The 56,504-nt window shown below is 62.8% G+C and carries 51 protein-coding genes and 1 pseudogene (1 of these 52 running past the window's edge); 37 read left to right on the plus strand and 15 right to left on the minus strand.

Features of this window, described 5'->3' with window-relative positions:
- Positions 1–490 precede the first annotated feature (490 nt).
- The gene (locus tag B9Z49_RS17905; protein ID WP_108354806.1) at positions 491–1,660 is read left to right on the plus strand and encodes a benzoate/H(+) symporter BenE family transporter; all 1,170 of its coding nucleotides are present in this window, start codon (positions 491–493) and stop codon (positions 1,658–1,660) included.
- Between the two features lie 32 nt (positions 1,661–1,692).
- Here the strand turns inward: B9Z49_RS17905 and B9Z49_RS17910 are convergent, their stop codons facing one another.
- Positions 1,693–3,120, minus strand: a complete 1,428-nt coding sequence (locus B9Z49_RS17910; RefSeq protein WP_108354807.1) for an FAD-binding oxidoreductase — start codon at positions 3,118–3,120, stop codon at positions 1,693–1,695.
- Between the two features lie 199 nt (positions 3,121–3,319).
- Here B9Z49_RS17910 and B9Z49_RS17915 point away from each other — a divergent pair, with 199 nt between their 5' ends.
- The 4 genes from B9Z49_RS17915 to B9Z49_RS17930 all read left to right on the plus strand — a co-directional run bounded on the left by B9Z49_RS17915 (position 3,320) and on the right by B9Z49_RS17930 (position 6,908).
- Positions 3,320–3,886, plus strand: coding sequence for a cob(I)yrinic acid a,c-diamide adenosyltransferase (locus B9Z49_RS17915; protein WP_108354808.1), 567 nt, complete (start codon positions 3,320–3,322; stop codon positions 3,884–3,886).
- Positions 3,887–3,969: 83 nt separating this feature from the next.
- The gene (locus B9Z49_RS17920) at positions 3,970–6,066 is read left to right on the plus strand and encodes an acetoacetate--CoA ligase (protein ID WP_108354867.1); all 2,097 of its coding nucleotides are present in this window, start codon (positions 3,970–3,972) and stop codon (positions 6,064–6,066) included.
- A 219-nt stretch (positions 6,067–6,285) separates the two neighbouring features.
- On the plus strand, positions 6,286–6,513 hold the full coding sequence (locus tag B9Z49_RS22070; protein WP_199225102.1) for a hypothetical protein: 228 nt from the start codon (positions 6,286–6,288) through the stop codon (positions 6,511–6,513).
- The gene (locus tag B9Z49_RS17930; protein ID WP_108354809.1) at positions 6,510–6,908 is read left to right on the plus strand and encodes a putative toxin-antitoxin system toxin component, PIN family; all 399 of its coding nucleotides are present in this window, start codon (positions 6,510–6,512) and stop codon (positions 6,906–6,908) included. Before B9Z49_RS22070 ends, B9Z49_RS17930 begins: the two co-directional genes overlap by 4 nt.
- 77 nt (positions 6,909–6,985) lie before the next feature.
- Here B9Z49_RS17930 and dapD read toward each other — a convergent pair whose 3' ends face one another.
- Positions 6,986–7,963, minus strand: a complete 978-nt coding sequence (dapD, locus tag B9Z49_RS17935) for a 2,3,4,5-tetrahydropyridine-2,6-dicarboxylate N-succinyltransferase (protein ID WP_108354810.1) — start codon at positions 7,961–7,963, stop codon at positions 6,986–6,988.
- Between the two features lie 192 nt (positions 7,964–8,155).
- On the opposite strand from dapD, the gene B9Z49_RS17940 reads away from it, so the two are divergent.
- Genes B9Z49_RS17940 through B9Z49_RS17950 form a run of 3 tightly spaced genes read left to right on the plus strand, consistent with a single transcriptional unit; the run spans position 8,156 to position 12,066 of the window.
- Positions 8,156–9,109 carry a TRAP transporter TatT component family protein gene (locus B9Z49_RS17940; protein ID WP_233254699.1) on the plus strand — a complete coding sequence of 318 codons (954 nt, stop codon included), beginning with the start codon at positions 8,156–8,158 and terminating at the stop codon, positions 9,107–9,109.
- Between the two features lie 12 nt (positions 9,110–9,121).
- Positions 9,122–10,156 carry a TRAP transporter substrate-binding protein DctP gene (gene dctP / locus B9Z49_RS17945; RefSeq protein WP_108354811.1) on the plus strand — a complete coding sequence of 345 codons (1,035 nt, stop codon included), beginning with the start codon at positions 9,122–9,124 and terminating at the stop codon, positions 10,154–10,156.
- Positions 10,153–12,066, plus strand: coding sequence for a TRAP transporter large permease subunit (locus B9Z49_RS17950; protein WP_233254700.1), 1,914 nt, complete (start codon positions 10,153–10,155; stop codon positions 12,064–12,066). Before dctP ends, B9Z49_RS17950 begins: the two co-directional genes overlap by 4 nt.
- 8 nt (positions 12,067–12,074) lie before the next feature.
- On the opposite strand, the gene B9Z49_RS17955 is transcribed toward B9Z49_RS17950, so the two are convergent.
- Together B9Z49_RS17955 and B9Z49_RS17960 are read right to left on the minus strand one after the other, a co-directional pair.
- Positions 12,075–12,308: a hypothetical protein gene (locus tag B9Z49_RS17955; protein WP_108354812.1), complete on the minus strand. Its 234-nt coding sequence runs from the start codon at positions 12,306–12,308 to the stop codon at positions 12,075–12,077.
- A 44-nt stretch (positions 12,309–12,352) separates the two neighbouring features.
- A complete protein-coding gene (locus B9Z49_RS17960) occupies positions 12,353–13,108 on the minus strand; it encodes a hypothetical protein (RefSeq protein WP_108354813.1) in 756 nt (251 codons plus the stop codon).
- Positions 13,109–13,345: 237 nt separating this feature from the next.
- On the opposite strand from B9Z49_RS17960, the gene B9Z49_RS17965 reads away from it, so the two are divergent.
- The 27 genes and pseudogenes from B9Z49_RS17965 (at position 13,346) to B9Z49_RS18090 (ending at position 42,705) form a co-directional block, all read left to right on the plus strand.
- Complete coding sequence (locus B9Z49_RS17965; protein ID WP_108354870.1) at positions 13,346–14,881, plus strand: class I adenylate-forming enzyme family protein; 1,536 nt, start codon at positions 13,346–13,348, stop codon at positions 14,879–14,881.
- The gene (locus B9Z49_RS17970; RefSeq protein WP_108354814.1) at positions 14,878–16,062 is read left to right on the plus strand and encodes a CaiB/BaiF CoA-transferase family protein; all 1,185 of its coding nucleotides are present in this window, start codon (positions 14,878–14,880) and stop codon (positions 16,060–16,062) included. Before B9Z49_RS17965 ends, B9Z49_RS17970 begins: the two co-directional genes overlap by 4 nt.
- A 25-nt stretch (positions 16,063–16,087) precedes the next feature.
- Positions 16,088–17,155, plus strand: coding sequence for an AraC family transcriptional regulator (locus B9Z49_RS17975; protein ID WP_108354815.1), 1,068 nt, complete (start codon positions 16,088–16,090; stop codon positions 17,153–17,155).
- 109 nt (positions 17,156–17,264) lie between these two features.
- Positions 17,265–18,458, plus strand: a complete 1,194-nt coding sequence (locus tag B9Z49_RS17980) for a lipid-transfer protein (RefSeq protein ID WP_108354816.1) — start codon at positions 17,265–17,267, stop codon at positions 18,456–18,458.
- A 13-nt stretch (positions 18,459–18,471) separates the two neighbouring features.
- A complete protein-coding gene (locus B9Z49_RS17985) occupies positions 18,472–18,915 on the plus strand; it encodes a MaoC family dehydratase N-terminal domain-containing protein (RefSeq protein ID WP_108354817.1) in 444 nt (147 codons plus the stop codon).
- Positions 18,916–18,924: 9 nt separating this feature from the next.
- The gene (locus B9Z49_RS17990) at positions 18,925–19,344 is read left to right on the plus strand and encodes a MaoC family dehydratase (RefSeq protein ID WP_108354818.1); all 420 of its coding nucleotides are present in this window, start codon (positions 18,925–18,927) and stop codon (positions 19,342–19,344) included.
- A gap of 36 nt (positions 19,345–19,380) precedes the next feature.
- A complete protein-coding gene (locus B9Z49_RS17995; protein ID WP_108354819.1) occupies positions 19,381–20,208 on the plus strand; it encodes an SDR family NAD(P)-dependent oxidoreductase in 828 nt (275 codons plus the stop codon).
- 7 nt (positions 20,209–20,215) lie between these two features.
- Positions 20,216–21,367, plus strand: a complete 1,152-nt coding sequence (locus B9Z49_RS18000) for an acyl-CoA dehydrogenase family protein (protein WP_108354820.1) — start codon at positions 20,216–20,218, stop codon at positions 21,365–21,367.
- 46 nt (positions 21,368–21,413) lie between these two features.
- Positions 21,414–23,111: a long-chain-fatty-acid--CoA ligase gene (locus B9Z49_RS18005; RefSeq protein WP_108354821.1), complete on the plus strand. Its 1,698-nt coding sequence runs from the start codon at positions 21,414–21,416 to the stop codon at positions 23,109–23,111.
- Positions 23,108–23,899, plus strand: coding sequence for an SDR family oxidoreductase (locus tag B9Z49_RS18010; RefSeq protein WP_108354822.1), 792 nt, complete (start codon positions 23,108–23,110; stop codon positions 23,897–23,899). Before B9Z49_RS18005 ends, B9Z49_RS18010 begins: the two co-directional genes overlap by 4 nt.
- Positions 23,896–24,714, plus strand: coding sequence for an enoyl-CoA hydratase/isomerase family protein (locus tag B9Z49_RS18015; protein WP_108354823.1), 819 nt, complete (start codon positions 23,896–23,898; stop codon positions 24,712–24,714). Before B9Z49_RS18010 ends, B9Z49_RS18015 begins: the two co-directional genes overlap by 4 nt.
- 276 nt (positions 24,715–24,990) lie before the next feature.
- Positions 24,991–25,911: an SDR family NAD(P)-dependent oxidoreductase gene (locus B9Z49_RS18020; protein ID WP_108354824.1), complete on the plus strand. Its 921-nt coding sequence runs from the start codon at positions 24,991–24,993 to the stop codon at positions 25,909–25,911.
- Between the two features lie 10 nt (positions 25,912–25,921).
- Positions 25,922–26,236: pseudogene (locus B9Z49_RS22415) on the plus strand (Zn-ribbon domain-containing OB-fold protein); the annotation flags it as partial.
- Positions 26,237–26,272: 36 nt separating this feature from the next.
- The gene (locus B9Z49_RS18025; RefSeq protein ID WP_233254704.1) at positions 26,273–27,535 is read left to right on the plus strand and encodes a thiolase; all 1,263 of its coding nucleotides are present in this window, start codon (positions 26,273–26,275) and stop codon (positions 27,533–27,535) included.
- Positions 27,536–27,555: 20 nt separating this feature from the next.
- Positions 27,556–28,722: an acyl-CoA dehydrogenase family protein gene (locus tag B9Z49_RS18030; RefSeq protein ID WP_108354826.1), complete on the plus strand. Its 1,167-nt coding sequence runs from the start codon at positions 27,556–27,558 to the stop codon at positions 28,720–28,722.
- Positions 28,723–28,767: 45 nt separating this feature from the next.
- On the plus strand, positions 28,768–29,742 hold the full coding sequence (locus tag B9Z49_RS18035) for a tripartite tricarboxylate transporter substrate binding protein (protein WP_108354827.1): 975 nt from the start codon (positions 28,768–28,770) through the stop codon (positions 29,740–29,742).
- A gap of 132 nt (positions 29,743–29,874) precedes the next feature.
- Positions 29,875–30,855, plus strand: a complete 981-nt coding sequence (locus B9Z49_RS18040; protein WP_108354828.1) for a tripartite tricarboxylate transporter substrate binding protein — start codon at positions 29,875–29,877, stop codon at positions 30,853–30,855.
- A 7-nt stretch (positions 30,856–30,862) separates the two neighbouring features.
- Positions 30,863–31,840 carry a nitronate monooxygenase family protein gene (locus B9Z49_RS18045; RefSeq protein ID WP_108354829.1) on the plus strand — a complete coding sequence of 326 codons (978 nt, stop codon included), beginning with the start codon at positions 30,863–30,865 and terminating at the stop codon, positions 31,838–31,840.
- Between the two features lie 60 nt (positions 31,841–31,900).
- Positions 31,901–32,884: a tripartite tricarboxylate transporter substrate binding protein gene (locus tag B9Z49_RS18050; RefSeq protein ID WP_108354830.1), complete on the plus strand. Its 984-nt coding sequence runs from the start codon at positions 31,901–31,903 to the stop codon at positions 32,882–32,884.
- Positions 32,885–32,887: 3 nt separating this feature from the next.
- Positions 32,888–34,435, plus strand: coding sequence for a class I adenylate-forming enzyme family protein (locus B9Z49_RS18055; protein WP_108354831.1), 1,548 nt, complete (start codon positions 32,888–32,890; stop codon positions 34,433–34,435).
- Positions 34,436–34,514: 79 nt separating this feature from the next.
- Positions 34,515–35,393, plus strand: a complete 879-nt coding sequence (locus B9Z49_RS18060) for a MaoC family dehydratase N-terminal domain-containing protein (protein WP_108354832.1) — start codon at positions 34,515–34,517, stop codon at positions 35,391–35,393.
- Between the two features lie 37 nt (positions 35,394–35,430).
- Positions 35,431–36,591 carry an acyl-CoA dehydrogenase family protein gene (locus B9Z49_RS18065; protein WP_108354871.1) on the plus strand — a complete coding sequence of 387 codons (1,161 nt, stop codon included), beginning with the start codon at positions 35,431–35,433 and terminating at the stop codon, positions 36,589–36,591.
- A 355-nt stretch (positions 36,592–36,946) separates the two neighbouring features.
- The gene (locus B9Z49_RS18070) at positions 36,947–38,128 is read left to right on the plus strand and encodes a CaiB/BaiF CoA-transferase family protein (RefSeq protein WP_108354833.1); all 1,182 of its coding nucleotides are present in this window, start codon (positions 36,947–36,949) and stop codon (positions 38,126–38,128) included.
- 23 nt (positions 38,129–38,151) lie between these two features.
- Entirely contained in the window at positions 38,152–39,522 is a 1,371-nt protein-coding gene (locus tag B9Z49_RS18075; protein WP_108354834.1) for an MmgE/PrpD family protein, read from the plus strand.
- Between the two features lies 1 nt (position 39,523).
- Positions 39,524–40,360 (plus strand): CoA ester lyase, encoded by an 837-nt coding sequence (locus B9Z49_RS18080; protein ID WP_108354835.1) that lies wholly within the window; start codon positions 39,524–39,526, stop codon positions 40,358–40,360.
- A gap of 127 nt (positions 40,361–40,487) precedes the next feature.
- The gene (locus tag B9Z49_RS18085; protein WP_108354836.1) at positions 40,488–41,768 is read left to right on the plus strand and encodes a D-alanyl-D-alanine carboxypeptidase family protein; all 1,281 of its coding nucleotides are present in this window, start codon (positions 40,488–40,490) and stop codon (positions 41,766–41,768) included.
- Positions 41,769–41,796: 28 nt separating this feature from the next.
- Positions 41,797–42,705 (plus strand): LysR substrate-binding domain-containing protein, encoded by a 909-nt coding sequence (locus B9Z49_RS18090; RefSeq protein WP_108354837.1) that lies wholly within the window; start codon positions 41,797–41,799, stop codon positions 42,703–42,705.
- A 61-nt stretch (positions 42,706–42,766) separates the two neighbouring features.
- Here B9Z49_RS18090 and B9Z49_RS22300 read toward each other — a convergent pair whose 3' ends face one another.
- The 11 genes from B9Z49_RS22300 to B9Z49_RS18145 all read right to left on the minus strand — a co-directional run bounded on the left by B9Z49_RS22300 (position 42,767) and on the right by B9Z49_RS18145 (position 54,811).
- Positions 42,767–42,886, minus strand: coding sequence for a BrnA antitoxin family protein (locus tag B9Z49_RS22300; RefSeq protein ID WP_233254701.1), 120 nt, complete (start codon positions 42,884–42,886; stop codon positions 42,767–42,769).
- A 181-nt stretch (positions 42,887–43,067) separates the two neighbouring features.
- Complete coding sequence (locus B9Z49_RS18100; protein WP_108354838.1) at positions 43,068–43,358, minus strand: BrnA antitoxin family protein; 291 nt, start codon at positions 43,356–43,358, stop codon at positions 43,068–43,070.
- Positions 43,345–43,626 carry a transcriptional regulator gene (locus B9Z49_RS18105; RefSeq protein WP_369913778.1) on the minus strand — a complete coding sequence of 94 codons (282 nt, stop codon included), beginning with the start codon at positions 43,624–43,626 and terminating at the stop codon, positions 43,345–43,347. Before B9Z49_RS18105 ends, B9Z49_RS18100 begins: the two co-directional genes overlap by 14 nt.
- A gap of 289 nt (positions 43,627–43,915) precedes the next feature.
- A complete protein-coding gene (locus tag B9Z49_RS18110) occupies positions 43,916–44,848 on the minus strand; it encodes an NAD(P)-dependent oxidoreductase (RefSeq protein ID WP_108354840.1) in 933 nt (310 codons plus the stop codon).
- Positions 44,849–44,884: 36 nt separating this feature from the next.
- Positions 44,885–45,868 (minus strand): tripartite tricarboxylate transporter substrate binding protein, encoded by a 984-nt coding sequence (locus B9Z49_RS18115; protein WP_108354841.1) that lies wholly within the window; start codon positions 45,866–45,868, stop codon positions 44,885–44,887.
- 122 nt (positions 45,869–45,990) lie between these two features.
- Positions 45,991–47,211, minus strand: a complete 1,221-nt coding sequence (locus B9Z49_RS18120; RefSeq protein WP_108354842.1) for a CaiB/BaiF CoA-transferase family protein — start codon at positions 47,209–47,211, stop codon at positions 45,991–45,993.
- Positions 47,208–49,028 (minus strand): acyclic terpene utilization AtuA family protein, encoded by a 1,821-nt coding sequence (locus B9Z49_RS18125; protein WP_108354843.1) that lies wholly within the window; start codon positions 49,026–49,028, stop codon positions 47,208–47,210. Before B9Z49_RS18125 ends, B9Z49_RS18120 begins: the two co-directional genes overlap by 4 nt.
- A complete protein-coding gene (locus B9Z49_RS18130; RefSeq protein ID WP_108354844.1) occupies positions 49,025–51,067 on the minus strand; it encodes a biotin carboxylase N-terminal domain-containing protein in 2,043 nt (680 codons plus the stop codon). The genes B9Z49_RS18125 and B9Z49_RS18130 overlap by 4 nt, the downstream gene beginning before the upstream one ends.
- A 5-nt stretch (positions 51,068–51,072) precedes the next feature.
- A complete protein-coding gene (locus tag B9Z49_RS18135) occupies positions 51,073–51,987 on the minus strand; it encodes an enoyl-CoA hydratase/isomerase family protein (protein ID WP_108354845.1) in 915 nt (304 codons plus the stop codon).
- Between the two features lie 11 nt (positions 51,988–51,998).
- On the minus strand, positions 51,999–53,165 hold the full coding sequence (locus B9Z49_RS18140; protein ID WP_108354846.1) for an acyl-CoA dehydrogenase family protein: 1,167 nt from the start codon (positions 53,163–53,165) through the stop codon (positions 51,999–52,001).
- Positions 53,166–53,188: 23 nt separating this feature from the next.
- Positions 53,189–54,811, minus strand: coding sequence for an acyl-CoA carboxylase subunit beta (locus B9Z49_RS18145; RefSeq protein ID WP_108354847.1), 1,623 nt, complete (start codon positions 54,809–54,811; stop codon positions 53,189–53,191).
- Positions 54,812–54,904: 93 nt separating this feature from the next.
- On the opposite strand from B9Z49_RS18145, the gene B9Z49_RS18150 reads away from it, so the two are divergent.
- Together B9Z49_RS18150 and B9Z49_RS18155 are read left to right on the plus strand one after the other, a co-directional pair.
- On the plus strand, positions 54,905–55,666 hold the full coding sequence (locus B9Z49_RS18150) for an IclR family transcriptional regulator (protein WP_233254702.1): 762 nt from the start codon (positions 54,905–54,907) through the stop codon (positions 55,664–55,666).
- A 98-nt stretch (positions 55,667–55,764) separates the two neighbouring features.
- Positions 55,765–56,504: the 5' portion of a tripartite tricarboxylate transporter substrate binding protein gene (locus tag B9Z49_RS18155; protein WP_108354848.1), read on the plus strand. Its footprint extends 250 nt past the window's final position; 740 of the gene's 990 nt are visible here — the first part of the coding sequence; the start codon lies at positions 55,765–55,767; its stop codon lies off the right edge, out of view.

Genomic DNA, 56,504 nt, shown 5'->3' on the forward strand with positions numbered 1-56,504 from the left:
CTGCGCGACCGAAGACAAGGCATGTGGTAACCAACCCACGAATACCAGAATGATCTACCGTCGCCCAATCAGCCTCGTAGTCCCTGATCCACAGTCACTGACCGAGAAGACAAAAGAAACAGAGAGAACTTAAAAACAACCGACACCTATTGACAGGTCAATCCATACCAGGAGCCCACCCTGTGGGCGATGGGCGTGGCACACGCCCTGCAAACCATCGCCCACAGGGGTGGGCTCCCACAGCAACAAAAATAACCGCATGGCTCGCAAAATGAGGGGCTTTTAAAACTTCAAGGGGCCGGATCAAAAACATCGGCATTCAGGGTCTGTCGATTCCAGTAGCTGCTTTGCGGGTGCGAGTTAACGGTGCACCGCGCAGTGCCATACTTCCCTGATGCCCGTTTAGCCGCAGAAACCTGCGCCTGGCGGTGAGGCGTGCGAGGACAAAAAACCCGCGTGCCAGATACAAGGCTTCTGAGAGAAAACACCCATGTTGAAAAAATGGCTGAGTGATGTGTCACTGTCCACGGTCGTTGCCGGCTTTGTGGCTGTTCTGGTGGGGTTCACCAGTTCGGCGGTCATTGTTTTTGCGGCTGCACAGGCCTTGGGTGCCAATGAAGCGCAAACCGCTTCCTGGATGTGGGCGCTGGGTTTGGGCATGGGCGGCACCAGCTTGGTGTTGAGCCTTTGGTACCGGCAACCGGTGTTGACGGCCTGGTCAACGCCCGGTGCGGCGGTGTTGGCGGTGACGCAGGGCGTGACCCTGCCGGAGGCGACGGGGGCCTTCATCGTGAGTGCTTTGCTCATCATGGGCGTGGGCTACAGCGGCCTGTTTGAGCGGTGGATGGCACGCATTCCCCTGGCTTTGGCCAGTGCCTTGCTGGCGGGTGTTTTGGTCCGCTTTGCTTTGGATGCGGTGGGGGCTGTCGGTCAGGCCCCGGTCTTGGTGCTCTGCATGGCGGGCGCGTACTTGTTGGGTCGTCGGTTCTTTCCCCGTTGGGCGGTGCCTTGTGTGCTGGCAGTCGGCATGGCGGTGGCGGCCTTGCAGGGCCAATTGAATGCGGCCCAGATAGCCTGGGCATGGGCCACGCCGGTATGGGTGTCTCCCGAGTGGCGTTGGGGCGCCATGGTCAGTGTGGCCTTGCCGCTTTTCATCGTGACCATGGCATCGCAAAATTTGCCCGGCGTGGCAGCGCAGCGCGGCGCGGGTTACAACACACCGATTTCGCCCGTGATCGGGGCCACCGGATGCGTGACCTTGCTGTTGGCTCCTTTTGGTGGGTATGCGCTCAATTTGGCTGCCATCACAGCGGCCATTTGCATGGGCCGGGAAGCGCATGCCGATCCCGCCCGCCGGTACACGGCCTCAGCTGCGGCCGGCATTTTTTACATTCTTTTGGGCTTGGCCGGTGCTTCCATTGTCAGTTTGTTGGCCGCCTTCCCCAAGGCACTGGTGTTGGCCGTTGCCGGTTTGGCCTTGGTCAGCACCATCGCGTCGAGTTTGTCTACAGCCATGAAAGACGAGGGCCACCGCGATGCGGCATTGCTGACTTTTCTGGTGACCCTATCGGGCCTGAGCATTGCGGGGGTGGGGGCTGCTTTTTGGGGCCTGCTGGTAGGGATCGTGGCGCTGTGGGCCTTGTCTGCGCGCAAAGCCTGAAGCAGCCTTGTCTGCGCAAACCCCCATAGTCATCACATCGAGAAAATCTTTCCCGGGTTCATGATGTTGTGCGGGTCCAGCGCCCGCTTGATGGTGCGCATCATGTCGACTGCGCCTTCGCCGGTTTCGGTGCGCAAAAAGTCCATCTTGTGCAGGCCAATGCCGTGCTCGCCGGTGCAGGTGCCACCCAAGCGCAGCGCCCTGTTGACCAGTTGCTGGTTCAGCGCTTCGGCGGCTTCGCACTCTTGCGGGTTGTTCGGGTCGATCAAATAGCCAAAGTGGAAATTGCCGTCACCCACATGGCCGACCAGGAAGTAGGGGATGCCGCTGGCATCGGTTTCGGTGATCGAGTCGAGCAGGCAATCGGCCAGGCGGCTGATGGGCACGCAGGTGTCGGTGCTGATGGCGCGACAGCCGGGGCGGCTTTGCACGGCTGCAAAGTAGGCGTTGTGGCGAGCCGTCCACAGGCGGGTGCGTTCTTCAGGGGTGGTCGCCCATTCAAACGCGTTGCCACCGAATTCGCTGGCAATTTCTTGCACGGTTTCGGCTTGCTCTTTCACGCCTGCGGGTGAGCCGTGAAACTCCATCAACAACATGGGTTCTTCGCGCAAGCCCAGCTTGGCGTAGGCATTGACCATGCGCACGCTGTTGTGGTCCAGCAATTCCACCCGTGCAATCGGCACGCCCAGTTGAATAATTTGGATTACGGTGCGCACCGCGGCTTCGATGCTGGGGAAGGAGCAAATCGCGGCCGAGATGGCTTCTGGCAAGGGGTACAGGCGTACGGTCACTTCGGTGATCACGCCCAGCGTGCCTTCGCTGCCCACCATCAGGCGGGTCAGGTCGTAGCCGGCGCTCGATTTTTTGGCGCGGGTGCCGGTGCGGATGACTTCGCCAGATGAGGTGACCACTTCCATGGCCAAAACGTTTTCGCGCATGGTGCCGTAACGCACGGCGTTGGTGCCGCTGGCGCGGGTGGCGCTCATACCGCCAATCGTGGCGTCCGCGCCCGGGTCGATCGGGAAGAACAGGCCGGTGGATTTGATCTCTTCGTTGAGCTGCTTGCGCGTCACGCCCGGCTGCACTGTGACCGTCAGATCTTCGGCGTTGATGGCCAGGACTTTGTTCATGCGCATCAGGTCGATGCTGATGCCGCCTTGCACCGCCAGCAAATGGCCTTCGAGTGACGAACCCACGCCAAACGGGATGACCGGCACTTTGTATTCGGCGCACAGTTTGACGGCATCAGATACATCTTGTGTGCTCTCGGCAAACACCACCGCAGCCGGTGGCGGCACATGTGTGAAGGCCGATTCGTCGCGACCATGCTGCTCGCGTACCACCAAGGCTGTGGAGCAGTTGTTGCCAAAGCGGGCTTTCAGGGCCGCCAAAAAGACTTCGGGCACGGCGCGTTGCGCAACTTCGGGAGCCAGGTTAGCGGCGGCAATAGGGGCATTCATAGGGTGTCTCCGGTGGTGGCGGGCCAAGTCCGCCAGACATGCGAAACGTCAGTTTACGCCGCAATCAGAGGCCTTGCTGTCCTTTGCCAGACAAGCTGCAGCCAGTTGGCCGACAATCAACCCTCTTTGTAGGAGCCCACCCCTGTGGGCGATTTTTCGACCCTGCACGCTTGAACGAACACCATAAGAGAGCAACACCATGGGCAACCGACTCACACAAATCGCCACCCGCACCGGCGACAACGGCACCACCGGCCTGGGCAACAACCAGCGCGTGTCCAAAAACAGTTTGCGCGTGCACGCCATGGGCGAGGTGGACGAGCTGAACTCCAACATCGGTGTGTTGCTGTGCGAAGACATGCCTGCTGACGTGCGCGAAGTGCTGGTCGAGGTGCAGCACCAGCTGTTCAACCTGGGGGGAGAGTTGTCCATTCCCGGCTTTGAGTTGCTGAAAGATGAGGCCGTCGCGGCTCTGGACGAGGCCCTCGAAAAGTACAACGCCCAGCTGCCCAAGTTGGAAGAGTTCATCTTGCCTGCCGGCACACGGGGTGCATCGCAGGCCCATGTGTGCCGCACTGTGGCCCGTCGCGCCGAGCGGGCTTGCGTGGCCCTGGGCAACGAAGAAGCCTTGAACGACACGCCGCGCCAATACCTCAACCGTTTGTCCGATTTGATGTTTGTGTTGGCCCGCGTGCTCAACCGCATGAACGGCGGGGACGACGTGTATTGGAAAAGCGCACGCATGCAAAAAGACCCGGCAGTCTGAAGGTTCTGGGGCTGTCACCTAGGTGCACATTTCAGGGTTGATGCGCGTGACAGCGGGGCATGGCCGCTGATACGCTGCAACGCATGAACACCGCGACACGACCCTCCGCATCTGCCCCCTATCTGCCCCAGATCAGGCTGTACCAAAACTGGCTCCGCGATGAGCGCGGGTTGAGTTTTGCCACTTACAACGATCTCTGGCGTTGGTCGGTGACCGAGCTGGACGCCTTTTGGCAAAGCATCTGGGATTACTTTGATTTTCAGTCCCCTACGCCTCACACGGCGGTGCTGACGAGCAACATCATGCCGGGGGCCAAGTGGTTCCCCGGGGCCCAGACCAATTACGCGCACCAGGTGTTTCGGCATGTACAGCCTGCGCATGAGGCGGGTTTTTTGGCGGTCATCAGCCACAACGAAAAAGGCCTGCGCCGCGAAATGACCTGGCCCGAGCTGCGCCGCCAGGTGGCCGCCATGGCCTTGCACCTGCAGGCCCAAGGCGTGCAGCCGGGGGACCGGGTGGCGGCGTATCTGCCCAACATCCCCGAGGCCATGGTGGCGTTTTTGGCCACTGTCAGCGTGGGTGGTGTGTGGAGCATTTGCGCGCCCGACATGGGCACCCACGCCGTGCTTGACCGCTTCAAGCAGATCGAGCCCAAGGTGTTGATTGCGGTGGACGGCGTGAGCTACGGCGGGCGCGACTTTGACCGCATGGGCGTGGTGCAAGAGCTGCGCGACGCGCTGCCCAGCGTGCGACACGTCATCGTGCACGACAACCTGGGCACACTCGACCTAGCCCAATGCGACGTGGGTGCCAGCGTGCAAATGTCGGCCATCACCGCGCGAGACGATGCCGCCGTGCAGGCCTTTGAGCCAATGTGGCTGCCGTTCGATCACCCGCTGTGGATTGTTTATTCGAGCGGCACCACCGGCCTGCCCAAACCCATCGTGCATGGCCACGGCGGCACCGTGATCGTGGCGCTGGCCAACAAGATTTTGCACAACGACATTGGCTGCAGCTACCACCCCAACAGCTGGGGCGAGCGTTTTCATTGGTACAGCTCTACCGGTTGGGTCATGTGGAACGCACAGGTGGCGGGCTTGCTGAATGGCGTGACCTGTGTGATTTATGACGGCAACCCTGGCGGCAGCAAAGACAACCCGGACTGGGGCATTTTGTGGCGCTTGGCGGCGCAAGAGAAGGTGAGCTTCTTCGGCGCGGGTGCGGCCTTTTTTGCCAACTGCCAAAAGGCGGGCGTGGACATCGTGCGTTGCGGCGATTTGTCTGCGGTGCGCGCCCTGGGCACCACCGGATCGCCCTTGTCGCCCGAAACCCAAAGCTGGGGCACGGCGCAATTTCAGGCCATCGGCACCGACATTTGGTGGTGCAACATTTCGGGCGGCACCGACTTTGCGGGGGCCTTTTTGGGCGGCCACCGCGAGCTGCCGCAGGAACCTGGCGTGATGCAGTGCCGCGAACTGGGTTGCGCGGTCGAGGCCTGGAACGAAGCGGGCGAGCCCGTTTTGGGCGAGGTCGGCGAGCTGATTTGCGCGCAGCCCATCCCGTCCATGCCGCTGTACTTCTGGAACGACAAGGACAACGCCCGCTACCTGGCCAGCTATTTTGAGATGTACCCCGCAGGCCACGGCCGCCAACCCGGCGGCGGCAACGGCCCGGCCAGCATGGGCGGCGTCTGGCGGCATGGCGACTGGCTGCGCATTGGCGATACCCAAGGCGTGGGCGAAGGCTGCGTGATCTTTGGCCGCAGCGACGCCACCATCAACCGCTACGGCCTGCGCATGGGCACCAGCGAGTTGTACAGCGCGGTGGAAGCCCTGCCCGAAGTCATCGACTCGATGGTGGTGGATTTGGAATACCTGGGCAAAGAAAGCTACATGCCGCTGTTTGTGGTGCTGCGCCCGGGAACGGCGTTTGACGATGCGATCAAAGCCAAGCTCAACAACGCCATCAAGGTGGCGCTCAGTCCCCGTTTCATTCCGAATGAAATTTTTCAGGTCGCCGAGATCCCGCGCACCCTGTCGGGCAAGAAGCAGGAGCTGCCGATCAAGAAACTCATGCTGGGTCAGCCGCTGGAAAAGGTCGTCAACCGGGACGCTATGGCCAACCCGGGTTGTTTGGATTGGTATGTGGAGCTGGCCAAAACGCATTTAGCCAAGGCCTGATCTGCCCGCCCGACCCGAGGGCAGAAAACCCTCCGGGCTCTTGGTGCTTTGCGTCTCTTTTTAAACCGGGTGGATCTGCAGGACCAGAATCGCCCAACCCGCCAGCACATAAAGCGCTATCTTCCCCAGGCCCCGAGCAGGCTCCATTGCATCTTTTGCAATGCTGTATTACAGTGTCTTACAGGGTGGGCGATAACTTTGTCCCCAGAAAGGAACGACATGAGTTCATTGACTGTACGCTTAACCGATCGGGAAGAGCGCGATTTGCAGCTGGCCTGCGAGCAGACCGGTAAAACCAAAAGTGAGGTCGTGCGTGACTTGCTGGCAGAGTCCTTACGTGGCTATCGTCTCCGCCAGGCCTTGCAGAAAGCACACACAGAACTGGGCGGCGCAGCCCGCCAGGCAGGTTGGCTAACCGAGGAAGACATCCTGCAGGATAAGTCGTGAAGGTTTTTCTTGACACCAATGTTTGGCTGTCGGCCACAGTGTTTGCGGGCCTGTGCGAAGCGATCTTGACCGAATGCCATCAGCGCGACTGGCTGTTGACCACCCAGCTGGTGCAGGTCGAAGCGCATGAGGTGCTGGAGAGAAAATTTCCACAATTGCCACAATCTCGGGCGTTGTTTGATGACATTTGGGCAGAGGCCAAGTGCGTGCCAGATGTGGGCGAACCTGCCGATGACAACGATGTCCGGTTGGTCAGAGCAGCCAGCCTAGCAGGGGCCGGGGTATTCGTCACGGGTGATAAACGCGTGCTTACTTGGGGCCGCGAAAGCGACATGCAAATCCTGAGCCCCCGAGATGCATGGGTGCTGCTGTTTACAGCCAGGGTCAGCGGTTAGCGCTTTGTTGCCTTGAATGCAAAACGGCGTGCCGCTCTCGCGCGCACGCCGTTTTCTTTAAGGAGGAGCTAAAAAAATCAGTTCTTGTGCAACTCAGCGTTCAATTCGCCCCAGCTCTTGTTGCGCGGAATGGCGTGCAAGGCGCCCGACTGCGAATCGCGGCGGAACAGGATGCCGTTTTTGCCGGAAAGCTCCTTGGCTTTCATGATCGAGCCATCGGGCATTTGCACGCGGCTTCCGCCGGTGATGTAGCAACCGGCTTCCACAATGCAGTCGTCGCCCAGCGAGATGCCGATGCCGGCGTTGGCGCCCAGCAGGCAACGCTTGCCGACCTTGATGACTTCTTTGCCACCACCCGACAGCGTGCCCATGATGGACGCGCTGCCGCCGATGTCGCTGGCGTCGTCCACCACCACACCCGCGCTGATGCGGCCTTCGACCATGCTGGCGCCCAGGGTGCCGGCGTTGAAGTTGCAAAAACCTTCGTGCATGACGGTGGTGCCGCTGGCCAGGTGCGCGCCCAGGCGCACGCGGTCGGCGTTGGCAATGCGTACGCCCGACGGGATCACGTAATCGGTCATTTGCGGGAACTTGTCCAGGCCTTTGATTTCGAGCACGCGGCCGGTGCCACGGGCTTTCAGACGGGCAGCGGGCACATCGGCCAGCGCGCAGGGGCCAAAGTTGGTCCAGGCCACGTTGGGCAGCAGGCCAAAGATGCCGGTTACGTTGGCGCCGTGCGGCAACACCAGGCGGTGGCTCAGCAGGTGCAGGCGCAGGTAAGCGTCGTGCGTGTCGGCGGGCGCGTCGGCCAGGCTTTTGATCTCGGTGCGCACAGCCACCACGGTGGCGTTGCGCACGCTGCAGGCGACCAAGGCTTGCGCCACGTCTGCGCCCAAAGCGGCGACGGCTTCGGCTTGAGTCAGGCGGGTGCTGCCGCTGGCGGTCACGTCGGCAGCCAGTTCGGGGGCCGGGAACCAGGTGTCCAGCACGGTGCCGTCAGCGGCGATGGTGGCCAGGCCCGTGGCGCGTGCGCCGGTGGTTTGGAGTGTGCTCATGTTTTGGTTCCGAAAAAATGGCCCACCAAGTGTGTGGGCCGTTGCGTCAAGGGTTGCCAGATTATCGCGGAAGGCGGCGTGTCACAAATTATTCATGGGTCTTACATAGACTGGACAATTTTGTAACCTTCACGATTTTCGGCGCTGGTGCTGGTATTCACCACCACGCACAACGCAGACGCTTCCAAAACCATGCCTGCTCGACTTTTCACCAACGCTGCTGCCATGTTGTCCGCCAAAACCTCGACAGGATTCCCTGACAGTTTCAGGGGACTTTGGCCGCTGCTGGGCATGCTTTTGATGGCCAGCTTGCTCGGCGCTTGCATGCCGCGCCAATTGCTGGTCAACAGTGCCGCCGACGCGCTGACGGCACAAGGCCAAACCGCCGAAGAGGACATGGGCTTGGCCCGCGAGGCCAGCGCTTTTTATCTCAAACTGTCCGAATCCTTGTTGCGACAGTCGCCGGGTCACTTGCCCTTGGCCGAGTCGGTGGCTTCGGGCTTCACGCAATATGCCTACGCTTTTGTAGGTTTCGAAGCCGAACGCTTGGTCAGCACCGATGCCAAGGCCGCGCACCAGCTCAACCAGCGAGCGCAGCGCATTTATTGGCGTGCACACCGCCACGCCATGGCCGCCTTGAATCAGACGAGCCCCGGATTTTCTGCAGCCCTGGCGCAGCCACAAGCCTCGCGCTGGCCGGTGCTGAGACCCGATCAAGTGGGCGTGGCCTACTGGGCCGCGGCTTCCTGGGGGGCTTACATTTCGCTGTCCAAAGACGATCCCGATGCGGTGGCCGATTTGCCCTTGGTCGGTCGTTTGGCCGAACTGGCGTGGCGCACCGCACCAGACCACGGCGAAGGCGCTCTGGCGAGTTTGATGGGCCAAATCGAGGCGGCACGCCCCGGAGGCTCTGCCGCCAAGGCGGCAGCGTTTTTTGACCAATCCATTGCGGCCAGCGGGGGTCAAAACGCAGGGCCTTTTGTCGCCAAAGCCGAGGCGATTGCCCAAGCGGCGGGCGATCGGCCAGCCTTTGAAGCTTTGTTGCAAAAGGCGCTGACTGTGAGCGCCAAGCACACCGACTTGTCTAGCCAGATCATGCGCCAGCGTGCGCAGTGGTTGCTCGACAACGCGGATGATCTTTTTTAATGGGTCGAAAAAATGATTTTGACGTTTGCAAAGTGGTGGCCAAAAGGGCTGAGTGCGGCGCTGGTGGTGTTGGGCATGTCGTTGGTGTCCACCACGCAGGCCTACGCCCAGCAACTGCGCATCGGTTCTTTGGTGCCCAAAAATTCACTTTATCACCGCCAGTTACTGGACGTGGCCGAGAGCTGGCGAACAGCGCAGGGTGCGGGCGCAAAGTATCTGGTGTACCCCGATGGCTCCCAAGGGGGCGAGGCCGAAATGGCGCGGCGCATGCGCATCGGGCAACTCCAAGGCGCGTTGTTGTCGGTGGTGGGCTTGCGCGAAATCGAGCCCTCGATCGCGGCGCTGCAATCCATGCCACTGCTGTTTCGCAACTGGGAAGAACTCGACTACGTGCGCGAGAAAATGCGCCCGGCCATGGAAAAGAAGTTCCTGGACAAAGGCTTTGTGGTGCTGGCCTGGGGCGATGCGGGTTGGGTGCGTTTCTTTTCCAAAGAGGCCGCGCTGCGGCCCGATGACTACAAGCGCATGAAATTTTTTGCTTGGGGCTCGGAGCCTGATCAGCAAAACATCATGAAAAGCTTGGGTTACACGCCAGTGCCGTTGGAGACCACCGACATCTTGCCCGCCATACAGACGGGCATGATCAATGTGGTGCCTTCCACGCCCTACTTTGCCTTGGCCACCCAGGTCTACAACACCGCGCCCCACATGCTGGACATCAACTGGGCCCCGATTGTGGGGGCCTTGGTCGTGACCCGCAAAGCATGGGACGGCATGTCGCCTGAAGTCCAAACCGCGGTGCGTGCGGCCAGCGACAAAGCGGGTGCGCAAATTCGGACCAAAGCCCGGCAAGAGGTCGAAGAAGCGGTGGACGCGATGAAAAAACGAGGCCTCACGGTCAACAAACCCAATCCAGCGCAAATGAAAGAATGGAACGATTTGGCCGACAAGCTTTACCCACGCATTCGCGGCACCATGGTGCCCAACGAAACTTTTGACGATGTGATGGCCCACCTGAAAACCTTTCGTGCAGGCCAAGCCAAGTGAGTCCCACTTCCGAGACCCAGACCCAGACTGTGACCCCAGCCGAGACCCAGCCTGAAACGCCACGCCCAAGCGCTTGGGCGATCGACGAATGGCTGTCGTCGGCAGCGCTGGCGCTGATGGTGCTGATTCCTGTCATTGAAATAGCCATGCGCCCTTGGATGGGCCGCGGCATTGAAAACGCCTCTGTCTTGGTGCAGCACTTGGGTTTGGTGCTGACGATGTGGGGTGCATTGGCAGCCGAGCGGCATGGCCACCTGACCACGATGGGCGGCGGCATGCGCCGAAACGGCGAGCTGCCAAGCAGCGGGGTCAACCCCTGGCCGCAGCGCTTGGCCCATGGCTTGGCCGCCTTGGTGTGCGGCATGTTGGCCATGAGCAGCTGGCGCTTGGTGGACAGTGAGCGCGAGGCCGCCCAAGTGCTGGCTTACGGCATACCGGTTTGGTGGGTCCAGGCCAGTATGCCTTTGGGCTTTGCTTTGATGGGGGTCAAGCTGGGTGCGCGCTGTGCAATTTTTTCGCGTGCATGGCAGGTTCAGTGGCTGACCGGTTTGGCGCTGTCGCTCTGCGGAGCCGCTTTGGTCGCGCAATTTGACGGCACGCCCTATTCTGCGTGGCCCGCGTTCATGCTTTTGTGCGTCGCCTTGTTCGCCGGAGCGCCGATTTTTGCGGTGCTGGGGGGTTTGGCGTTGGCTTTGTTTTGGCAGGACGGCATGCCTTTGGCGTCGGTGTCCCTGTCGCACTACCAAATCACGGTGAACCCGTCTTTGCCCGCGCTGCCCTTGTTCACTTTGGCGGGCTTGGTGTTTGCGCGCACAGGGGCTGCCCAGCGATTGGGCACTTTGTTTGTGGCTTTGTTGGGGCACGGCGCCAAAGGCACGGTGCTGGCGACCGCATTGTTGTGCTCATGTTTCACCGCGTTTACGGGTGGCAGCGGGGTGACCATTTTGGCTTTGGGCGGCTTGTTGTTGCCTTTGTTGCTCAAGGTGGGCTACCCCGAAAATCGGGGCATCAGTTTGGTCACCAGTGCCAGTGCTTTGGGTGTTCTGTTGGCGCCGTCGGTGCCGCTCATCATGTACGCCATCATTGCCCGCGTGCCCATCAACACCATGTTTTTGGCGGGCCTGTTGCCGGCGTTGGTCATGGTCGCTTTTTTATTGGTGTTTGGCGGGTATTTGCGCCGATCCCGTGGGGAGTCGCTTTCAGACGTGGCCCCAAATCCGCCCTTGTCCCTGACGGCGCGGCCCCTGCTTTGGCCTTCAGTTTGGGCCGCCAAATGGGAAATTTTGGCCCCCGTGGTGGCCATTGGTTCCTTGGTCAGTGGCTTGGCCACGCCCACCGAAAGCGCGGCCGTCACTGCGCTCTATGCCATCTTGACCCAAGCGTGGGGACACCGCGAATTGGGTTGGCGCTTGTTGTTCAAATGCCTGAGCGAATCGGCCCAGATCATTGGCGGTGTGTTGTTGATTTTGGGCATGGCTCTGGCGCTGACCAATTTCTTGATCGACGCGGGCATCCCGGATGCCGCCATCGAAGCCGTGCAAAGCGCCATTCCGGACAAGTTTTTGTTCTTGTTGGCTTTGACGGTGTTTTTGCTGCTGGCCGGTGCGCTCATGGAAATATATGCGGCCATCGTGGTCTTGGTGCCCTTGCTGTTGCCCGTGGCGATGAGCTATGGCATTGACCCGGTTCACTTTGGCATCATTTTTCTGGCCGCTATGGAGATGGGCTTTTTGTGCCCACCGGCAGGCATGAACATTTATTTTTCATCGGCCATGTTCAAAAAGCCAGTGAGTGAAGTGGCCGTGGCGGTGTTGCCCGCATTGTTCGCGATCTTTTTGGGCACACTGGCCATCGCGTCAGTGCCCTGGCTTGCCACGGGTTTGCCAAGGCTGCTTGGCGCGTCTGCGTGACGGTTAAATCAAGCCGGTGATTTTTTGGGCTGCGGTGCGCACGCTTGGCACACAAATGTGCGTTGGTTCAAAAAGCGGGTGAACGAACCCAGCGCGCGCGGCTTGTGCAGCCCACACCGGTAGCAACTCATGGTGCCCATGTTGGCCGAATCCTTGAAAGGCGAGCCGCCGCCTTTGAAGGTGTAGCGAAGGCCATCGGAAGCCATGATGGAGTCGGCTTCATATTTGAGTGCTGGGGTCATGGTGTCCCGGAGGTTTTTTGAAGAAGATGTGAAAGTCGGTTGGGTCAAGTAAGCGATGCCCCAACAGATGCAGTAGACAGCCACAGAGCATCAATGTCACGCAATTTCTGATGGTCAAACTTGTCGTGTTCTTCCCAATAGCGCCCAGACGCGACCCAGTAACCCAAATCTGCTTCGGCGCGCAAGGCGGTTTGAACAGCCGACGGCTCTTGAACCTCAAAACTCGGGAGTTCGGTCATGATTTCAAGGGCTGAAAAAGCCAAGCGCGGAAAGCAAAGTCTCGAGTTTTCAAGCTCCGATAGATTGACCACGGCACAGCCGGTTTGACGGGCCAACGCTTGTAAACGCAGAGACTTGGCTTCAAGACTTTGCAAGGTGACATCTGGCCTAAGGGGGTCGGCTGTGCCCGCGCCATAAAAGTGGGTCGACTGTCCGGGCTTGGCTTCGTAGACCATGTCGTAGCCGATGTAGGCGATGACATCGGGTTTGAGTGCGCCAAGAGCCCAATAGCCAGCGGTGAAAGACATGGTTCCGCCCGCATACACAAAGCCGCCAAATTCATTTTGAACCGGTACAAAATCTTCGGCCGTGACAATGCGTTTGCCGTTCATGTCCTTTGCACTGGGGTGCCTGTCGATAGGAAAGTCTTCAGGGTAAATCAAGCAATTCCAGGATGGGCAGGCTTTCCAGGCGTTGTTGATCACCACGGTGTGGGTAAAACAAGATGTATCCCAATGGGCGGTTTTCACCGCATCGGGTGCGCTCCCAACAATCAGTACTTTGTTCAATGCCGTGCTCATGAGGGAAAAGGAAAGCCAATGTCTCAGCATGTTGAGCGCCGAAGATGTCACCTTGATGAACGTAAAGAAAGGCCGCTTTGCGGGCTAAAAAATTGTTTCATCAATGCCTGTGACTGTTGCCCTGTCACTTTCTGCCAATCCCTTTGAGCCTTGCAGCGATTGCGGCCGCCACGCCTGCGCGGTGCAATCACCCCATGGCGACGGCCGCAATCAGGCCGCGCCGATGGAGACACAAGCATGTACCTCACCGCTGGTTTGCACCGCTCGATGCAAAGGCACCCCGACAAAATTGCCACCGTCACAGGCAACCGCCGCCAGACCTATCGGCAATTGGTGGACCGGGTGGCCCGCACCGCGTCGGCCTTGCGTGCGCTGGGCCTGCAACCCGGCGAGCGCCTGTCCGTGCTGGCGCTGAACAGCGACCGCATGATCGAGCTGCTGCTGGCCGGGGCTTGGGCCGGGCTGGTGATCAACCCGATCAACACACGTTGGACAGCGGCCGAAGTGGCCTACGCCTTGGGCGACTGCGGTGCCAGCGCGCTGGCGGTGGACGATGGCCTGATGGCCACGGCGCAAGCCATGACCGATGCACTCCCGGCCCTTCGGCAGCGTATTTACATCGGGGAAGCTCAGGCCCCTGATGGTTACCTGGCCTTGGAAGAAAAAGCTGTTGCCGCATTGCCCATGGAAGATGTGCGCAGCGCCCCCGACACCCTGGCCGCCATTGTTTACACCGGCGGCACGACCGGATTCCCCAAAGGCGTGATGCTCTCGCACGGCAACCTTTGGGCCTCATTGGTGGGGCGCATGGCCGAGGTGCCCAACCCGCCGCATTACGTCACCTTGCTCACCTCGCCCATGTTCCATGTGGCGGGGCTGGGCCGCATGCTGGGCCAGACCATCGTGGGCGGCACTTGCGTGACGGTTCCGTCATTTCAGCCCAAGCCTGTGGTCGAGATCATGGCCCGCGAAGGCGTGAACGATCTTGTCATCGTGCCCAGCATGCTGCAAATGCTGCTCGACACCCCCGGCTTTGACCCGCAGGGCCTGCCCAAGCTGGAGCGCATTTTGTGGGGCGCGGCACCCATCACGCTGCCCTTGTTGCGGCGCGCCTTGCAGGCCTTTCCCGAGGTGGACTTCATCCATGTGTATGGCATGACCGAAACCTCGGCCGCCGTCTCGACCTTGCCCATTTCCCGTGACCCGGCCTTTCTGGACAGCGAGCGCATCCGCTCGGCTGGTCAGGCAGGGGTGTCGGCCGAGATCCGCATCGCCGACGCCGAGGGCAAAGAGCTGCCCGCAGGCACGCACGGCGAGATCCTGGTGCGCGGCCCGGCGGTGATGCAAGGCTACTGGGGCCGCGATGAAGACACCCGCAAGGCCTTGGCCGGCGGCTGGCTGCACACCGGTGACGGTGGCGTGATGGACGCACATGGCTACTTGTATGTCATCGACCGCATCAAAGACATGGTCATCACCGGCGGCGAAAACGTCTACCCGGCCGAAGTGGAAAGCACCCTCACCAGCCACCCGGCGGTGTCGATGTGCGCCGTTATTGGCGTGCCCCACGAAAAATGGGGCGAGGCCGTACACGCCGTCGTCGTGCTCAAACCCGGCGCGCAGGCCAGCGGCGAAGAACTCTCGGCGCACTGCCACACGCTCATCAGCGGCTACAAGTGCCCCAAGAGCTACGAATTTCGCGACAAGCTGCTGCTCACGGCCGCAGGCAAAGTCCAAAAAACCGAACTGCGCAAGACCGCAGCACGCACATGACCTCCACCGCCACCCATTCGCCCAACCGCCCGCCGCTGCAAGGCGTGCGCGTGCTCGACCTCACACGCCTGCTGCCCGGCCCCATGTGCACCCTGCACCTGGCTGACCTGGGCGCCGATGTCATCAAGATCGAAGACCTGGGCGCGGGCGACTACGCCTCGCCCCCGGTGCGCGAAATGCTCAACCGCAACAAACGCGGCATGCGCCTGGACCTCAAACACCCCGAAGGCGTGCAGCTGTTGCTCAAGCTGTGCGAGACCGCCGACGTGCTGGTCGAAGGCTTTCGCCCGGGCGTGATGACCCGGCTGGGCTTGGGCTACTACGTGGTGCACAGCCGCAACCCGCGCCTGGTGTACTGCAGCATCAGCGGCTACGGCCAGACCGGACCGCTGAGCCAAAAGGCCGGTCACGACCTGAACTACTGCGGCTATGCCGGTGTGGCCGACCAGGTGGGCACGCCGTCGGGCGAGCTGGCCCTGTCCAACTTGCCCATGGGCGACTTGCTGGGCGGCACCATGCCCGCCGTCATGGGCATACTGGCCGCGCTGTTTGACGCGCAGCGCACGGGCCAGGGGCGGCATGTGGACGTGGCCATTGCCGACGGCGTGTTGGCCCACGCGGTGATCCCGCTCGCTGGCCTGCACAGCCGGGGCCGCGTCCCCGCGCCCGGAGGCGACAAGCTGACCGGGGCGCTGCCCTGCTATGGCCTGTACCCCACACAAGACGGCCGCTACCTGGCCGTAGGCGCTTTCGAGCACAAGTTTTGGGACAGCTTTTGCACGCTGCTGGGCCGCCCCGATTTGGCCGAGCACCACATCCCCAAAACGCAGGCCTTGAACGACTGGGTGCGGCGCGAAGTGGCCCATGCGGTGCAAGTCCACCCGCTGGCCCACTGGGCGCAAGTGCTGGCAGGCGCCGACTGCTGCGTGACCCCCGTGCTCAAGCTCGACGAGGCGCAACAGTTGCCCCACTTTCAGGACCGGGGCATGTGGGTGCAGGTGCAGACCGCGCAGGGCGAGACCATGACACAACTGGCCATGCCAGTGCAGATGAGCGGCTACCGCTTTGAAGTGCAGCGCCCCGCGCCCCTGCAGGGCCAGCACACCCGCGAGCTGCTGACCGCTGCGGGACTCGATGACGCTGAGGTTGATGTTTTGTGCCAACGCAAAGTCGTAGGATAGAGGCACTGTCCTGACCGACCGAGCCATGAACCGCCCCCCCAACGCCACGCCCACCCAACACAGCATTCAGCACACCATTGCGGCTTACCAGGTGGTGCAGATGCTCATGGCCATCGAGGACGAAGACCAGCGCGCCGCCGTGCTGCGCCGAGCGGGCATCTTGCCTGCGCTGCTCGAATCCAAGCTGGCGCGCGTCACCCAAACCCAGTTTGCCCGCCTGATGACGGCGCTGGTGCGCCACCACCGCGACGAGTTTTGGGGTCTGAGCACCACCCCCTTGCCCCTAGGCTCATTTGCCATGGGCTGCCGCATGCTGGTGGGCCACCGCAAACTGGGCGACGCCGTGCGCGCCGGGCTGCGTTACTACCACGCGCTGCTGCCCGACTTTGTGCCGCGCCTGCTGGTCAGCGACGGCGTGGCTTATCTGCGCATGAGCCCGCGCCACACCCTGAATGATCGCCAGGCCTACGCCGTGCGGGTCTTCATGTTCCTCAGCTACGGCGTCATGTGCTGGCTGGCGGCGAGGCGCATCCCGGTGGATGAAGTCGTCTACCAAGACCGCGATGTGGCCCGGCGCAGCGACGCGTCCAAACTGTTTCAGGCGCCCATTCGCCTGATGGACGGTGAATGGGGTTACCGCTTTGACGCCAAATGGCTCGACCTGCCCGTGGTGCAGAACACCGAAAGCGTGGAAGCGTTTTTGCACCAGGCCCCGGCCTGCCTGCTGGTCAAATACCGCGACCAGGCCAGCCTGACCGAGCGTATCCGCCGCATGCTGCGCCGCTACCTTTCCGAAGAAATGCCCTCGCTCGAAGTCGTCAGCGACATGCTGACCACCACGCCCCAGACCCTGCGCCGCCGCTTGCAGCGCGAAGGCCAGGGCTACCAAATGATCAAAGACGCCCTGCGCCGCGACGTGGCCGTGGAGTTTCTCACCCAGTCTGATTTGCCCCTGCTCGAAGTGGCCGCCCGCGTGGGCTTTTCCGAAGCCAGCACCTTCCACCGCGCCTTCAAGGCCTGGACCGGCCTGACCCCTGGCGCTTACAGACAGGCGCACAACGAACCTGCTGCGGACGAAGCGTTGACAGGTTGATGGCCTGCAAATGTCACTTCCTGCCAATCATCTTGACCTGATTGGCGATTGGTAAAGCCCTGCTCTAGCTCGATACTTTGTCCGTTTCGAAGCCTTTCAAGGAGCAAGCATGGCCGTTAGCAAGCGCGCTGTTCACGTCGTCGGCGTGGGCATGATTCCCTTCACCAAACCCGGGGCCAGCGAGTCCTACAACCTCATGGGTGCGCGTGCGGCCAAGCTGGCGCTCGACGATGCGGGTGTGCCTTACGACGCCGTGCAGCAGGCTTATGTGGGCTACGTCTACGGCGATTCCACCGCCGGGCAGGCCGCCATCTACGGCGTGGGCCTGACGGGCATCCCGGTCTTTAACCTCAACAACAACTGCTCCACCGGGTCGAGCGCGCTCTACCTGGCGCGTCAGGCGGTCGAGAGCGGCATGGTCGAATGCGCCATCGCCCTGGGCTTTGAGCAGATGGTGTCCGGCGCCCTCAAAGGCGCGTATGACGATCGCCCATCGCCCATGACCCGTTTTGCCGAGGCCATGACCGCGCACCAGGGCTACGACCCGGCCGCGCCCCGTGCCGCGCAGTTCTTTGGCGGTGCGGGCATGGACTACATGAAGGAATACGGCATCCGCGCCGACACCTTTGGCCGCATCTCGGTCAAGGCACGCCAGCACGCGGCGCGCAACCCGCTGGCCGTGTTCCGCCAGACGCTGACGCTCGAAGAGGTGATGGCCTCGCCCACCGTGTTTGGTCCGCTCACGCGCTACCAGTGCTGCCCGCCCACCTGCGGTGCGGCAGCGGCCATCGTCTGCTCGGCTGACTTTGCCAAAAAGCACAAGCTGGACGCCAGCGTGGTCATCGCCGCGCAGGCCATGACCACCGACACCCCCAGCACCTTTGACAGCGACGACATGCGCCGCGTGGTCGGCTATGACATGACCGCCAACGCGGCCAAGCAGGTGTACGAAGCCGCAGGCATCGGCCCCGAAGACCTCGATGTGGTGGAGCTGCACGACTGCTTCACGGCCAATGAACTCATCACCTACGAAGGCTTGGGCCTCACGCCCGAAGGCACCGCCGAGAAGTTCATCGTCGACGGTGACAACACTTACGGCGGGCGAATCGTCACCAACCCCTCGGGCGGTCTGCTGTCCAAGGGCCACCCGTTGGGGGCCACCGGGCTGGCGCAGTGCTACGAGCTGGTCTCGCAGTTGCGCGGCCAGGCCGATCAGCGCCAGGTCGAAGGCGCACGCTTGGCGCTGCAGCACAACCTGGGCTTGGGCGGTGCTTGCGTGGTCACGCTGTACCAAAAAGTCTGAAGGGGGCCAGACCATGATTGACCGCCAATTCATCGGCCACACCATGCCCGCCTTCGAGGTCTTGGTCGAGAAAGGCCGCTTGCGCTTTTTCGCCAAGGCCACGGACCAGACCGACCCGGTCTACACCGACGAAGCCGCCGCCCGCGCTGCTGGGCACCCGGCTTTGCCCGTGCCGCCCACGTTTTTGTTTTGCCTCGAGATGGAGTCGCCCGATCCGGCCGCGATCCGCAACCTGTTGGGCATGGACTACCGCAAGCTGCTGCATGGCGAGCAGGGCTTCACATTTCACCGCATGGCCTATGCGGGCGATGTGCTGCGTTTTGAGCAGCGCATCGAAGACATCTACGACAAAAAGGGCGGCGCACTCGAATTCGTCGTCCGCAAAACCCGCGTCAGCAACCAGCGTGGCGAGCATGTGGCCGACTTGCGCGCCGTGACTGTTTTGCGCCACGGATAAGGAAACACCATGACACTACCCTCTTTTGACGCCCTGCAAGTGGGCGACACCATTCCTGCGCTGGAGTTACCACCCGTCTCGCGCCTCACGCTGGCGCTGTACTGCGGCGCATCGGGCGACCACAACCCAATCCACGTCGACACCGACTTTGCTGCCATCGCGGGCTTGCCCGACGTGATCGCACACGGCATGTTGTCCATGGGCTGGCTGGCGCGCCTGCTCACCAACTGGGTGCCACAAACCGCGATTCGTGACTACAGCGTGCGCTTTGCCGCTATGACCCAGGTGCACGAAAAGATCACCTGCACCGGCCAAGTGACCGAAAAGTTTGAAGTGGGTGGCGAGCGCCGCGTGCGCCTGTCGCTCACCACCACCAACGCCGAAGGCCAGGTCAAGCTGACCGGCGACGCCGTCATTGCACAGGTCTGAACCCGTTTTTAAAAATCACCATTCAAAGGATTCCCCATGACCCGCAAACTCGAAGGCCAGGTGGCCCTGGTGTCTGGCTCTGGTCGCGGCATCGGCCGTGAAATCGCGCTCAAGCTCGCCAGCGAAGGCGCCCGCCTCGTCATCAATGACCTGGACAGCGTGCCCGCGCAAAGCACAGTGGACGACATCATCGCCCGTGGCGGCCATGCTGTGGCCTGCATCGGCAGCGTGACCGACACCGACTTTGGCGAGCGCTTTGTCAAGACCGCGCTCGACGCTTTTGGTGGCATCGACATCATCGTCAACAACGCTGGCTACACCTGGGACAATGTGCTGCAAAAGATGAGCGACGAGCAGTGGGAAGCCATGCTGGCCGTGCACATGACGGCACCCTTCCGCATCTTGCGCGCTGCCTCGGGGTTCATCCGAGAAGCGGCCAAAAAAGAGGCCGAAGCGGGCATATCCAAGCACCGCAAGGTGGTCAACATCTCGTCCACCTCGGGCGTGTACGGCAACGCAGGCCAAGCCAACTACGCAGCGGCCAAGGCCGGCATCAACGGTTTGACCAAAGCCATGGCCAAAGAGTGGGGCCGCTACAAGGTCAACGTGAACAGCGTGGCCTTTGGCCTGATCATGACGCGCCTGACACAACCCCTGACCTCGGGCGATGCGAGTGTGGACATCGCGGGCCGCACCATTGCAGTGGGCGTGCAGCCCGACCGCCTCAAGGCCGCCGAAGCCACCATTCCATTGGGCCGTGGTGGCACACCCGAAGAAGCCGCAGGCGCGGTCTACATGTTCTGCATTCCCGAATCCAACTACGTCAGCGGCCAGGTGCTGGTCTGCGGCGGCGGCCGTCCTTAAGGCGCGTATGGACAGCATCCTCACCTTTCCCCGCAGCGTCTTTCGTGAAGACCATGAAATGCTGCGCACCACCGTGCGCCGCTTTCTGGAGCGCGAATGCAAACCCCGCCAGGCCCAATGGGACAAGGACGGCAAGGTCGACCGCGAAACCTGGCTCAAGGCCGGGCGCGAAGGCCTGCTCTGCGCCACCATGGCCCCCGAATGGGGCGGCAGCGGTGGCGACTTCGGCCACGCCGCCGTGATTGTCGAAGAGATTGGTCGCTCGGGTGTTAGCGGTTTGGGCTTTGGCCTGCACTCGGACGTGGTGGCGCCTTACATCGAGCGCTTGGGCACGGCCGCACAAAAAGCCCAGTGGCTGCCCCGATGCGCCACGGGCGAAGTCATTCTCGCCATTGCCATGAGCGAGCCCGGCGCGGGCAGCGACCTCAAAGCCATCCGCACTACCGCGCGACGCGAGGGTGACGAGTACGTCATCAACGGTGCCAAGACCTTCATCTCGAACGGCCTGAACTGCGACCTGGTCGTGGTGGTGGCCAAGACCGAGCCTGAGCTGGGCGCCAAGGGCGTGTCGCTAGTCCTGGTCGAGGCCGATCGCGCCGGTTTTCGCAAAGGCCGCAAGCTCGACAAAATGGGCCAGGAAGCGGCCGACACCGCCGAGCTTTTTTTTGAAGACGTGCGGGTGCCCGTGACCAATATCCTGGGCGAAGAAAACAAGGGCTTTGCCTACCTGATGCAAGAACTTGCGCAAGAGCGCTTTGTGATCGCCTTGGGCGCAGCCGCCAAGATGGAGGCGATGTTTGACGAAACGGTGCGCTACACCAAAGAGCGCGTGGTCTTTGGCAAACCGCTGTTTGATTTTCAGAATACCCGCTTCAAGCTGGCCGAGATCAAGGTGCGCACCACCGCCGTGCGCATGATGGTGGACCAGTACTTGGGCGAGCATTTGCGCCGCAAGCTCACCGTGCAAGAAGGCGCCATGGCCAAACTCTTTGCCACCGAAGAGCTGGGCAAAGCGCTCGACGAGTTGCTTCAGCTGTATGGGGGCTACGGCTACATGATGGAGTACCCCATCACCCGCGCCTTTGTCGACTCGCGTGTGACCCGCATCTATGGCGGCACCAGCGAGGTCATGAAAGAGCTGATCTCGCGCAGTCTGTGATGAGCCCTTTGTGACCCCCACATCGAACTTGCCGAAAGAGCTGCTCATGTCCACATCGTCGCTGCCTTATTGGCCCAAAGGGGTTCCTCGCACGCTGAGCTTGCCGCAGGTGCCGCTCACGCATTACGTTCAGGTCGCGGCCGAGCGCTTTCCGAACAAGCCTGCCGTGATTTTTTGCGGCAGCTCGTTGAGCTACGTGGCGCTGCTCACGCGTGTGGAGGCGTTGGCCGGTTACCTCACTCAGCGGCTGGGTGTGCAGCGCGGCGACCGGGTCTTGTTGATGAGCCAAAACTGCCCTCAATACGTGGCGGCCTACTACGGCATCATGCGCGCTGGGGCCGTGGTGGTGCCGGTCAACGCCATGTGCACGCAAAGCGAAATCCGCTACTACCTGCAAGACTGCGGTGCTCGTGTGGCCATGGTGGCGCAGGAGTTGTTGCCCCAGGTCATACCCCTGCTGCAGCCGGGCGATGTTGATGCCTTGCAAGCCGTGTTGGTGCATGCGTATTCAGAAGGCTTGCCCGCGCAGCCCGTCAGCGACGAAGTGCCCGATGTTGTGTTGGCTCCGCGCCAGTGGACCGAGGCCCCGGGCCTGCACGGGCTCGAAGACGCCATCGCACAGGCCTTGCCTGCGCCCGCGCAACACCCACACAGCGAAGACCTGTGTGTGCTGCCCTACACCTCGGGCACCACCGGCCACCCCAAGGGCTGCATGCACACCCACGCCACTGTGCTGGCGTCCAACATGGCTGCGCAGGTTTGGCGCAGCATGCACATGGACTCGGTGTTTTTGGCCGTCGCGCCTTTGTTCCACATGCTGGGCATGCAGGGTGGCCTCAATGTGCCGATCACGCTGGGTGCCACCGTGGTCATGCTGCCGCGCTGGCACGCGGCGTCAGCGGCACGGCTGATCGAGCAGCACCGCGTCACGACATGGTCGGCGCCCCCCGCCATGCTGATCGACTTCTTTGCCAGCCCGGCGGCAGCGCAGCGCGACCTGAGCAGCTTGTCGACCTTGGCGGGTGGCGGCGCGGCCATGCCGGAGACGGTGGCCAATTTGCTGCAAACACGTTTTGGCATCACCTACAACGAGGCCTACGGCATGACCGAGACCGCCTCATTTTTGATGTGCAATCCCCCGGCACGCGGCAAGCGCCAGTGTCTGGGCGTCATCACCCCTGGCGTGGACACGCGCATCGTAGATCCGGAGACCCTGCGCGAGTTGCCCGTGGGCGAGGTGGGTGAACTGGTCACGCGTGGCGCGCAACTGATGCGCGGCTATTGGCAAAACGAGCAGGCCAACCAGTCCTCATTTTTTGAGCTGGACGGCCAAACGTTTTTCCGTACAGGCGATTTGGCCAGTGTGGACGAAGAGGGTTACTTCTTCATGCGTGACCGCCTCAAGCGCATGGTCAACGTCTCGGGCTTCAAGGTTTGGCCCGCTGAGGTTGAAAACACCTTGTACGAACACCCAGCCGTGCACGAGGCCTGCGTGATCGCCGTGCCCGACGACAAGCGCGGCGAAAACGTCATGGCCCTCTTGGTGCTCAAGCCTGCCTTCCAAGGCCAAGTCACCGAGCAAGACCTCATCGACTGGAGCCGCGAGCACATGGCCGCCTACAAAACCCCGCGCATCGTGCGCTTTGTGGACACCCTGCCCAAGTCCGGCACCGGCAAGATCCTGTGGCGGCAGCTGCAAGAGCAAGAGCGCTTAAATACAACGTCCGTCAAGGAGACCCCATGAGAATTCCTCTGAGTTTCAAAGACCAGTCGGTGTTTGTGGCCGGTGGCAGCAGCGGCATCAACCTGGGAATTGCCACCGCGTTTGCGCAGGCCGGGGCCAAAGTGGTGATTGCCAGCCGCAATGCCGAGCGTGTGGCCCAAGCCGTCGAGCAGTTGCGCCAACACGGCACGCAGGTAGAGGGTTACAGCGCCGATGTGCGCGACGCCCCCGGCATTGCCGCTGTGCTGCAGCAGGCGCGTGATGCCATCGGCCCGTTCGATGTGCTGGTGTCGGGCGCGGCGGGCAACTTTTTGGCACCCGCTTTGGGCATGTCTGCCAACGGCTTCAAGACGGTGGTGGACATTGACCTGAACGGTACCTTCCATGTGCTGCGTGCAGGCTACGAACACTTGCGCCGCCCGGGTGCCTGTGTCATCAATATCTCGGCACCGCAGGCCTTCAACCCCACCAAGTTTCAGGCCCATGTGTGCGCCGCCAAGGCGGGTGTGGACATGCTCACCCGCGTGCTGGCCATGGAGTGGGGCCCCGAAGGCGTGCGCGTGAATTCCATTGTGCCCGGCCCGATCGGTGACACCGAAGGCATTCGCCGCTTGGCACCCACGCCCGAAGCGCTGCAACGCATGACGCAGTCCGTGCCCCTGCAGCGCATGGGCAGGGTGGAAGAGATCGCCGACATGGCGCTGTTTTTGGCGTCACAGCACGCCGCATTTGTCACCGGTGCCATCCTGGCGGTGGACGGTGGCAGTTCCCTGGCCGGTGGCCGGGATTACTCAGGAAGCCTCTCATGATCATCCCCTCCAAAAGCTCACCCTCTTTGCTGCAGTTCGATGTGACCGATCAGGTCGCCACCATCACCTTTGACAGCCCCAGCAAACGCAACGCACTCGAGCCCGCCATGCGCGACGAGCTGGCGGTGGCCCTGCAACATATCCAGCACGACAAGACCATCCGCGCAGTGATCCTCACTGGCGCAGGCGGGCATTTCTGCTCGGGCGGTGACCTGAAAAACATCGTCGCGGCCAATCTGGACAATAGCGGCTGGCTCGGCCGCATGCAGACCCTGCACGAGTGGGTGCAGCTGTTGCTGACGCTCGACCGCCCGGTGATCGCGGCGGTCGATGGTGCGGCTGCCGGAGCGGGTTTTAGCCTGGCGCTGTCGGCCGACTTCGTGCTGGCCACGCCGCGCACCTGGTTCAACATGTCCTTCCTCAAGGTCGGGCTGGTGCCCGACGTGGGCGCGCTTTACACCTTGCCCCGCGTGGTGGGCGTACAGCGCGCCAAAGAAATCATGCTTTCAGCCCGCGACATCGACGCGCAAGAGGCCTTGCGACTGGGCATCGTCATGGAGCTGCACGCGCCGGACCAGCTGCTGCCCCGTGCGCAGGCCTTGGCCCGCAGCTTTGTGGGCGCGTCGCCTGCGGCGGTGGCGCTCATCAAGCGCAGCCTGAACAACGCCTTGGGCGGCGGCCTGCAAGACATGCTGAGCGCCGAAGCGCAGGCCCAGTCCCTGGCCGCAGGCACCGCCGAACACCGCGAAGCAGTGGGGCGGTTTCTGAACAAGCAGGCCCCCTTGTTTGCCTGGCCAGCGCAGGACAAAAACTGAGAGGCAACTTCTTTGCAGGAGCCCACCCCGTGGGCGATTTCACGCAGACCCAGGGCCTCACAAAATCGCCCACGGGGTGGGCTCCTACAAAACAAGGCTTTGCAGACCCATGGACAGGCCCCAAACCAAGGGCAATCCCTGAGTTCGGCAATCCGAAAGACCCGCTTCAGCATTCGAAGATTGTTCAGAATCACTGAACGCCGCAAGATACATCAACCCCCAGTGGGGTGACGCTGGCCCGCCAGACGTTCGCCCCACGACCTGAAAGAGAAAAAAATGAGCAAAACAGGATTGGTTCAAGACAAAGTCGTGGTGGTCACGGGCGCAGGTGGCGGCATTGGCCGCGACATCGCGCTGGCCATGGCGCGTGAAGGCGCCAAGGTGGTCGTCAACGACATTGGCGCTTCGGTGTCGGGCGAAGGCCAGGACGCAGGCCCCGCGCAAAAAGTGGTGGACGAAATCCAAGCCATGGGCGGTCAGGCTGCTGCCAACACCGACAGCGTGTCTGACGCCGCAGGCGCGGCCCGCATCGTCCAGACGGCCATCGACAGCTTTGGCCGCATCGACGTGGTGGTCAACAACGCTGGCATCTTGCGCGACCGCTTCTTCCACAAGATGAGCATGGACGAATGGGATGCCGTGCTCAAGGTGCACCTGTACGGCGCTTTCTACGTCAGCCGCGCCGCTGCCCCGCACTTCAAGGAGCAGGAAAGCGGCAACTACATCCATATGACCTCGACCTCGGGGCTGGTGGGCAACTTCGGCCAGGCCAACTACTCGGCGGCCAAGCTGGGCGTGACCGCGCTGTCCAAGTCGATCGCGCTCGACATGCAAAAGTTCAAGGTGCGCTCCAATTGCATTTCGCCCTTTGCCTGGAGCCGCATGATCGGCTCGATCCCGACCGAGACACCCGAAGAGCAGGCCCGTGTTGAACGCATCAAGCAGATGACGCCCGCCAAGATCGCGCCCATGGCCGTGGCCCTGGCCAGCGACGCCTCGGCCCATGTGAACGGCCAGGTCTTTGCCGTGCGCAACAACGAAATCTTTTTGATGAGCCAGCCGCGCCCCATCCGCTCGGTGCACCGCAGCGAGGGCTGGACGCCGCAGTCGGTGCTGGACCAAGCCATGCCCGCTCTCAAGTCGAGCTTCTTTGACCTTGAGCGTTCGGGCGATGTGTTCAGCTGGGACCCGATCTGAGGAAAACACGATGAGCGACAACGCAAAAGGTGTGCTCGCGCAGCACCAAGCCGCCCTCGATGAAGGCCACTTTATGGTCCAGCATTGCAAGGGCTGTGACCAGCACATTTATTTCCCGCGTGAGGTCTGCCCGCATTGCGGCAGCAACGACCTGAGCCTGGTGCCCCCCTCGGGTCTGGGCACGGTGTATTCGGTGACCACGGTGCGCCGCAAACCCGACGCGGGCGGCGACTACAACGTCTGCCTGATTGATCTGGACGAAGGCGTGCGCCTGATGAGCCGTGTGGACATGGACCCTGTCGACGCCGTGCAGGTGGGCCAGCGTGTGCAGGCCCGCGTGGCGGTCGACAAGGGTCAAGGCATGGTGGTGTTTGATCCAGTCAGGACAACCGCTGCCTCGGCCAAGCCCGTGCCCCGTGGCCCGGCCGCATCGGCAGCCGTGCACACCTCGTCGGGCCTGAAAGCCTTGCGCGGCAGCGCCGTTATCGCGGGTGTGGCCACCTTTGGTTGCGGCGAGGCCACGGGTTTTACCGAGATGGAAGTATTGGCCCGCGCCGCGCGCGCCGCGGTGGCCGATGCTGGTTTGAAGATGAGCGACATCGACGGTCTGTGCACCGCCAGTGTGCTGTCCACCATGTGGCCTATGCCTGTGACCGAGTATTTGGGGATCAACCCCCGCTACATCAATGGCACCATGCTGGGCGGCTCCAGCTTTGTGGCGCACATTTTGCCCGCCATGATGGCTTTGCAGTCGGGCCAGTGCAACGCGGTGCTGGTGTGCTACGGCAGCACGCAGCGCACCTCCACCTTTGGCCGCGCCGAGATCGCCCAGGCGCGCCGCGTGATGGACCCGCAGCCTTATGAAACCCCCTACGCCCCGATGCAGCCGCTGAGCGCCTACGCGCTGGCCACGCGGCGGCACATGCACCAGTACGGCACCACCCGCCGCCAGTTGGCCGAAGTGGCGGTGGCCGCGCGTGCTTGGGCGCAGCGCAACCCTGAAGCCTTCATGCGCGATCCGCTCTCCATCGAAGAGGTGCTCAAGGCCCGCATGGTGTCCGATCCCTTGTCGGTGCGCGACTGCTGCCTGGTCACGGACGGTGGCGGTGCCTTTGTGTTGGTGCGCGCCGACCGTGCGCGTGATCTGCCCAAAAAGCCGGTGTACGTGCTGGGCAACGCCACCGCCAACTGGAACCGCCAAATTTCGGCAATGCATGACCTCACAGTGACTGCCGCCAGCCAGTCCGGCCGCGAAGCCTTTGCCATGGCAGGCCTCTCGCCTGCCGACATGGGCGTGGTGCAGTTGTATGACGCTTTCACCATCAACACCTTGCTGTTTCTGGAAGACCTGGGCTTTTGCAAAAAAGGCGAAGCCGGTGCCTTTGTGGAAGGCGGCGGCATCGCACCCGGTGGCCGTTTGCCGGTCAACACCAACGGCGGCGGCCTGTCGTGCACGCACCCGGGCATGTACGGCATCTTCACCGTGATTGAAGCCGTGCGCCAGTTGCGCGGCGAAGGCGGCGAGCGCCAAGTGTCCGGCGTGCAGACCGCGCTGGCCCATGGCAACGGCGGCACGCTGTCGAGCCAGTCGACTGCCATTCTCGGCACTTTTGAAACCGTGTAAAAAAACTCCGCGAATTCACCATGATCCGAGACCCCGAAACCTTTGAAGCCCTGCTCGACTCCGTGCGCCGTTTTGTGCGCGAGCGCTTGGTGCCCGCCGAGAACGAAGTCGCCGACACCGACGAGATCCCCGAAGCCATCGTGCAAGAGATGCGCGAAATGGGCCTGTTTGGCCTGACCATCCCCGAGTCTTATGGCGGCCTGGAGCTGACCACGGAAGAAGAGGCACGTCTCTTGTTTGAGCTGTGCAAGACCTCGCCCGCTTTCCGTTCGGTGATCGGCACCACGGTGGGCATTGGCTCGCAGGGCATCTTGATGGACGGCACCGAAGAACAAAAAGCCTATTACCTGCCCAAGCTGGCCACGGGCGAGTTGTCATCCTCGTTTGCGCTGACCGAACCTGACGCGGGTTCGGACGCTGCGTCGCTGCGCACCACCGCCATCCGAGGCACGGACAGTGAGGGCGACCACTACATCGTCAACGGCACCAAGCGCTACATCACCAACGCGCCGCATTCCAAAATCTTCACGCTCATGGCGCGCACCAACCGGGCCGACAAGGGCGCGGGCGGTGTGTCGGCGTTCATTGTCGACGCCCAATCGCCCGGCATCAGCCTGGGCAAGAACGACAAGAAGATGGGCCAAAAAGGCGCCCACACCTGCGACGTGATGTTTGACAACGTGCGTGTCCCCGCCGCCAACCTGATCGGTGGCAAAGAAGGCCAGGGCTTCAAGACCGCGATGAAGGTGCTCGAAAAAGGCCGCATCCATTTGGCCGCTGTGTGTGTGGGCGTGGCCCAGCGCATCCTCGATGACGCGCTGCGCTACGCCATAGACCGCAAGCAGTTCGGCCAGCCCATTGCCGAGTTCCAGCTGGTGCAGGCCATGCTGGCCGACAGCAAAGCTGAGCTGTACGCGGCTGAGTGCATGGTGATCGATGCCGCGCGCAAGCGCGACGAAGGCCGCAGCGTGTCGACCGAGGCCTCGTGCTGCAAGATGTTCGCGTCCGAGATGTGCGGCCGCGTGGCCGACCGTGCGGTGCAAATTTTGGGTGGCGCGGGCTACTTGTCTGAATACGGCATCGAGCGCTTTTACCGCGATGTGCGTTTGTTCCGCCTGTATGAGGGTACGACCCAGATACAACAAATCATCATTGGCCGCAACATGGTGCTTGAGGCCCGCGGCTGAACAATTCGATCACGCGTTCACGACAACAACCCAAGGAGACAAGACATGAAAAAGACCATCACACGCCGCATGACCCTGGCCGCATTGAGCAGCTTGGCCCTGCTGGGGGCAGCGGGTGCGCCAGCGCAAACCGCCTACCCGAGCCAGCCCATCAAGTTCATCGTGCCCTACCCCGCTGGCGGGGCCACCGATGTGTTGGCCCGCATGGTCGCACAAAAAATGCAAGACAGCTGGCAGCAAACTGTGGTGGTCGAAAACAAGCCCGGCGCAGGCGGCACCATTGGCAACAATCTGGTGGCCAAGGCCCCGGCCGATGGCCACACGGTGTTGTTTGGCATCGTGGCGTTGGTGCAGCAAATGACCTTGATGAAGCTGCCTTATGACCCGATCAAGGACTTTGCGCCGATTAGCCGTGTGGCCATCAGCCCCAGTGTGCTGGCCGCATCGCCCACACTGCCCATCAATAACCTCGCCGAGTTCACCAGCTTGGTCAAGGCCAACCCCGGCAAGCACAGCATTGGCTCGTATGGCCCGGGCACCTCGGCCCATCTGCAAGGGGCTTTGCTCAATCTGCAGTCGGGCCTGGACTTGACGCATGTGCCCTATCAGGGCGGTGCGCCCCTGGTTACGGCCATGATGGGCGGTCAACTCTCTTCGGCTTTTATGGATGCGGGCTCTTCCAAGCAGCATCTGCCCAAGTTCAAGCTGCTGGGCGTGACCGGTACCGAACGCCTGTCGTGGTTGCCCAATGTGCCCACACTCAAAGAGCAGGGCCTCAACTCTTACGAGCCCATGGGCTGGTTTGGCCTGTTTTTGCCAGGGGCCACGTCCAAGCCGGTGGTGGACAAGTTCTCGGCCGAAACCCAGCGCATCCTCAAGCTGCCCGATGTGCGTGAAAAAATCGAAGCCATGGGCCTGATCCCAGGTGGTGAAACCACCGAGAGCTTTACCAAGATCGTTAAGTCTGATGCCGACGTTTACGCCCGCATCATCCGCGACGCCAAGATCACCCTGAACTGACACCAGGCCCGCCCATGACAATGAGGGGACGACCCAGATACAACAATCATTATTGGCCGCAACAGGTTGCCTGAGGCCCGCGGCTGAATATTTTGATCACGCGTTCACGACAACAATCCAAGGAGACAAGACATGAAAAAGACCATCACACGCCGCATGACCCTGGCCACGCTCAGCAGTTTGGCCCTGATGGGCGCAGGCAGCACCTTGGTCCAAGCCCAGACGGCTTACCCGAGCCAGCCCATCAAATTCATCGTGCCCTACCCTGCAGGCGGGACCACCGATGTGCTGGCCCGCATGGTCGCGCAAAAAATGCAAGAGAGTTGGCAGCAGACGGTGGTGGTTGAAAACAAGCCCGGAGCGGGTGGCACCATTGGCAACAACCTGGTGGCCAAAGCCCCGGCCGATGGCTACACGGTGTTGTTTGGCATCGTGGCGCTGGTGCAGCAAATGACCTTGATGAAGCTGCCCTACGACCCGATCAAGGACTTCGCCCCGATCAGCCGTGTGGCCATCACCCCGGCCGTGTTTGCAGCCAGCACCACTTTGCCGGTCAACAACCTCGCCGAGTTGATCAAGCTGGTCAAGGCCAACCCCGGCAAGTACAGCTTTGGCACATACGGCCCCGGCACTTCGGCTCACCTGCAAGGCGAGCTGCTCAACTTGCAGACGGGTATAGATTTGTTGCACATCCCCTACCAAGGCGCAGCGCCTTTGGTCACGGCCATGCTGGGCGGGCAGTTGTCCACCGCCTTCATGGACGCAGGCTCTTCCCGTCAGCACATTCCCAAGTTCAAGGTACTGGGTGTGACGGGCAGTGAGCGCCTGTCGTGGCTGCCCAATGTGCCCACGTTCAAGGAGCAGGGCCTCAACTCCTTCGAGCCCATGGGCTGGGTAGGCTTGCTTTTGCCAGGGGCCACGCCCAAGCCGGTGGTGGACAAGTTCTCGGCCGAGACCCAGCGCATCCTTAAGCTGCCCGATGTGCGCGAGAAGATCGAAGCCATGGGCCTGATTCCCGGTGGCGAAACCTCGGACAGCTTTGGCAAGGTCATGAAGAGCGATGCAGACATTTACGCCCGCATCATCCGCGACGCCAAGATCACCCTGAACTGAACGTGGCATGAAAACACGCGTCACCGAATTGCTGGGCATCCGCTACCCCATCATTCAAGGCGGCATGCAGTGGGTGGGCAAGGCCGAGCTGGTCTCGGCCGTGTCCAACGCGGGTGGCTTGGGCGTGCTCACGGCCCTCACCCAGCCCACGCCGCAAGCGCTGGCGCACGAGATTGCCCGCACCCGCACCCTGACCGACCGGTCCTTTGGTGTGAACCTCACCATCTTGCCCTCGATCAATCCGCCGCCCTACGGCGAGTACCTGCAGGTCATCATCGACAGCGGCGTGAAGATCGTGGAAACGGCGGGCAACAGCCCCAAGGACTTTATTGGCCGCATGAAGGACGCGGGCATCACCATCGTGCACAAATGCACCTCGGTGCGCCACGCCCTGAGCGCCGAGCGCAATGGCGTGGACATGATCAGCATCGACGGCTTTGAATGCGCGGGCCACCCCGGCGAGGACGATGTGCCGGGTCTGGTGTTGATCCCGCTGGCGGTGCGGGCGCTGAAGGTGCCAGTGATTGCCTCGGGCGGCATTGCCGATGGGCGCGGCATGGCAGCGGCCATGGCGTTGGGCGCCGAAGGCGTGAACATGGGCACGCGCTTTTTGGTCACGCAAGAAGCACCGGTGCACGACAACATCAAGCAAGCGCTTGTGGGTGCCACCGAGCGCGACACGAAACTGATGTTCCGCACGATGCGCAACACCACCCGAGCCTGGAGCAACGCGGTGTCGCAAGAAGTGGTGGCCACTGAAAACCGCGCAGGCGGCTGCAGTTTTGAAGACATCCGCCACCTGGTGGCTGGGCAGCGCGGTAACCAAGCCCTGCAATCGGGCGACGTCAACGGCGGTGTGGTCGCAGCGGGTCAGGTGATTGGCCTGATCGAAGATGTGCCCACTTGCGCCGACCTGATCGAACGCATGGTGGCCGATTGCCGCGCGGCTCTTGGGCGCGCGCAGGCCTGGGCACATCCCCCTTGAGCGCCGCCCCAACTGATCACCCCCCAAGCCAGCAACCCTAAAAAACCCAGGAGACAAACCATGACAAAAACCCCATCCACCCAGCGCCGTTTGCTGATGGCCCTTTTGGGGGCGGTGTGCACCACATCCGCCCTGCCCCTGTGGGCCCAGTCCACAGGCAACAACACCGTCAAGCTCATCGTGGGTTACGCCCCTGGCGGGCCTGTGGATTCATCGGCGCGGGTCTTCGCGCCGGTGCTCAGCCGCGAACTGGGCCAGCCCGTGATCGTGGAAAACCGGCCCGGCGCAGGCGGTGCGGTGGCAGGCAACACCGTGGTCAAGTCCGCGCCCAACAGCCTTGAAATTTTTTATGCCGCCAGCCCCACCATGACCATCAGCCCCCATGTGCTCAAAGCCATGGCCTTTGACCCGCTCAAGGACATGACCCCGCTGGCCACCATCCTCAGTTATGCCAACGTGCTGGTCATCAACCAGAACCAACCCTTCAAAACCTTGCCCGAATTGGTGGCCTTTGGCAAAGCCAATCCGGGCAAGCTGGCCTACGGCTCGGCCGGCATGGGCGCATCGAATCACCTGAGCGGCGAGTTGTTTGCACGGCGTGCGGGCATCACCATGACGCATGTGCCCTACAAGGGCAACGCCCCGGCCATGACCGATGTGATGGGTGGGCAGATCCAGATGATGTTTGACATCGTGGGCGGTGCCAAGGCCCACATCGACGGCGGCAAGGTCAAGCCTTTGGCAGTGACCTCCAAAGAGCGCAACCCGGCCCTGCCGCAGCTGCCCAGCATGACCGAGCTGGGCGTTCGTGATTACGACGTGGGCGGCTGGTATGGCCTGTATGGCCCGCTGGGCATGAGCGCCGAACTCAGCCAGAAGATCACGGCCGCCACAGCGCGCGCCCTGCAAGACCCCGAGCTGAACAAGCGCTGGGTGGACCAGGGTTATGTGATCTGGAACGCCAAACCCGCCGACCTGGCCGAGCGCATGCGCCGCGAACATGCGCTGTGGGCCGAGGTGACCAAAGGCATGACCTTCGAATAAATCATGTCTTTGCAATTGACCCCCCACACCCGCACCCATACCCGCATTCACCACCTGTTTGACGAACGCGTTGAACAGGCTCCGGACCATCCTTTTCTGTATCTGACGCAGGGGGTGATGACGCTGGGGCAGTTGGCGCAGCAAGTGGATGCACTGGAAGCCGAGTTGCGCGATGCCGGTGTGCGCGTGGGTGACCGGATGCTGGTGGCGGCAGAAAACTGCCCCGAGCATGTGGCCCTGGTGTTGGCCTGCAGCCGCGTGGGGGCCTGGGCCTGCGGGGTCAATGCCCGCGTGACGGCGACTGAGCTGGCGGGCTTTGCCGACAAGGCCGATGCGCGTGTGTTGTATTTCACGGTGGGCGTGTCCGAAGCGGCGCGCCAGCATGCGGCGCAGCACGACACCCAAGCGAGCGTGCTGCCCGGCTTGCAGCGCGCAGCTGTCAGGCCGCAGGCCACCGCGCAGACGGGTGATCTGGCCGAGCAGGTGGCCGCGATCATCTTCACCTCGGGCACCACCGGCCAGCCCAAGGGCGTGATGCTCACGCACGCGGGGCTGTTGCAGTTTGCGCGGGTCTCGGCGCAGTCACGCCAGCTGGGGCCGTCGGACCGGTCGTACGCTTATTTGCCCATGACGCACATCTTTGGCCTGGGCACGGTGCTCATGGCCTCGCTGCACGCGGGCTCAGGTCTGCTCATGCGCAGCCAGTTTGATCTGGCCGACGTGTTTGAGGCACTGGCCCACCAAGGCATGACGCAGCTGCAAGGCCCGCCCGCCATGTTCACCCGCTTGCTGGCCTGGCTCGACACACAGGGCATCGATCACCCTGCTGCACCTGATTTGCGCTACGTCTACACCGGCGCTGCCCCGCTCGACCTGAGCGTCAAGCAGGCCATTGAGGCGCGCTTTGGCAAACCCTTGCACCACGGCTATGGCCTGTCGGAATACGCAGGCGCTTTGACGCTGTGCCGACTGAACGAACGGCGGGCGGACACCAGCGCCGGTTATTTGGTCGATGGGGCTGAGCTGCGCATCATGAGCCCGCAGGGACAAGACTTGCCGGTTGGCGAGACAGGCGAGATCTGGATGCGCGGCGTGGGTTTGATGCCAGGCTACTTTCGCGACCCTGAGATCACCGCGAAAGTCATCCAACCCGGCGGTTGGTACGCCAGCGGCGACCTGGGCCGACAAGACGCCGATGGCGCATTGCAGGTGGTGGGGCGTCTAAAAGAAATGATCATCCGCTCAGGATTCAATGTGTACCCCGGCGAGGTCGAGGCGATTTTGCTGGCCTGGCCTGGTGTGCAAAAAGCGGCGGTGGTCGGGCGCAAAGCGGCCGATGGCAACGAGGACATCCTGGCCTTCATCGAAGCCAAGCCCGGCGTGCCGCTGGACCTGCAGGCCCTGAAGGCCCATGCCCATGAACATTTGTCGCCCTACAAACGCCCTTCGGTCATGGCCTTGGTGCCCGACATGCCCATGACACTCAGCGGCAAAGTGCTCAAACGCGAGCTGCTTGAACAATGGGATGCGGCCCAGGTGCGCAAGGCATGACCCCGCTTCTTGACTTGTAAAGGCGGACTTTCACAAAGACAGACGGCGTTCCGGCTCCAACTGCGCGAAGATCGACCCTATGACCACCTCTTCAAATTTAGACGACGAACAAGTGGCCCACCTGCGCAGTTGGGAAGGCCGCAGCGAAACGCTGACCGACGAGATCGTGGCCGCCCCGTTGCGTGGCCAAAGTGCTTTGCTCGACCGTGATGATGCCCGCCAAGCCGCAGGCAGCGAAGTGCCGCCGCTGTGGCACTGGCTGTACTTTTTGCCGCAGGCGCGGCAAAGCCAGATCGGGCCGGACGGCCACCCTGCGCGCGGGGGCTTTTTGCCGCCGGTGCCGCTGCCCCGTCGCATGTGGGCTGGTGGCCGCCTGCAGTGGCAAAGCAACCCGCTAAGCGTGGGTGACGCCGCGCAAAAGCATTCGCGCATCGCTTCGGTCAAACACAAGGCAGGCCGCACGGGCGACCTGCTGTTTGTCGAAGTCGAGCATGCTTTCAGCAACGCGCAGGGCCTGTGCCTGACCGAAACGCACGACATCGTTTACCGCGCTGCGGCTGTGCCGGGTGCCCCCGAAGTGCCGCCCACCGCGGCCGAGACCGGCGCGCCCTGGCAGCGCGAGTTTGTGCCCGATCCGGTGTCGCTGTTTCGCTATTCGGCGCTCACCTTCAACGGTCACCGCATTCATTACGACCGCAGCTACGTCACGCAAGAAGAAGGCTACCCCGGCCTCATCGTGCACGGTCCTTTGATCGCCACCTTGCTGGTGGACCTGGTGCGCAGGCAAGTGCCCGGTGCGCGCCTGGCCTCGTTCCAGTTCCGCGCGGTGCGCCCCACGTTTGACCTGCACCCTTTCCGCCTGAACGGCCGTCCGTCTGCTGACGGCAAAACCATTGACCTTTGGGCCAGCGACCACGAAGGTTGGCTCACCATTCAAGCGCAAGCCACGCTGGCCTGACATTTTTGGCCTGAATTTTTTTACCGACACCACCACCATGCAAACCACACCCGACCAGTACCAAGACATTCGCGACGCGGTGCGCGCCCTGTGCGCCCAGTTCCCTGACGAGTACCACCGCAAGGTCGACGAAAAACGCGGCTACCCCGAAGAGTTTGTCGACGCACTGACCAAAGCCGGTTGGATGGCCGCGTTGATTCCGCAGGAGTACGGCGGCTCGGGCCTGTCCATGGCCGAGGCTTCGGTCATCATGGAAGAGATCAACCGATCGGGCGGCAACTCGGGCGCGTGCCACGGCCAGATGTACGTCATGAATTCCATCGTGCGCAGCGGTTCTGACGCGCAGAAAAACACGCTCTTGCCCAAGATCGCCACCGGCGAGTTGCGCATCCAGTCAATGGGCGTGACCGAACCCACCACCGGCAGCGACACCACCAAGCTCAAAACCACCGCCGTGCGCAAAGACGGCCGTTGGGTCATCAACGGCCAAAAGGTCTGGATCTCGCGCATCCAGCACAGCGACCTGATGATCTTGCTGGCCCGCACCACGCCTGCCGACCAGGTGACCAAGCGCTCCGAAGGTTTGTCCTGCTTCTTGATCGATCTCAAGCAAGCGATCGGCAACGGCCTGACCGTGCGGCCGATTTTGAACATGGTCAACCACGAAACCAACGAGCTGTTTTTTGACAACCTCGAAATCCCCGAAGACGCACTCTTGGGCGAAGAGGGCAAAGGCTTCAAGACTTTGCTCGACGGCCTGAACGCCGAACGCGTGCTGATCGCCGCCGAGTGCATTGGCGACGGCTACTGGTTCATCGACCGCGCCACCAAATACGCCAAAGACCGCGTGGTGTTCGGTCGCCCGATTGGCCAAAACCAGGGCGTGCAGTTCCCGATCGCTGACGCCTTCATCGAGCTGGAAGCCGCCAACCTCATGCGTTGGAAAGCCTGCGAAAAAATCGACGCCATGCAAAACGCCGGGGCCGAAGCCAACATGGCCAAGTACCTCGCGGCCAAGGCCAGCTGGGAAGCGGCCAACGTCTGCCTGCAAACGCACGGCGGCTTTGGCTTTGCGTGTGAATACGACATCGAGCGCAAGTTCCGCGAGACGCGCTTGTACCAAGTCGCCCCGGTCTCGACCAACATGATCTTCAGCTACGTGGCCGAGCACATCCTCGGGCTGCCCCGTTCGTTTTAAGTACGAGTGCTCAGCCGCTGCCGATGAACAACACTGAATTTGTAGGAGCCCACCCCGTGGGCGATAAGACGTGGCACACGCCTTGCAAACCATCGCCCACAGGGGTGGGCTCCTACGGGGAGACACTCAGCGGCATTCAAGCAACGCAATTGACCAGATTCAAAAATATTTAGGCTGTGAAGATGAACCACAAGATGCGAAGCCCTGTATTTGTAGGAGCCCACCCCGTGGGCGATAGGGCGTGGCACATGCTTTTCAAACCATCGCCCACAGGGGTGGGCTCCTACGGGGGCAAACGCAGCGGCATGCAAGCAACGCAATTGACCACATTCAAAAATATTGGGGCTGGATCGATATGACAAGACCTCTGGACGGCGTCACCGTCGTCTCACTCGAACACGCGATTGCCGCGCCGTTTTGCACGCGGCAACTGGCCGACTTGGGTGCACGCGTCATCAAGGTCGAGCGGCCCGGTTCGGGCGACTTTGCGCGGGCCTACGACACGCGGGTGCGCGGTCAGGCCTCGCACTTTGTGTGGACCAACCGCTCCAAAGAAAGCCTGACGCTCGACCTCAAAAACCCCGAGGCCATGGCCGTGCTGCGCGAGCTGCTCAAAGACGCTGATGTGCTGGTGCAAAACCTCGCACCCGGCGCGGCCGCGCGCATGGGCCTGTCGTTTGAAGCCCTCAGCGCCACCCACCCCCAGCTGATCGTTTGCGACATTTCTGGCTACGGCGAAGACGGCCCCTACCGCGACAAGAAGGCCTATGACCTCTTGATCCAGAGCGAAGCCGGGCTGCTGTCGATCACCGGCACGCCCGACGCACCGTCCAAGGCGGGCAACTCGATGGCCGACATCGCAGCCGGCATGTACGCCTACACCAACATCCTGTCGGCCCTGCTGTTGCGCGGCAAGACCGGCCAGGGCAGCCACATCGACGTGTCCATGCTCGAAGCCTTGGGCGAGTGGATGGGTTACCCGCTGTACTACACCTATGACGGTGCAGCGCCGCCACCGCGCACGGCAGCGTCTCACGCCAGCATTTACCCCTATGGCCCGTTTGCAGCGGGCGACGGCGGCACCGTGATGCTGGGTCTGCAAAACGAGCGCGAGTGGAAAGTGTTTTGCGAAGTGGTGCTGGGCGATGCAGCCTTGGCCACCGATGCGCGCTTTAGCACCAACGCCCTGCGCAACGTCAACCGTGCCGATCTGCAGCAACTGATTTTGGGCGTGTTTGCGGCCATGAACACGGCCGAGGTCGAAGCGCGCTTGGACCAAGCGCAAATCGCCAACGCCCGGATGAACGACATGGCCGGCCTCTGGGCGCACCCGCAGCTCAAGGCGCGCCAACGCTGGCAACAGGTGGGCTCACCCGCGGGCGACATCCCCGCCCTGCTGCCGCCCGGGCGCAACAACCGTTACGACTACCGCATGGACCCCGTGCCCGCCGTGGGCGAGCACACCGAGGCTATTCTGCGCGAGCTGGGCCTGGACGACGCGGCCGTGCAGGCCCTGCGCCAAGCCCAGTCCATTTGACCCCCCCATCTCCAGGAGAACGCATGACTTCTTACTCTGCCCAACTCGCCACCTTTGCAGCGCAACTGCATTTTGAAGACATTCCCGAGCCGGTGGTTCGCAAGACCGAAGACCTGTTGGTCGACTGGTTCGGCGCCACGGTGGGCGGACATGGTTCGCGCCCTGTGGAGAACATCAACCGCTTTGCGCGAGCGATGGGATCGGCCCAGGCTTCGGCTCAGGGAGCTGCCGAGGTGATCGTGGACGGCACCAGCAACTCGCCCTACCTAGCCGCCATGGTCAACGCCGCGGCTTCGCATGTAGCCGAGCAAGACGATGTGCACAACGGCTCGGTGTTCCATCCGGCCACGGTGGTGTTTTCGCCTGCGGTGGCGGTGGCGCAGTCCTTGGGTGCCAGCGGCCAACAGTTGCTGGCCGCTTCGGTGGTGGGTTACGAAGTGGGTATCCGTGTGGGCGAATTTCTGGGGCGATCGCACTACCGTGTGTTTCACACCACCGGCACGGCCGGCACGCTGGCCGCTGCTGCTGCTGTGGGGCATTTGTTGGGGCTCAACGCCCGTCAGATGCAGCACGCTTTGGGTTCGGCCGGCACGCAGTCTGCCGGTTTGTGGGAGTTTTTGCGCACAGCCGCCGACAGCAAGATCCTGCACACCGCACATGCGGCCGGCGCAGGCCTGATGTCGGCTTACCTGGCGCAGGATGGTTTTACCGGTGCCGCCGACATCTTTGAAGGCCCACAAGGCATGGCCGCTGGCATGTCCAGCGATGCCGACCCAGCCCGCTTGATCGACGGTCTGGGCACCCGTTGGGCCACGGCGGAAACCTCTTTCAAGTACCACGCCAGCTGCCGCCACACCCACCCCGCGGCCGATGCTTTGCTGCGCGTCATGCAAACCCACGGGCTCAAGTCGTCGGACTTGGCCAAAGTCGTCACGCACGTGCACCAGGGGGCCATCGATGTGCTGGGCCCGGTGGTGAATCCCACCACGGTGCACCAGAGCAAATTCTCGATGGGCACGGTACTGGCCATGGCGGCGCAGTTTGGCCACGCCGGCCTGAACGAATTCGAGCAAGCCTTCCAGACCGGGGCCACCCAGGCTTTGCGCGACAAAGTGGAGATGGTGCTGGACCCGGAAGTGGATGGCGCTTACCCCAAGCGCTGGATCGGCAAGGTCAGCGTGACCACCACCGACGGCCGCGTGCTGCACGGCCGTGTGGACGAGCCCAAGGGCGACCCGGGCAACACCCTCTCGCGCCAAGAGATCACCGACAAGGCTTTGCGCCTGGCCGCCTTCAGCGGAGGGGCCACACCCGAGGCCATGCGCAAAGCCTTGGACGCGCTTTGGCAAGTCGCAGCCTGGCCCAAGGTTGGCGTGCTCTTGGCCCCTGTTTGACATGACCATGTTGCCGCTCGCGCAAGCGCGCAGTTTCTTGTTTGTGCCGGGCAACCGCCCCGAGCGCTTTGCCAAGGCCCTGGCCAGTGGTTCTGATGCGGTGATCATCGACCTGGAAGATGCCGTGCCGCTGGATGCCAAAGACGAAGCACGCGCTGCGTTGGCAGCGGCCTGGCCGGGTTTTGACGAAGCCCAACGCGCCCGCCTCTTGGTGCGCGTCAATCCCGCAGCCACACCTTGGCACGAGGCCGACCTGGCGATGCTGCGCCACTTGCCCGGCTTGGGTGCGGTCATGCTGCCCAAGGCTGAAACCGCGCAGCAGATTGAGCGCGCCTTTCTGGTCTGCGGCGTGCCGGTGCTGCCCTTGATCGAAAGCGCTGAAGGCGTGGGGCAGATGGACGCCTTGTCCCGCGCAGAGGTTGTGCTGCGTTTGGGTTTGGGGCACATCGACCTGCAGGCCGATCTCGGCATGTGCTGCGGACCCGACGAAGCAGAACTTGCCCCCATTCGGTTGGCGATGGTGGTGGCCTCTCGCCGCGCCGGTTTGCCCGCCCCGGTGGATGGCGTGACCACCGCCACAACCGATGCGCAGGTGTTGGCGCAAGACGCGCAGCGCAGCCGCCGCTTTGGCTTCGGTGCCAAGTTGTGCATCCATCCAGCACAAGTCGTGGGCGTGCACCAGGCCTTGGCCCCGACCGAGGCCGAATGTGTCTGGGCCGAGCGCGTGCTGGCTGCGCAGGCACAGGCACGAGGCGGTGCCTTCAGTGTGGACGGCAAGATGGTCGACCCGCCCGTGCTCTTGCTGGCGCGCCAAATTCTCCAGGCGCCTCGCGCTTGAAAAGTCGGGTGTTCTGAATTCTGGCAGGCGCCCAATCGGTGGGCCTTGTCGTGGGCCTTGTGGTGGTGTATGTCGTGGTGTATGTGCAGTCTGATCGGCGACAATCGGCGCTCAGCACATCAAAGCCATGCACATCAAAACTTTCTCTCTCCTTTCCTTATTCTTCGCCATCGCCGCAGGCACCCTGGGGCCCACGTCGGCTTCTTTTGCAGCCAAACACCCTGAGAGCAAGATCGCTGCGGCCAAAAAGGCCGTAACTAGCAAAAAAGCAGCACCTGGCAAAAAGGCTGCGGCCGCCACCAACGCCTTGCCACCACTGGCGGCGCAAGTTGCTTTGGCCGACAACGCGCCCGCGCTGCCCGCCAAGGCCTGGCTGCTGATGGACTTCGACTCTGGCCAGGTGCTGGCCTCGGCCAATCAAGACGAAGCCCTGCCGCCCGCGTCGCTCACCAAAATGATGACCAGCTACATCGTCGAGCAGGCGTTGCGCTCGGGCAAACTCAAGCCCACCGATCTGGTCAGCGTCAGTGAAAACGCATGGTGCCGAGGCACCAGCGCCGAGTCGTGCATGTATTTGCCGCTGAACAGCCAAGCCACCGTCATCGACATCCTGCGCGGCATCATCGTGCAGTCGGGCAACGACGCATCCAAAGCGATTGCCGAGCACATGGCGGGCTCTGAAGCAGGCTTTGCCAAACTGATGAACGCCGAGGCCCAGCGCCTGGGCATGACGAAAACGACCTTCGTCAACCCCACAGGCCTGCCCGATCCGGCGCACAAGTCGTCTGCGCGCGATCTGGCCATCTTGGCGCGGGCCATCATCCAAGACGGCGCCGAGTACTACCCCCTCTACGCCGAGCGCGAGTTCAAGTACAACGGCATCAAGCAAGGCAACCGCAATGCCCTGCTCTACACCGACCCCACCGTGGACGGCCTGAAAACCGGCCACACCGCAGAGGCTGGTTACTGCTTGGTCACTTCCGCCAAGCGCAACGAAATGCGCCTGATCTCGGTCATCCTCAACACCCACAGCGCCCAGGCGCGCGCGGATCAGACGCGCGAGCTGCTGGCCTGGGGTTACAGCCAGTTTGAAAAAGCCACACCCATCCCGCCGACGGCGGTCGTTGCCACGGCCAAGGTCGGCTTTGGCAAGGCCGACACAGTCCCTGCCGTTTTGGGCGGACCGTGGATGCTCACCGTGCCGCGTGGCCAGCAAGTGCAGACCACGGTCGAGTTCAAGCCGGGTCTTGAGGCCCCCATCGCCAAGGGCACCGTGATCGGCAAAGTGGTGGCAACCTCGAAGGGCAAGCCGGTGGGCGAAACCCCGCTGGTGGCGCAAACCGAAGTGGAACGCTCTGGCTTGTTGTTGCGCGCATGGCAGCACGTGACCCATTTGTTCGGCCATTGAGCCTTGTTCATTCAGCCAGCGACTGCCCATGTCCGTGCACTTTGATCTGGTTGACCTGCGCCTGATGGTGCGGGTGGCCGAAGCCAACAGCCTCACCAAAGGGGCCGAGGCGTCGCACATCTCGCTGCCTGCGGCCAGCACGCGCATCAAGAACCTCGAAGAAAGCATCGGCGCCAAGCTGCTCAACCGCCACAGCCAGGGCGTCACGCTCACGCCGCCGGGCCAGGCCTTTGTGCACCGGGCGCGGCTGGTATTGGGCCAGATCGAACACCTGCGCGGTGACCTGCAGGAATACGCCAGCGGCATCAAAGGCCACCTGCGCGTCTACGCCAACACCACGGCCTTGGGCGAATTTTTACCCGAGGTGCTCAAGCGCTACCTGGCCACGCACCCGGATGTGAACATCGACCTGCAAGAAAAGTTGTCCAATGAAATCGTGCGCGCCGTGATCGACGGCAAGACCGACATCGGCATCGTGGCCGGGTCGGTGCGCACCGAAAGCCTGCAGACCTTGCCCTACCGTTCGGACAGCCTGGTGCTGGTGGTGCCGCACCTGCACCCCGTGGCCGAGTTGCCCAGTATGCCGCTGATTGACGCGCTGGAGTTTGACCATGTGGGCCTGCACGAAGCGAGCGCCTTGCACGCCTTCTTGAACCGCGAATGCGAACAGCTGAACAAACCGCTCAAGGTGCGCATCCAGGTCAGCAGCTTCGAGTCGGCCTGCCGCATGATCGAAGCCGGTGTGGGCGTGGGCGTGCTGCCCGAATCGGCCGCACGCCGCCACGCCCGCAGCATGGCCATCCGCCTGGTGCCGCTGTCCGACGCGTGGGCCTTTCGGTCCATGCAGATTTGTGTGCGCAACTTTGACCTGCTGCCCAACTTTGCGCGGGACTTGATTGATTTGCTGGCAGAGGATGCGCGGCAGGCGATGGCTTGAGGGCGGGCCTGCTTTGAGCAATCGGGCGGTTTCTCGTCAGGCTATAGCAGGGCTCAGCCCTTTACTCCCTCGAATGGCTGGCCACATATTGGCGCAACACATTGTCCATAAGCGACTGCCAGCCATCGCCCGTGGACTTGAAATAGGCCAGCACCTCGGGGCTGTAGCGCACCAAAACCACTGTTTTTTATTTTCGGATATAGGACGACCACGCAAACTTTTGAGCGGGACCATGGCCTTCAATTGCGTGGGCGTGAGCGGCTGCGCATCCGGATCGCTGCGGGCTGCGGCGGTGATGGCCTTGTCCTCTTTCGCGCTGGGCATGCGCACTGTTGGGCGCTTAGAAATTGTCGACATAGATTTCAACCCGGCGCGTGTTGCGCCAGCACAAGGGCGGCTCTTGATTGCCAGCCTTTGCCAGAGGCCCGCCAGCGCTCAAGCGCTGCCTCATCCAGTCTCAGCGTGGTGGGTACTTTCACGGTGGCCTGCTTGCTGCCTGTGGGCCGACCCCGTTTGGCCTTGATGCTTTGAAGCTCTTCAGGCGTATACGTGCGTGCGGCTTGGCCCTGCTTGGCCTGCATCAGGCTCAAACGCACACTTTCTGCAAATGCTGCGGTTTCGGCATCCATTTCAATCGGTTTAGGCTTGCTCATCGTAGGCTTCCTTCCATGTATTCAAAACTTGAGCGGGTATGTTGTCGAACTTGGCTTTGACATAAACCGCGACCAGCACGATGTCACCTTTGGGCAGCCGTGTGTAGTAAATCACCCTTGCACCGCCGCGTTTGCCCATGCCTTGCCGCGACCAGCGCAGCTTTCGAAGCCCTCCGGTTTGGGGGATCACATCTCCCGCTAACGGATGCTCACTGATGAAAACCGCGAAATCTTCGCGCTCTGATGGCGTCCAAATGGCTTCCACCATCGACTGAAAAATGGGTGTTTCGATCACCCTCAGCATATTTAATTGTACATTGAATTAAATCAATTCATGAGATCTCTATCAGCACCCTTGAAGCAAATTTGCTGGCAACATCACCTTAAAGACCCCAAACTGAACACCTGCGGGCGCAGCTTGTCGGCCATGGCTTGGCGCGCCTCGCGGCCCACATCGGCCACGGCTTCACTGATGGCTTGGACTATGCCAAAAAAATGATGGCGACGCGTGTGCCACTTTCTGCGGCGTCTTAAACGTGGTGGTGACGTACTGTCAGCTACGACGACATCCTAGACAACACATCAAACACTGCTGCCGTGTCGTGCTCGGCGTGTCCCAGGGCCATGGCGGCGTTGTAAATAGGCACGGTGGCGGCAAACAGCGGCGCGGGCACTTGGGCGTCGGCCAGTGCGGCGGCGATCAGCTGCATGTCTTTTTGCCAGATGCCGACTTTCATGGTGGCGGTGAGCCAGCCTTCGTCCTGCATCAGGGGCCCACGCACCTGCAGCATGCGTGAGCCGCCTGCACCGTCGCTGAGTACCTTGACGGCGTCTTGAGGTCTGATGCCCCAACGTTGACCCAGCAACAGCGCTTCGGCGGTGGACACGTTGTGGATGGCCACCAGCAAATTGGCCATCAGCTTCATCTTCATGCCGTTGCCAAAGGCGCCCAGGTCAAAGGTGCTTTTTGAGAAACCTTCAAAGACGGGTGCCAATTGCTTGATCGCCGCCTTGGGCCCGCTGGCATAGACCGTGAGGTCTTTGTGCACGGCTTGCGCGCCGGTGCCCGACAAGGGGCAGTCGAGCATGACGATGCCTTGGGCCTTGAGCGTGTCGCGGGCGGCGGTTTTGTCGGCAATGTCGAGCGTGCTGGTTTCCACCACCAGCAAGTTGCGTTGGCCGACAGCGGCGATCTGCTGCGCTGCGTCCTGCAAGGCCTTTGGCCCCGGCAGTGAGCAGATGATGACTTGGGAATCGGCTGCCAAGTCGGCCGCCGATTTGCGCGCCGTGCCCCCGGCCGCTTTCAGGCGCTTCATGGCTTTGGGGTCGGGGTCGTAACCCGTGACCTGAAAGCCCGCCTTCATCAGGTTCACGGCCATGGCCAAGCCCATGATGCCCACGCCCAGCATGCCCACATGCTCAATTTGCGCCTTCAATTTCACGGGCCTGGCCACTGGGGAGGTCCGGGATTTTTTGGCAGGACTGCTCATGTTGGCTGCTGTATATCCATGTCGATGTGGGTGAAATCAGTCGACCTTGATGCCCAGGTCGTTGATCACCTTGTTCCAGAAGGCGTAGTCGCCGTTAGCCACGGTGTCGAGCGCTGCGGCGGTGGTGCCCGTGGGCGTGAGGCCCAACTCAATAAGGCGGGCCTGGATCTCGGGCAATTTAACGATCTTAACGATCTCGGTGTTGAGCTTGGCAATGATGTCGTTGGGCGTGCCCGTGGGCGCAAAGATGCCGTGCCACGAGCTGCCGATCACCCCGTTGACGTCCAGGTTGGCGTCAAACTCGGTCATGGTGGGCACGTCGGGCAGGCCGGGGATGCGCTGCGCACCCGAGATGCCCAGGGCCTTGACCTTGCCGGACTTGATGAGCGGAATGGCTGTGGTCGAGGCTTCGACCGACAGGCTGATCAGGCCGCTCATCACATCGGGCGAGGGGTTGGTTTTGTAGGGCACGTGGTTGAGCTTGATGCCCAGTCGCTGCGACCACACCTCCAAAGCTACATGGGGCTGCGAGCCAACACCCAAAGAGGCAAAGTCGATCTTGCCCGGGTTCGCCTTGGCGAACGCCACCAACTCTTTCATGTTGTTGTAAGGCGCTTTGGGCGTGGCGGTCAGCACATGGGGCACTTGCAAGATTTGGGTGACGGCCTTGAAATCACGCGGCGGGTTGAACTTGGCGTCTCTGTACACATTGGGGGCAATCGCGTGCGAGGCCTTGACGCTGAAAAACAGGGTGTAGCCATCGGCCGGTGAGGTGGCCGCAGCCACGGCGCCGATCATGCCGCCCGCGCCGGGCCGGTTGTCGACCAACACGGGTTGGCCCAGGGCCGCGCTCAGCTTGTCGCCAATCAGGCGGGCCACCACATCGGGCGAAATGCCGGCTGGGAAAGGCACCACCAGCTTGATCGGGCGATTGGGAAAGCCCGCAGATTGCGCAAAGGCTTGGGGCAGGGTGCTGAGCGTGGTGGCTGCAGCCAGGGCAATCAAATGACGGCGTTTCATGATGTGGTCTCCTGATGGTGTGGTTGGACTCGAACTGATCGTAGGGAGGTACACCCAAGCGACACATCACGTTAACCCCTAAGGGCAGACGCATGGGTTACAGCTGGCGCTGTTCCATCAGCTCAAACCACCCCGCGCCGCACCAGTCCCTCCAACTGCGCATCACTCAGCCCCAACTCCTCGCGCAGTGCCTGCAAACTGTGCTCACCCAGCCGAGGTGGCGGATGGTGCATCACGGGCGATGCCGACCAGTTCAGCGGGCTGCGCACCACGCGCACGGTTTGCCCTGAACTGTGGGGCAGTTCAACCACCATTTGCCGGTGTTGGGTTTGCGGATCGGCAAAGACCTGCGCCATGTCGTTGATGGGACCTGCCGGGACATTGGCAGCGTTCAGTTGTTCCAGCAATTGGGCCCGGGGTTGGGTGCGGATCCGTGCCTGCAAGGCGCCCTGCAGTTCGCTGCGGTGGGCGATGCGTTGCATGTTGGTGGCAAAGCGGGGGTCGGTGGGCATGTTGGGTGCGCCCAGCACGGTGCACAGTTGCCCAAACTGTGTGTTGTTGCCCGCCGCGATGATGAGGCGGCCTTCGGCGCATTCAAAGACTTCGGACGGTGATGCGATTGGATTGGTGTTGCCCACGCGTTGAGGGGCCTTGCCATTCATCAAATAGCCCACGGCCAGGTGGCCGTTGAAGGCCACGGTGGCGTCCAGCATGGCCGCGTCGATGGACTGGCCTTCGCCGGTTTTTTGCCGGTGCATGAGCGCGCCCAGAATACCAATGGCGGCGTACAGGCCGGTCACCATGTCGGTCATCGGGATGGCCGTGCGCATGGGGCCGCCGCCGGGCTGATCGTCGGGCAGGCCGCAGGTGCTCATGGGCCCGGCCAGGCCTTGCAAGATGAAGTCATAAGCGGGTTTGGGCGCATACGGCCCGGTTTGGCCAAACCCGGTGACCGAGCAGTAAATCAGCCCGGGCTTCAGGCCTCGTAGGCTGGCTTCGTCGAGGCCGTATTTGACCAGTGAGCCGACCTTGTAGTTCTCGATCACCACGTCGCAGCGCAACGCCAGATCGCGCACCAGCTGCGCGCCTTCGGCGGTGGCAATATCCACCGTGATGGACTGTTTGCCACGGTTGTAGGCCAGGTACAGGGCCGAGTCGTTGCTGGGCTGTCCTGTGGCCGGATCTTGCAAAAAAGGTCCCATGCGCCGCGTGTCATCTCCTTCGCCGGGCTTTTCGATCTTGTAAACGGTGGCACCCATGTCGGCCAGAATTTGCGTGCACATGGGCCCGGCAATGACGCGGGTCAGGTCGAGGACCTTGATGCCTTCAAGGATGGCGCTCATGGGGTGTCTCCAGTGGTGGGTGCGGTCAGCACCGAGGCGGGCACACGCAGCGGCATGTCCAGCAGCATCTGCGCAAACGATTTGCCCAAGGGGTCTGAGCGCAGGCTGCACACGCCGCCACCGCCCAGTGCTTGGTGCAAGACAAAGTTGAGCGCCTGCAAGCCGGGCACTTCGTAACGCAGCACCGGCCCTTGCACCAGGTGGCTGAAATAGGCCTGCACCTGCTCGGCTTGCAGCTGCGTGCGCAGCCAGTCCCAGGCGCGGGCGTGGCGTGCGATCACACCGATGTTTTCATCATCCCCTTTGTCGCCGCTGCGCGCCCAGGCCAGGTCGATCAGGCGGCAGTCGCGCATGGGTTCATTGCTGGCAGTCGTCGACTCACGGGTGGATGGCGCAGGGCCGGTCACGGCAGGCGCGCTGCCAGCCTGCGGCTGCGTCATGTCGCTCGCGTCTTGCATACCGTCGCCCAGCTGCATCTGCAAGCTCACCTGCCTTTTGGGCACCATAAACGAACACAATTTGATGACCGGCTGAATATCAGCCCGCCCCGAAAACGAAGAGCGGGTGCCCGGTCCCATCGACGTGCCGCTGCTCGCGCATTCGCGTTGCAGCACCGCCAGCGCTTTCGCCTGAGCGTGGCGCACCGCGATGCGCAGCACCACTTCGCGGGCGGTGTGTGCCTGCGCGTGGGGGCCGTAATGAGACTCACCGCCCAGCAGTTCCACGCAGGTGTCGCTGTAATCACCCAAGCCCAGTTGCGCCATCATGGCGCGTGAGCGGGTCAGCAGGGCTTGCGCTGTGCGCTCTGCCTTGAGCGGTGCGTCGATGCCGCGGATGGCCAACATCAGCTGCAGCTGGTAACCGTCTTGCCAAGTGGCGTTGGCTTTGTAGTGTGTGGGCGCAGGCAGTCCCCGTGCGCCGCTGACTTTCACGGTGTCGTGACCCGTGCGTTCCACCTGCACATCCCGCCAGTCGCACCCCACGTCGGGCATGAGGTAGTTCGCCGGATCGCCCACTTCGTAGAGGATTTGCTCGGCCACCGCGCCGGGGTGAATCAGGCCGCCGGTGCCTTCGGGTTTGCTCAGCACCAGGCTGCCATCTGGGGCCACGTCGATCACCGGGTAGCTGATGTTCGCCCAGTCTGGCACGTCTTGCCAGTCGGTGAACAGCCCGCCTGTGGCCTGCGCGCCGCACTCGATCAGGTGGCCTGCCAGCGTACCGGCCGACAGGCGGTCCCAGTCTTGCCAGGACCAGCCGAACTCGTGCACCAGCGCGCCCAGTACCACCGCGCTGTCCACGCAACGACCGGTGATGACCACATGGGCCCCAGCTGCCAGCGCTTGGGCAATGCCGCGTGCGCCCACATACGCGTTGGCCGACAGGGGGCGCTCGGGCAAGGGGCCATCGGCCGTGGTGCGCACGCCTTGAGCGTGCAGCCCATCCATCTGCGGCATCAAGTCGTCGCCCGTGAGCACCGCCACGCGCAGGGCGATGCCTTGCTTTTCGGCCACTTGTAGCAGCGCGTCGCGGCAGCCTTCGGGGTTGAGACCGCCCGCGTTGGCAATCACCTTGATGCCGCGTTCGTGGATGGCCTTCAGATGCGGCGTCATGACGGCCTGCACAAAGTCGGTCGCGTAACCCAGTGCCGGGTCTTTGGCCCGCGCCTTGGCCAAAATGGCCATGGTGGTTTCGGCCAGGTAGTCGTACACCAAGTACTGCAGGCCCGGCACTTGCAGCAGCTGCGGCGTGGCCATGGCTGAGTCGCCCCAAAAGCCGCAGGCCCCGCCGATGCGCACGCGCTGCGCTGCGGTGCTCATGCCGCCTCCGCTTCGATCTGCATCAGCAGCGCGCCCTTGAGCGCCTGCCCACCCGCTTGTGCCAGCAGCTCGCGCACTACGCCGGTGATCGGCGCGGTCAGCGTGTGTTCCATCTTCATGGCTTCGAGCACCAGCAGGCGTTCGCCCGCCTGCACCGCCTGGCCCGCCGATACCATCACCTGCAACACGCGGGCCGTGAGTGGGGCCAGCACAGCGCCGCTGCCAGCGGCCTGTTCGGCTGGGCCGTGGGCGGTGGGGCAATCAAAAATCCAAGCGCGGCCCGCATGAAAAATCTGCACCCCGTGGTCGGTGCGGGCGCTGCAAATCTGTTCGCGCAGGCCTTGGCTCACCAACACTAGTTCGGTGTGTGCGGTGTCTTGCCATTGCACATGGGTCAGGCTTGTAGTGATGGTGTCGGCTTGAGCGCTGCTGGCAGCACCCAGAGCCGTGCACTGCACCTGCCAGCCCACGCCCTGGGTGTGGATGCGGTAGCGCCAGCGCTGCTCGCCCCATTGCAGCAGGCCTTGCGCTTGGCCTTGCCCCAAAGCACCTGCATGCACATGGCCATCGGCGGTGGTGGGCAAGCTGTGCACTTGCGCGGCCATGGCCGCCAGCGCCACGGTGTGCGCACTGGGCACGGGCGCGGCCGGTGGAAGGCCCATGCGTTCGGCCACAAAGCCGGTGTGCACGCGTGCGCCCTGCACAAACACCGCGTCGGCCAGGCAGTCGGCCAAAAAGTCTTGGTTGCTGGGCAGGCCCAGCAGGACGCACTGGCGCACGGCCAACAGCAGTTTGCGCCGGGCTTCTTCGCGGTCGCTGCCATGCGCCACGATCTTGGCCACCATGGAGTCGTAATGCGGGCTGACCTGCCCGCCTTCACGCAGCGCGCTGTCGATGCGCACATCGTGGCCCGTGCCCTGGGGTGTGGGCGGCCGCCAGCGCAGCACCGGGCCAGTCTGCGGCAAAAAGCCTGCGGGCACGTCTTCGGCCGTGAGCCGCACTTCGATGGCGTGGCCTTTGAGTTGGATGTCGGCCTGCTGCCAAGGCAGGGCTTGGCCGCTGGCCACGCGCAGCTGCCACTCCACCAGGTCCAGCCCAGTGATGGCTTCGGTGACCGCGTGTTCGACCTGCAGCCGTGTGTTCATCTCCATGAAGTAGAACTGCCCATCGGCGTCGAGCAGAAATTCCATGGTGCCCGCGCCGACATAGCCCATGGCGCGGGCGCTGTCCACCGCCACCTGGCCCATGTGTGCACGCAGCTCGGCGTTCACGGCGGGCGAGGGTGCTTCTTCGATCAGCTTTTGGTGACGCCGCTGCACTGAGCAGTCGCGCTCGCCCAGGTGCACCACATGCCCGTGGCTGTCGGCCAGAAGCTGGATCTCGACATGGCGCGGGTCGATGAGGGCGCGCTCCAGAATCAGCTCGTCCGACCCAAAAGCCGTGCGCGCTTCCGACCGGGCCGAGTCCAGTGCGGCAGGCAGAGCATCGGGCGTGTCCACCCGCCGCATGCCGCGCCCGCCGCCACCGGCAGCTGCCTTGCACATGATGGGAAAGCCGATGCGCGCTGCTTCAAGAACAAACGCTTCGTCGCTTTGATCCTGGCCTTCGTAGCCGGGAATGCAGGGCATGCCCCAGCCTTGCATCAGCCGCTTGGCCCCGGCCTTGTTGCCCATGGCACGGATGCTGTCGCCAGACGGGCCGATGAACACCAGACCAGCTGTGTCGACCGCGTCGGCAAAGGCATCGTTTTCCGACAAAAAACCATAACCCGGGTGCACCGCGTCGGCCCCGGCGAGTTGGGCCGCTTGCAGGATGGCCTCGATGTTCAGGTAAGACTGTGCATGTGCGGCCGGGCCGATGCACACCGCGCGGTCAGCCGCTTGCACATGCGGGCTGTCACGGTCGGCTTCGGAATACACGGCCACGGTGCCATAGCCCAGGCGACGCACGGTGCGCAGCACGCGCAGCGCGATCTCGCCCCGGTTGGCCACCAGCACGGTGTGGAAGGGGCGGATGTTTTTGGGGGTGTGCGTGGGCATGGAGGTCACTTGGGTGCGGACGCAGGGCCGGGTTGGGGAGCGTGGTGGGGGTCGTTTTGGGGTTCGCGGCTCAGGCCATGCAGGCGCGCCACGTCGGCCGCTTGCAGCGTGGCGGACCAGCTTGGGGCGCGGCGTTCGCGGAAAGCGGCAATGCCTTCAGCGCCTTCGCCGCGCATGCATTGCGCAAAACGCAGCGCCGCGTCGTCGAGCCAGGCACCGAGGCCATGGTCAAGTGAAGCATCACCGGTCACGTCACGCGACAGCAAAGCCTTGAGCGAGCGGTTGGCCTGCGGGCCGCAAGCCAAAATGCGGTTGAGCCACTGCGCCTGCAGCGCGTCGAGTGCAGTGCTGTCAGCGGCCAGTGCATCCACCAAGCCCAGCTGCTGGGCCAGCGCACCGCTCACGCGTTCACCGCTCAGCCCCAGGCGCAGCGCCACACGGCGGCCCACACGGGCCTGCACAAAGGGCGCGATCTGCGCCGGGATCAGGCCCAGGCCGGTTTCGCTCAGGGCAAAGCGGGCGTCATCGGTGGCCAGCACGATGTCGGCGCAGCAGGCCAGACCCATACCGCCGCCCATGGCCGCACCTTCGACCACCGCCAGCACCGGCATGGGCAGCGCGGTGAGGGCCTGCAGCAGATGCCCAAAGGCGCGGTTGCGGCTGACCACGGGGTCTTCGCCTTCGTCTGCATTGGCTTGCAAGCGCGACTGAAAGTTGCCCACATTGCCACCCGCGCAGAAAAAGCCTGCGCTGCCGCGCAGCACCAAGGCCCGCACGGCATCGTTTTGTCCGGCCTGGATGAACACGTGGGCCAGCTCGGCCACCATCTCGGGCGACAAGGCGTTGCGCGTTTCGGGTCGGTGCAGCGTGATCCAGAAAATGTCGTGCGTGTGCTGCACCAGCAAGTGTTGGTAGTTCATGTTGGTCGCCTTCAAGCCGCCGGGTCCATCAGCCCCATCTTGCGGGCGATCACCATCAGCATCACCTCGTCGGCGCCGCCACCAATCGAGCCGAGCCGGTAGTCGCGGTAGGCGCGTGAGACGCGGTTGTCCCAGGTGTAGCCCATGCCGCCCTGGAACTGCATGCACCAGTCGGCCACATCGCGCCCCAAGCGTCCGGCCTTGAGTTTGGCCATCGACGCCAACTCGGTCACGTCCTGCCCTTGCACATAGGCGTGTGTGGCCATGTAGATCAGGCCACGCAGGGCCTCGATTTCGGTCTTGAGTTCTGCCAGCTTGTACTGGATGAACTGGTTGTCGAGCAGCGGCTTGCCAAAGGCCACGCGCTGGCGCAGGTAGTCGGCGGTTTCCTCGATCAACTCGATGCTGGCCAGGCGGCGTGCCGCGCCGTCCAGGCGCTCTTCCTGAAACTGCTTCATCTGGTAGATGAAGCCCATGCCCTCTTCGCCAATGCGGTGGCGCACCGGCACGCGCACCTCGTCAAAAAAGATCTGCGCGGTGTCCGAGCTCCACATGCCGAACTTCTTGATCTTTTGTACCTCGATGCCCTTGGCGCGGCGGCCAGCCGGGTCTTTGAGCGGCACGATGATGAGCGACTTGTTCTTGTGCGATGGGCCGTCCGAGGTGTTGCACAGCAGGCAGATCCAGTCGGCCTGGGTGCCGTTGGTGATCCACATCTTGGAGCCGCTGATGACGTAGTCGTCGCCGTCGCGGCGTGCGCGGGTTTTGAGCGAAGACACGTCCGAGCCCGCGCCTTGCTCGCTCACGCCGATGCTGCAGACCACCTCGCCCGCAATCGCCGGGGCTAAGAATTCGCGCTTGAGTTCGTCCGAGCCAAAACTGGCCAGTGCTGGGGTCGCCATGTTGGCCTGCACACCAATGCCCATGCCCACGCCCTGGGCCTTGACATAGCCAATGGCCTCGGCCGCAGCCAGTGCGTAGCTGAAGTCCAGGCCCATGCCGCCATAGGCCTCGGGTTTGGTGATGCCCAAAAAGCCGAGCTGCCCCATCTTGCGAAACACCTCGTGGGCCGGAAAGATTTCGGCGGCTTCCCATTCGTCCACAAAGGGGTCGATTTCGGCGCTAACGAAGCGGCGGATGCTGGCCATCAGTTCGTGGTGTTCGGGTGTGTAGATCATGGTCAGGGACTTTCCTCAGAAATTCAGAAACGGGGCACGGCGAACTGCATCGCGTGCGGGCTGCGGGCAGCGGCTTCGCGCACGGTGGCCAGCACCAGGGCCAGCACATCGCGTGTCTGGCGTGGGTCGATGATGCCGTCGTCCAGCAAATGGCCGCTGGTGTAGAAGGCACTGGCCTGGCTCTCGAACAGGGCCACGATTTCAGACTTTTGCGCTTGCAGCCGCGCCTCGTCGACCGGCTTGCCGCTGCGCTCGGCTTGTTGGCGCGCCACGATGTCGAGCGTGGTGGCTGCCTGCTCGCCGCCCATCACAGCCGATCGGGCGTTGGGCCACGAGAAACAAAAGCGCGGGTGAAAGGCGCGCCCGCACATGCCGTAATTGCCCGCGCCAAACGACGCGCCGCAGTGCAGAGTGATGTGGGGCACTTGCGAGTTGCTCAGCGCCTGGATCATCTTGGCCCCGTGCTTGATCATGCCGGACTCTTCGGAGGAGCGGCCCACGATAAAGCCGGTGGTGTTTTGCAAAAACACAATGGGCGTGCCCGATTGGTTGCACAGGTGGATGAACTGCGCCCCTTTGGTCGCGCCCGCCGGGTCGATGGGGCCGTTGTTGGTGATGAAGGCCACCGCATAGCCGTCGATGCGGGCGTGGCCGCACACGGTAGCGCTGCCGTAATCGGGTTTGAAGTCGAGCCAGGCCGAGTCGTCCACCAAGCGCGCAATGACTTCGCGCATGTCGATCGGCTGGCGGTGTTCCAGCACCATCACGCCAGCCAGTTCGTCGGGCGACAGACGGGGTGGGCGCGAGGCTTGCGTGGGCGCGGCCACGGCAGCACGCGGCCAGTCGATGGCAGCAAGCACGTCGCGGGCCAGGGCAATTGCGTGCGCGTCGTTTTGCGCCACGTATTCGGCCAGGCCGCTGACGGTGGCGTGCATGTCGGTGCCGCCCAGCGCTTCGTCGGTCGCAATCTCGCCGGTGGCCGCTTTGAGCAGGGGCGGGCCTGCCAAAAAGGCCTTGGCCTGACCGCGCACCATGATCACGTAGTCTGACAGACCCGGCATGTACGCCCCGCCAGCGGTGGACGAGCCGTGCACCACCGTGAGCACCGGCAGGCCGGCCGCTGACAGGCGCGCCAGGTTGTAAAACATGCCGCCGCCCCGGATGAATTTCTCGACGCGGTACTTGCGCAAGTTGGAGCCCGCCGACTCCACCAGGTGCACAAAAGGCAGCTTGTTTTGCAGCGCGATCTCTTGGCAGCGCATGAGCTTTTGGTTGCCCGCTTCGGTCAAGGCCCCGGCGTCGATGCCCGAGTCGGTCACCACCACCATGCAGCGCACGCCGCTGACCTGGCCAATGCCCGCCAGCTGCGAACCACCGGGCACACAACGCGTCAGGTCGGGGTCGTCCATACCGTAACCTGCCAGCGTGGCCAGTGGCAAAAACGGGGCGCCGGGGTCCAGCAGCTGCGCCAGCCGCTCACGCGGCAGCAAGGCACCGCGTTTGGCAAAGCGCGCAGCCGATTGGGCTGAGGCGTCGCTGGCGCGCTGCTCCAGCGCATGCAAGGCGTCAATCAAGGCCAGCATGCCTTGGCGCTGCGCCGCAAAGGCTTCGGAGGCCGGATGGATCTGGGTCTGAAAAGCGGTCATGCACCGATTGCAGCGCAGCCCACGCGCCGTGACCATGCCTGGAAAGCCCGATGTGCATAATGTGCACATGGTGCTTTCCCTGATGTTTTACCCATGAGCAGCCTGCCTCAAGCTGGACCACGCCCGGGCGCACAAAGCATCGACCGTGCCATGGGCTTGGTGAACCTGGTCGCCCGACACCACGATCTGGGAATCAGCCTGCAAGCCATTGTGCAGGCCAGCGGCTTGGACCGAACCACCATCTGGCGCATGCTCAGCAACTTGCAGCACGCCGGGCTGATCGAGCGCGATGCACAAAGCGGCCTCTACACCCTGGGCGTGCAGGCCACGGCCTGGGGGGCCGCGAGTCTGGGGCAGGCGGCGTTGATCCGCCAATGTCAGCCGGCCATGAAGACCCTGGCGCGCCTGAGTGGTGACAACGTTTTTTTGGTGCTGCGGCTAGGCGACTACAGCCATTGCCTGCATTTGGAGCAGGGTGAGCATGCCGTGCCTGCATTTCGCCAGACCGTGGGCGAGACGCGTTTGCTGGGTCTTGGCGTGGCCAGCATCGCCATGCTGGCGGCATTGGACGAGCCCACAGTCCAATTGCACCTTGCGCAGCACCGCGAAACCTATGAGCTGGAAGGCGTCACGCGCGCGCAACTCATGCGTTGGGTGCAAAGCACACGCCAGCGCGGCTTTGCTTACCGAAACACGGCGGGCATCGCCGCGCTGGGATTGCATTGGCAGTTGGGTGGCGTCGCAGTGGCGGCGCTGTCGATTGGTGCTTCTCGCGTGCGCCTGCCACTCAGCCGAGCGGCAGAGCTGGCGGGGCTGATGCGTCTTCACTGGCCCACGTTAAAGGGCAGTGTCTGAGTGAGTCGTTGGCACCTTTTGCCAGCGGTTTTGTGCTTTTCAGCCATTTGAGTCGCCCGCTGTCGCCCTTAACCTGTGTTTATACACAAGGAGACATTATGAGCACATCCCTATTCCCGGTTGACCGCAGGCAGGCATTGGTGGCTTTGTCGGCCATGGCGGTGGGTGGTTCGGCCCTGGCCCAGAGCCGACCTGCAGAGTCGTTCCCGACCAAGCCGATCCAGTTGGTGCTGCCATTTCCGCCCGGCGGCTCGATGGACCCGATCTTTCGTACGCTGGCCGACGCCGCGTCCAAAGAACTGGGCCAACCCGTGGTGCTGATGCACAAGCCCGGCGCCGGCGGTGTGATGGGTACGGCGGCGCTCGCGAGCATGCCCGAGTCCGACGGCTACACGGTGGCCGTCATGCACAACTCGGTGATCCGCGCGCCACTGGTGCAAAAGGTCAACTTCGATCCGCTCAAAGACTTCACCTACCTGATTGGCTTGTTCAATCTGACCACCGGCATTTGCGTGGCCGCCGATGCGCCATGGCAGACGCTGGGCGACTTGCTGGCCGACGCCAAGAAGCGCCAAGGCGCGATCAGCTGGGGCACGGTGGGGGCCATCAGCATCAACCGCATCGTGGCCGAGCGATTGGCCAAAATGGCGGGAACCTCGTTCAACATGGTGCCTTTTAAGGGCGGCGGCGAGGCCTTCACCGCGCTGATCGGGCGGCATCTTGATGTGTATGGCGACCCGGGTTTTGGTGCGCAGGTGCGCGGTGGCAAGGCCCGCTTGTTGGCCACTTTCACGCAAGAGCCTCTCAAAGGCTACCCGGGCGTGCCCACCGTCAAGGC

The sequence above is a fragment of the Limnohabitans sp. 2KL-51 genome, assembly GCF_003063645.1.
Taxonomy (GTDB): domain Bacteria; phylum Pseudomonadota; class Gammaproteobacteria; order Burkholderiales; family Burkholderiaceae_C; genus Limnohabitans_A.

Excerpts from the sequence above, each read along its gene's own strand:
- B9Z49_RS17905 (WP_108354806.1), top strand. The coding sequence starts at position 491 with ATGTTGAAAAAATGGCTGAGTGATGTGTCACTGTCCACGGTCGTTGCC.
- B9Z49_RS17910 (WP_108354807.1), bottom strand. The coding sequence starts at position 3,120 with ATGAATGCCCCTATTGCCGCCGCTAACCTGGCTCCCGAAGTTGCGCAA.
- B9Z49_RS17915 (WP_108354808.1), top strand. The coding sequence starts at position 3,320 with ATGGGCAACCGACTCACACAAATCGCCACCCGCACCGGCGACAACGGC.
- B9Z49_RS17920 (WP_108354867.1), top strand. The coding sequence starts at position 3,970 with ATGAACACCGCGACACGACCCTCCGCATCTGCCCCCTATCTGCCCCAG.
- B9Z49_RS22070 (WP_199225102.1), top strand. The coding sequence starts at position 6,286 with ATGAGTTCATTGACTGTACGCTTAACCGATCGGGAAGAGCGCGATTTG.
- dapD (WP_108354810.1), bottom strand. The coding sequence starts at position 7,963 with ATGAGCACACTCCAAACCACCGGCGCACGCGCCACGGGCCTGGCCACC.
- B9Z49_RS17940 (WP_233254699.1), top strand. The coding sequence starts at position 8,156 with ATGCCTGCTCGACTTTTCACCAACGCTGCTGCCATGTTGTCCGCCAAA.
- dctP (WP_108354811.1), top strand. The coding sequence starts at position 9,122 with ATGATTTTGACGTTTGCAAAGTGGTGGCCAAAAGGGCTGAGTGCGGCG.
- B9Z49_RS17955 (WP_108354812.1), bottom strand. The coding sequence starts at position 12,308 with ATGACCCCAGCACTCAAATATGAAGCCGACTCCATCATGGCTTCCGAT.
- B9Z49_RS17960 (WP_108354813.1), bottom strand. The coding sequence starts at position 13,108 with ATGAGCACGGCATTGAACAAAGTACTGATTGTTGGGAGCGCACCCGAT.
- B9Z49_RS17965 (WP_108354870.1), top strand. The coding sequence starts at position 13,346 with ATGTACCTCACCGCTGGTTTGCACCGCTCGATGCAAAGGCACCCCGAC.
- B9Z49_RS17970 (WP_108354814.1), top strand. The coding sequence starts at position 14,878 with ATGACCTCCACCGCCACCCATTCGCCCAACCGCCCGCCGCTGCAAGGC.
- B9Z49_RS17975 (WP_108354815.1), top strand. The coding sequence starts at position 16,088 with ATGAACCGCCCCCCCAACGCCACGCCCACCCAACACAGCATTCAGCAC.
- B9Z49_RS17980 (WP_108354816.1), top strand. The coding sequence starts at position 17,265 with ATGGCCGTTAGCAAGCGCGCTGTTCACGTCGTCGGCGTGGGCATGATT.
- B9Z49_RS17985 (WP_108354817.1), top strand. The coding sequence starts at position 18,472 with ATGATTGACCGCCAATTCATCGGCCACACCATGCCCGCCTTCGAGGTC.
- B9Z49_RS17990 (WP_108354818.1), top strand. The coding sequence starts at position 18,925 with ATGACACTACCCTCTTTTGACGCCCTGCAAGTGGGCGACACCATTCCT.
- B9Z49_RS17995 (WP_108354819.1), top strand. The coding sequence starts at position 19,381 with ATGACCCGCAAACTCGAAGGCCAGGTGGCCCTGGTGTCTGGCTCTGGT.
- B9Z49_RS18000 (WP_108354820.1), top strand. The coding sequence starts at position 20,216 with ATGGACAGCATCCTCACCTTTCCCCGCAGCGTCTTTCGTGAAGACCAT.
- B9Z49_RS18005 (WP_108354821.1), top strand. The coding sequence starts at position 21,414 with ATGTCCACATCGTCGCTGCCTTATTGGCCCAAAGGGGTTCCTCGCACG.
- B9Z49_RS18010 (WP_108354822.1), top strand. The coding sequence starts at position 23,108 with ATGAGAATTCCTCTGAGTTTCAAAGACCAGTCGGTGTTTGTGGCCGGT.
- B9Z49_RS18015 (WP_108354823.1), top strand. The coding sequence starts at position 23,896 with ATGATCATCCCCTCCAAAAGCTCACCCTCTTTGCTGCAGTTCGATGTG.
- B9Z49_RS18020 (WP_108354824.1), top strand. The coding sequence starts at position 24,991 with ATGAGCAAAACAGGATTGGTTCAAGACAAAGTCGTGGTGGTCACGGGC.
- B9Z49_RS18025 (WP_233254704.1), top strand. The coding sequence starts at position 26,273 with ATGGTGGTGTTTGATCCAGTCAGGACAACCGCTGCCTCGGCCAAGCCC.
- B9Z49_RS18030 (WP_108354826.1), top strand. The coding sequence starts at position 27,556 with ATGATCCGAGACCCCGAAACCTTTGAAGCCCTGCTCGACTCCGTGCGC.
- B9Z49_RS18035 (WP_108354827.1), top strand. The coding sequence starts at position 28,768 with ATGAAAAAGACCATCACACGCCGCATGACCCTGGCCGCATTGAGCAGC.
- B9Z49_RS18040 (WP_108354828.1), top strand. The coding sequence starts at position 29,875 with ATGAAAAAGACCATCACACGCCGCATGACCCTGGCCACGCTCAGCAGT.
- B9Z49_RS18045 (WP_108354829.1), top strand. The coding sequence starts at position 30,863 with ATGAAAACACGCGTCACCGAATTGCTGGGCATCCGCTACCCCATCATT.
- B9Z49_RS18050 (WP_108354830.1), top strand. The coding sequence starts at position 31,901 with ATGACAAAAACCCCATCCACCCAGCGCCGTTTGCTGATGGCCCTTTTG.
- B9Z49_RS18055 (WP_108354831.1), top strand. The coding sequence starts at position 32,888 with ATGTCTTTGCAATTGACCCCCCACACCCGCACCCATACCCGCATTCAC.
- B9Z49_RS18060 (WP_108354832.1), top strand. The coding sequence starts at position 34,515 with ATGACCACCTCTTCAAATTTAGACGACGAACAAGTGGCCCACCTGCGC.
- B9Z49_RS18065 (WP_108354871.1), top strand. The coding sequence starts at position 35,431 with ATGCAAACCACACCCGACCAGTACCAAGACATTCGCGACGCGGTGCGC.
- B9Z49_RS18070 (WP_108354833.1), top strand. The coding sequence starts at position 36,947 with ATGACAAGACCTCTGGACGGCGTCACCGTCGTCTCACTCGAACACGCG.
- B9Z49_RS18075 (WP_108354834.1), top strand. The coding sequence starts at position 38,152 with ATGACTTCTTACTCTGCCCAACTCGCCACCTTTGCAGCGCAACTGCAT.
- B9Z49_RS18080 (WP_108354835.1), top strand. The coding sequence starts at position 39,524 with ATGACCATGTTGCCGCTCGCGCAAGCGCGCAGTTTCTTGTTTGTGCCG.
- B9Z49_RS18085 (WP_108354836.1), top strand. The coding sequence starts at position 40,488 with ATGCACATCAAAACTTTCTCTCTCCTTTCCTTATTCTTCGCCATCGCC.
- B9Z49_RS18090 (WP_108354837.1), top strand. The coding sequence starts at position 41,797 with ATGTCCGTGCACTTTGATCTGGTTGACCTGCGCCTGATGGTGCGGGTG.
- B9Z49_RS18100 (WP_108354838.1), bottom strand. The coding sequence starts at position 43,358 with ATGAGCAAGCCTAAACCGATTGAAATGGATGCCGAAACCGCAGCATTT.
- B9Z49_RS18105 (WP_369913778.1), bottom strand. The coding sequence starts at position 43,626 with ATGGTGGAAGCCATTTGGACGCCATCAGAGCGCGAAGATTTCGCGGTT.
- B9Z49_RS18110 (WP_108354840.1), bottom strand. The coding sequence starts at position 44,848 with ATGAGCAGTCCTGCCAAAAAATCCCGGACCTCCCCAGTGGCCAGGCCC.
- B9Z49_RS18115 (WP_108354841.1), bottom strand. The coding sequence starts at position 45,868 with ATGAAACGCCGTCATTTGATTGCCCTGGCTGCAGCCACCACGCTCAGC.
- B9Z49_RS18120 (WP_108354842.1), bottom strand. The coding sequence starts at position 47,211 with ATGAGCGCCATCCTTGAAGGCATCAAGGTCCTCGACCTGACCCGCGTC.
- B9Z49_RS18125 (WP_108354843.1), bottom strand. The coding sequence starts at position 49,028 with ATGAGCACCGCAGCGCAGCGCGTGCGCATCGGCGGGGCCTGCGGCTTT.
- B9Z49_RS18130 (WP_108354844.1), bottom strand. The coding sequence starts at position 51,067 with ATGCCCACGCACACCCCCAAAAACATCCGCCCCTTCCACACCGTGCTG.
- B9Z49_RS18135 (WP_108354845.1), bottom strand. The coding sequence starts at position 51,987 with ATGAACTACCAACACTTGCTGGTGCAGCACACGCACGACATTTTCTGG.
- B9Z49_RS18140 (WP_108354846.1), bottom strand. The coding sequence starts at position 53,165 with ATGATCTACACACCCGAACACCACGAACTGATGGCCAGCATCCGCCGC.
- B9Z49_RS18145 (WP_108354847.1), bottom strand. The coding sequence starts at position 54,811 with ATGACCGCTTTTCAGACCCAGATCCATCCGGCCTCCGAAGCCTTTGCG.
- B9Z49_RS18150 (WP_233254702.1), top strand. The coding sequence starts at position 54,905 with ATGAGCAGCCTGCCTCAAGCTGGACCACGCCCGGGCGCACAAAGCATC.